Origin of the sequence: Mesorhizobium sp. M0768 (assembly GCF_040320195.1) — a bacterium.
In the GTDB taxonomy this organism is placed as follows: Bacteria; Pseudomonadota; Alphaproteobacteria; order Rhizobiales; family Rhizobiaceae; genus Mesorhizobium.
This window is the reverse complement of sequence record NZ_JAMYPD010000011.1, coordinates 1-54,137: the sequence shown is the minus strand read 5'-3', so window position 1 is coordinate 54,137 and position 54,137 is coordinate 1. Positions and strand designations below refer to the sequence as shown.

At 62.7% G+C, this 54,137-nt stretch carries 60 protein-coding genes and 1 pseudogene (1 of these 61 running past the window's edge); 23 read left to right on the top strand and 38 right to left on the bottom strand.

What is annotated here, in order from left to right:
- From NKI08_RS16330 to NKI08_RS16310, 5 genes are all read right to left on the bottom strand, one after another.
- Positions 1 to 753: the 5' portion of a patatin-like phospholipase family protein gene (locus NKI08_RS16330; RefSeq protein WP_352770851.1), read on the bottom strand. It extends 111 nt beyond the left edge of the window; only the first 753 of its 864 coding nucleotides appear in the window; its start codon is at positions 751 to 753; its stop codon lies off the left edge, out of view.
- Positions 750 to 2,108, bottom strand: a complete 1,359-nt coding sequence (locus NKI08_RS16325; protein WP_352770990.1) for a M16 family metallopeptidase — start codon at positions 2,106 to 2,108, stop codon at positions 750 to 752. The genes NKI08_RS16330 and NKI08_RS16325 overlap by 4 nt, the downstream gene beginning before the upstream one ends.
- Positions 2,109 to 2,298: 190 nt before the next feature.
- Positions 2,299 to 3,663, bottom strand: a complete 1,365-nt coding sequence (locus NKI08_RS16320; RefSeq protein WP_352770849.1) for a M16 family metallopeptidase — start codon at positions 3,661 to 3,663, stop codon at positions 2,299 to 2,301.
- A gap of 97 nt (positions 3,664 to 3,760) precedes the next feature.
- Positions 3,761 to 4,315 carry a 16S rRNA (guanine(966)-N(2))-methyltransferase RsmD gene (gene rsmD / locus NKI08_RS16315; RefSeq protein ID WP_352475003.1) on the bottom strand — a complete coding sequence of 185 codons (555 nt, stop codon included), beginning with the start codon at positions 4,313 to 4,315 and terminating at the stop codon, positions 3,761 to 3,763.
- Positions 4,296 to 6,194, bottom strand: coding sequence for a pseudouridine synthase (locus NKI08_RS16310; RefSeq protein WP_352770847.1), 1,899 nt, complete (start codon positions 6,192 to 6,194; stop codon positions 4,296 to 4,298). The genes rsmD and NKI08_RS16310 overlap by 20 nt, the downstream gene beginning before the upstream one ends.
- A gap of 76 nt (positions 6,195 to 6,270) precedes the next feature.
- Here NKI08_RS16310 and NKI08_RS16305 point away from each other — a divergent pair, with 76 nt between their 5' ends.
- Entirely contained in the window at positions 6,271 to 6,723 is a 453-nt protein-coding gene (locus NKI08_RS16305; protein WP_352770845.1) for a nucleoside deaminase, read from the top strand.
- 70 nt (positions 6,724 to 6,793) lie between these two features.
- Here NKI08_RS16305 and NKI08_RS16300 read toward each other — a convergent pair whose 3' ends face one another.
- Together NKI08_RS16300 and ileS are read right to left on the bottom strand one after the other, a co-directional pair.
- On the bottom strand, positions 6,794 to 7,474 hold the full coding sequence (locus tag NKI08_RS16300) for a hypothetical protein (protein WP_352770843.1): 681 nt from the start codon (positions 7,472 to 7,474) through the stop codon (positions 6,794 to 6,796).
- 196 nt (positions 7,475 to 7,670) lie between these two features.
- Positions 7,671 to 10,661 (bottom strand): isoleucine--tRNA ligase, encoded by a 2,991-nt coding sequence (ileS, locus tag NKI08_RS16295; protein ID WP_352770841.1) that lies wholly within the window; start codon positions 10,659 to 10,661, stop codon positions 7,671 to 7,673.
- 42 nt (positions 10,662 to 10,703) lie between these two features.
- On the opposite strand from ileS, the gene NKI08_RS16290 reads away from it, so the two are divergent.
- The 3 genes from NKI08_RS16290 (at position 10,704) to NKI08_RS16280 (ending at position 11,786) form a co-directional block, all read left to right on the top strand.
- Positions 10,704 to 10,889 carry a hypothetical protein gene (locus NKI08_RS16290; protein WP_352474531.1) on the top strand — a complete coding sequence of 62 codons (186 nt, stop codon included), beginning with the start codon at positions 10,704 to 10,706 and terminating at the stop codon, positions 10,887 to 10,889.
- 85 nt (positions 10,890 to 10,974) lie between these two features.
- Positions 10,975 to 11,349, top strand: coding sequence for an Xre family toxin-antitoxin system antitoxin (locus tag NKI08_RS16285; RefSeq protein WP_254817430.1), 375 nt, complete (start codon positions 10,975 to 10,977; stop codon positions 11,347 to 11,349).
- Positions 11,350 to 11,351: 2 nt separating this feature from the next.
- Entirely contained in the window at positions 11,352 to 11,786 is a 435-nt protein-coding gene (locus tag NKI08_RS16280; RefSeq protein ID WP_254817429.1) for an RES family NAD+ phosphorylase, read from the top strand.
- Positions 11,787 to 11,802: 16 nt separating this feature from the next.
- Here NKI08_RS16280 and NKI08_RS16275 read toward each other — a convergent pair whose 3' ends face one another.
- From NKI08_RS16275 to NKI08_RS16265, 3 genes are all read right to left on the bottom strand, one after another.
- Positions 11,803 to 12,606, bottom strand: coding sequence for a MipA/OmpV family protein (locus tag NKI08_RS16275; RefSeq protein WP_352770838.1), 804 nt, complete (start codon positions 12,604 to 12,606; stop codon positions 11,803 to 11,805).
- A 198-nt stretch (positions 12,607 to 12,804) separates the two neighbouring features.
- Entirely contained in the window at positions 12,805 to 13,710 is a 906-nt protein-coding gene (locus tag NKI08_RS16270; protein ID WP_352770836.1) for an alpha/beta hydrolase, read from the bottom strand.
- On the bottom strand, positions 13,680 to 13,958 hold the full coding sequence (locus tag NKI08_RS16265) for a hypothetical protein (RefSeq protein WP_352770834.1): 279 nt from the start codon (positions 13,956 to 13,958) through the stop codon (positions 13,680 to 13,682). Before NKI08_RS16265 ends, NKI08_RS16270 begins: the two co-directional genes overlap by 31 nt.
- 335 nt (positions 13,959 to 14,293) lie before the next feature.
- Between NKI08_RS16265 and NKI08_RS16260 the strand changes: the two genes are divergently transcribed.
- On the top strand, positions 14,294 to 14,848 hold the full coding sequence (locus NKI08_RS16260) for an HdeD family acid-resistance protein (RefSeq protein ID WP_352474525.1): 555 nt from the start codon (positions 14,294 to 14,296) through the stop codon (positions 14,846 to 14,848).
- Between the two features lie 79 nt (positions 14,849 to 14,927).
- Here the strand turns inward: NKI08_RS16260 and NKI08_RS16255 are convergent, their stop codons facing one another.
- On the bottom strand, positions 14,928 to 15,911 hold the full coding sequence (locus tag NKI08_RS16255; RefSeq protein WP_352541594.1) for a bifunctional riboflavin kinase/FAD synthetase: 984 nt from the start codon (positions 15,909 to 15,911) through the stop codon (positions 14,928 to 14,930).
- Positions 15,912 to 15,920: 9 nt separating this feature from the next.
- Complete coding sequence (locus tag NKI08_RS16250) at positions 15,921 to 16,781, bottom strand: TIGR01459 family HAD-type hydrolase (RefSeq protein WP_352503369.1); 861 nt, start codon at positions 16,779 to 16,781, stop codon at positions 15,921 to 15,923.
- A 338-nt stretch (positions 16,782 to 17,119) separates the two neighbouring features.
- On the opposite strand from NKI08_RS16250, the gene NKI08_RS16245 reads away from it, so the two are divergent.
- Together NKI08_RS16245 and NKI08_RS16240 are read left to right on the top strand one after the other, a co-directional pair.
- Positions 17,120 to 19,087 carry a pilus assembly protein TadG-related protein gene (locus tag NKI08_RS16245; RefSeq protein ID WP_502899615.1) on the top strand — a complete coding sequence of 656 codons (1,968 nt, stop codon included), beginning with the start codon at positions 17,120 to 17,122 and terminating at the stop codon, positions 19,085 to 19,087.
- Positions 19,088 to 19,206: 119 nt separating this feature from the next.
- Positions 19,207 to 19,839, top strand: a complete 633-nt coding sequence (locus NKI08_RS16240) for a LysE family translocator (protein WP_352770829.1) — start codon at positions 19,207 to 19,209, stop codon at positions 19,837 to 19,839.
- 6 nt (positions 19,840 to 19,845) lie between these two features.
- Here the strand turns inward: NKI08_RS16240 and NKI08_RS16235 are convergent, their stop codons facing one another.
- A complete protein-coding gene (locus NKI08_RS16235; RefSeq protein ID WP_352770827.1) occupies positions 19,846 to 20,670 on the bottom strand; it encodes a DUF2189 domain-containing protein in 825 nt (274 codons plus the stop codon).
- A gap of 133 nt (positions 20,671 to 20,803) precedes the next feature.
- Positions 20,804 to 21,552 (bottom strand): annotated as a pseudogene (locus tag NKI08_RS16230) (SDR family oxidoreductase).
- A gap of 110 nt (positions 21,553 to 21,662) precedes the next feature.
- Here NKI08_RS16230 and NKI08_RS16225 point away from each other — a divergent pair.
- Complete coding sequence (locus NKI08_RS16225) at positions 21,663 to 22,034, top strand: winged helix-turn-helix transcriptional regulator (protein ID WP_352503373.1); 372 nt, start codon at positions 21,663 to 21,665, stop codon at positions 22,032 to 22,034.
- A 101-nt stretch (positions 22,035 to 22,135) separates the two neighbouring features.
- On the opposite strand, the gene NKI08_RS16220 is transcribed toward NKI08_RS16225, so the two are convergent.
- On the bottom strand, positions 22,136 to 22,840 hold the full coding sequence (locus NKI08_RS16220; RefSeq protein ID WP_352770825.1) for a glutathione S-transferase family protein: 705 nt from the start codon (positions 22,838 to 22,840) through the stop codon (positions 22,136 to 22,138).
- A gap of 106 nt (positions 22,841 to 22,946) precedes the next feature.
- Here NKI08_RS16220 and NKI08_RS16215 point away from each other — a divergent pair, with 106 nt between their 5' ends.
- Positions 22,947 to 23,312, top strand: a complete 366-nt coding sequence (locus tag NKI08_RS16215; protein ID WP_352616838.1) for a winged helix-turn-helix transcriptional regulator — start codon at positions 22,947 to 22,949, stop codon at positions 23,310 to 23,312.
- Between the two features lie 276 nt (positions 23,313 to 23,588).
- On the opposite strand, the gene NKI08_RS16210 is transcribed toward NKI08_RS16215, so the two are convergent.
- Entirely contained in the window at positions 23,589 to 24,038 is a 450-nt protein-coding gene (locus NKI08_RS16210; RefSeq protein WP_352770822.1) for an SgcJ/EcaC family oxidoreductase, read from the bottom strand.
- A gap of 62 nt (positions 24,039 to 24,100) precedes the next feature.
- Here NKI08_RS16210 and NKI08_RS16205 point away from each other — a divergent pair, with 62 nt between their 5' ends.
- Together NKI08_RS16205 and NKI08_RS16200 are read left to right on the top strand one after the other, a co-directional pair.
- On the top strand, positions 24,101 to 24,556 hold the full coding sequence (locus NKI08_RS16205) for a MarR family winged helix-turn-helix transcriptional regulator (RefSeq protein WP_352685527.1): 456 nt from the start codon (positions 24,101 to 24,103) through the stop codon (positions 24,554 to 24,556).
- A gap of 235 nt (positions 24,557 to 24,791) precedes the next feature.
- On the top strand, positions 24,792 to 25,310 hold the full coding sequence (locus NKI08_RS16200; protein ID WP_352503378.1) for a CAP domain-containing protein: 519 nt from the start codon (positions 24,792 to 24,794) through the stop codon (positions 25,308 to 25,310).
- Between the two features lie 43 nt (positions 25,311 to 25,353).
- Here NKI08_RS16200 and NKI08_RS16195 read toward each other — a convergent pair whose 3' ends face one another.
- The 4 genes from NKI08_RS16195 to NKI08_RS16180 form a co-directional block, all read right to left on the bottom strand.
- Positions 25,354 to 28,041 carry an EAL domain-containing protein gene (locus tag NKI08_RS16195; protein ID WP_352770820.1) on the bottom strand — a complete coding sequence of 896 codons (2,688 nt, stop codon included), beginning with the start codon at positions 28,039 to 28,041 and terminating at the stop codon, positions 25,354 to 25,356.
- Positions 28,042 to 28,214: 173 nt separating this feature from the next.
- The gene (locus tag NKI08_RS16190; protein ID WP_352770818.1) at positions 28,215 to 29,750 is read right to left on the bottom strand and encodes a DHA2 family efflux MFS transporter permease subunit; all 1,536 of its coding nucleotides are present in this window, start codon (positions 29,748 to 29,750) and stop codon (positions 28,215 to 28,217) included.
- A 304-nt stretch (positions 29,751 to 30,054) separates the two neighbouring features.
- Positions 30,055 to 31,233, bottom strand: coding sequence for an HlyD family secretion protein (locus NKI08_RS16185; RefSeq protein WP_352474507.1), 1,179 nt, complete (start codon positions 31,231 to 31,233; stop codon positions 30,055 to 30,057).
- Positions 31,230 to 31,709 (bottom strand): MarR family winged helix-turn-helix transcriptional regulator, encoded by a 480-nt coding sequence (locus NKI08_RS16180; RefSeq protein WP_352474535.1) that lies wholly within the window; start codon positions 31,707 to 31,709, stop codon positions 31,230 to 31,232. Before NKI08_RS16180 ends, NKI08_RS16185 begins: the two co-directional genes overlap by 4 nt.
- Before the next feature lie 135 nt (positions 31,710 to 31,844).
- On the opposite strand from NKI08_RS16180, the gene NKI08_RS16175 reads away from it, so the two are divergent.
- Complete coding sequence (locus NKI08_RS16175; protein WP_352474506.1) at positions 31,845 to 32,276, top strand: hypothetical protein; 432 nt, start codon at positions 31,845 to 31,847, stop codon at positions 32,274 to 32,276.
- Positions 32,245 to 32,490, top strand: a complete 246-nt coding sequence (locus tag NKI08_RS16170) for a BBE domain-containing protein (protein WP_352770815.1) — start codon at positions 32,245 to 32,247, stop codon at positions 32,488 to 32,490. Before NKI08_RS16175 ends, NKI08_RS16170 begins: the two co-directional genes overlap by 32 nt.
- Positions 32,491 to 32,530: 40 nt before the next feature.
- On the opposite strand, the gene NKI08_RS16165 is transcribed toward NKI08_RS16170, so the two are convergent.
- Entirely contained in the window at positions 32,531 to 33,466 is a 936-nt protein-coding gene (locus tag NKI08_RS16165; protein WP_352770813.1) for a bifunctional helix-turn-helix transcriptional regulator/GNAT family N-acetyltransferase, read from the bottom strand.
- Between the two features lie 217 nt (positions 33,467 to 33,683).
- Here NKI08_RS16165 and groES point away from each other — a divergent pair, with 217 nt between their 5' ends.
- Complete coding sequence (groES, locus tag NKI08_RS16160; protein WP_006203049.1) at positions 33,684 to 33,980, top strand: co-chaperone GroES; 297 nt, start codon at positions 33,684 to 33,686, stop codon at positions 33,978 to 33,980.
- Between the two features lie 62 nt (positions 33,981 to 34,042).
- Complete coding sequence (groL, locus tag NKI08_RS16155) at positions 34,043 to 35,698, top strand: chaperonin GroEL (RefSeq protein ID WP_352481739.1); 1,656 nt, start codon at positions 34,043 to 34,045, stop codon at positions 35,696 to 35,698.
- A 246-nt stretch (positions 35,699 to 35,944) separates the two neighbouring features.
- Here groL and NKI08_RS16150 read toward each other — a convergent pair whose 3' ends face one another.
- A complete protein-coding gene (locus NKI08_RS16150) occupies positions 35,945 to 36,544 on the bottom strand; it encodes a TetR/AcrR family transcriptional regulator (RefSeq protein WP_352517833.1) in 600 nt (199 codons plus the stop codon).
- A 96-nt stretch (positions 36,545 to 36,640) separates the two neighbouring features.
- Between NKI08_RS16150 and NKI08_RS16145 the strand changes: the two genes are divergently transcribed.
- The 3 genes from NKI08_RS16145 to NKI08_RS16135 are packed head-to-tail and all read left to right on the top strand — an operon-like array spanning position 36,641 to position 38,550.
- Entirely contained in the window at positions 36,641 to 37,651 is a 1,011-nt protein-coding gene (locus NKI08_RS16145; protein WP_352770810.1) for a zinc-dependent alcohol dehydrogenase family protein, read from the top strand.
- A gap of 49 nt (positions 37,652 to 37,700) precedes the next feature.
- Positions 37,701 to 38,147, top strand: coding sequence for an OsmC family protein (locus tag NKI08_RS16140; protein WP_352770808.1), 447 nt, complete (start codon positions 37,701 to 37,703; stop codon positions 38,145 to 38,147).
- 16 nt (positions 38,148 to 38,163) lie between these two features.
- On the top strand, positions 38,164 to 38,550 hold the full coding sequence (locus tag NKI08_RS16135) for a nuclear transport factor 2 family protein (RefSeq protein WP_352770806.1): 387 nt from the start codon (positions 38,164 to 38,166) through the stop codon (positions 38,548 to 38,550).
- A gap of 25 nt (positions 38,551 to 38,575) precedes the next feature.
- On the opposite strand, the gene NKI08_RS16130 is transcribed toward NKI08_RS16135, so the two are convergent.
- Positions 38,576 to 39,187 (bottom strand): LysE family translocator, encoded by a 612-nt coding sequence (locus tag NKI08_RS16130; protein ID WP_352770804.1) that lies wholly within the window; start codon positions 39,185 to 39,187, stop codon positions 38,576 to 38,578.
- A gap of 86 nt (positions 39,188 to 39,273) precedes the next feature.
- Positions 39,274 to 39,765, bottom strand: coding sequence for a nuclear transport factor 2 family protein (locus NKI08_RS16125; RefSeq protein ID WP_352770802.1), 492 nt, complete (start codon positions 39,763 to 39,765; stop codon positions 39,274 to 39,276).
- 90 nt (positions 39,766 to 39,855) lie between these two features.
- On the opposite strand from NKI08_RS16125, the gene NKI08_RS16120 reads away from it, so the two are divergent.
- A complete protein-coding gene (locus tag NKI08_RS16120; RefSeq protein WP_352770800.1) occupies positions 39,856 to 40,785 on the top strand; it encodes an AraC family transcriptional regulator in 930 nt (309 codons plus the stop codon).
- Positions 40,786 to 40,822: 37 nt separating this feature from the next.
- Here NKI08_RS16120 and NKI08_RS16115 read toward each other — a convergent pair whose 3' ends face one another.
- The 7 genes from NKI08_RS16115 to NKI08_RS16085 all read right to left on the bottom strand — a co-directional run bounded on the left by NKI08_RS16115 (position 40,823) and on the right by NKI08_RS16085 (position 44,326).
- Positions 40,823 to 41,161: a YkgJ family cysteine cluster protein gene (locus tag NKI08_RS16115; RefSeq protein WP_352770987.1), complete on the bottom strand. Its 339-nt coding sequence runs from the start codon at positions 41,159 to 41,161 to the stop codon at positions 40,823 to 40,825.
- Positions 41,162 to 41,211: 50 nt separating this feature from the next.
- Entirely contained in the window at positions 41,212 to 41,376 is a 165-nt protein-coding gene (locus NKI08_RS16110) for a hypothetical protein (protein ID WP_023722752.1), read from the bottom strand.
- Position 41,377: 1 nt separating this feature from the next.
- Positions 41,378 to 41,785, bottom strand: a complete 408-nt coding sequence (locus NKI08_RS16105; RefSeq protein ID WP_292664441.1) for a hypothetical protein — start codon at positions 41,783 to 41,785, stop codon at positions 41,378 to 41,380.
- Positions 41,785 to 42,012 (bottom strand): hypothetical protein, encoded by a 228-nt coding sequence (locus NKI08_RS16100; protein ID WP_023677608.1) that lies wholly within the window; start codon positions 42,010 to 42,012, stop codon positions 41,785 to 41,787. Before NKI08_RS16100 ends, NKI08_RS16105 begins: the two co-directional genes overlap by 1 nt.
- A gap of 343 nt (positions 42,013 to 42,355) precedes the next feature.
- On the bottom strand, positions 42,356 to 42,565 hold the full coding sequence (locus NKI08_RS16095; protein WP_010915421.1) for a cold-shock protein: 210 nt from the start codon (positions 42,563 to 42,565) through the stop codon (positions 42,356 to 42,358).
- 440 nt (positions 42,566 to 43,005) lie between these two features.
- Positions 43,006 to 43,827, bottom strand: a complete 822-nt coding sequence (locus NKI08_RS16090) for an SDR family oxidoreductase (protein ID WP_352770797.1) — start codon at positions 43,825 to 43,827, stop codon at positions 43,006 to 43,008.
- Between the two features lie 37 nt (positions 43,828 to 43,864).
- Positions 43,865 to 44,326, bottom strand: coding sequence for a RidA family protein (locus NKI08_RS16085; protein WP_352770795.1), 462 nt, complete (start codon positions 44,324 to 44,326; stop codon positions 43,865 to 43,867).
- 97 nt (positions 44,327 to 44,423) lie between these two features.
- Between NKI08_RS16085 and NKI08_RS16080 the strand changes: the two genes are divergently transcribed.
- A complete protein-coding gene (locus tag NKI08_RS16080; protein WP_352770793.1) occupies positions 44,424 to 45,275 on the top strand; it encodes a LysR family transcriptional regulator in 852 nt (283 codons plus the stop codon).
- Between the two features lie 19 nt (positions 45,276 to 45,294).
- Here the strand turns inward: NKI08_RS16080 and NKI08_RS16075 are convergent, their stop codons facing one another.
- Both NKI08_RS16075 and NKI08_RS16070 read right to left on the bottom strand, forming a co-directional pair.
- Positions 45,295 to 46,050, bottom strand: coding sequence for an SDR family NAD(P)-dependent oxidoreductase (locus NKI08_RS16075; protein WP_352770791.1), 756 nt, complete (start codon positions 46,048 to 46,050; stop codon positions 45,295 to 45,297).
- An 83-nt stretch (positions 46,051 to 46,133) separates the two neighbouring features.
- Positions 46,134 to 46,802: a glutathione S-transferase family protein gene (locus NKI08_RS16070; RefSeq protein WP_352770789.1), complete on the bottom strand. Its 669-nt coding sequence runs from the start codon at positions 46,800 to 46,802 to the stop codon at positions 46,134 to 46,136.
- 147 nt (positions 46,803 to 46,949) lie between these two features.
- On the opposite strand from NKI08_RS16070, the gene NKI08_RS16065 reads away from it, so the two are divergent.
- Entirely contained in the window at positions 46,950 to 47,129 is a 180-nt protein-coding gene (locus NKI08_RS16065) for a CsbD family protein (RefSeq protein WP_352770787.1), read from the top strand.
- A 63-nt stretch (positions 47,130 to 47,192) separates the two neighbouring features.
- On the opposite strand, the gene NKI08_RS16060 is transcribed toward NKI08_RS16065, so the two are convergent.
- Positions 47,193 to 48,323, bottom strand: coding sequence for a metallophosphoesterase (locus NKI08_RS16060; protein WP_352770785.1), 1,131 nt, complete (start codon positions 48,321 to 48,323; stop codon positions 47,193 to 47,195).
- Positions 48,324 to 48,441: 118 nt separating this feature from the next.
- Between NKI08_RS16060 and NKI08_RS16055 the strand changes: the two genes are divergently transcribed.
- Entirely contained in the window at positions 48,442 to 49,035 is a 594-nt protein-coding gene (locus NKI08_RS16055) for a hypothetical protein (RefSeq protein WP_352770782.1), read from the top strand.
- A 57-nt stretch (positions 49,036 to 49,092) separates the two neighbouring features.
- Here NKI08_RS16055 and NKI08_RS16050 read toward each other — a convergent pair whose 3' ends face one another.
- Complete coding sequence (locus NKI08_RS16050) at positions 49,093 to 49,752, bottom strand: TetR/AcrR family transcriptional regulator (RefSeq protein WP_352770985.1); 660 nt, start codon at positions 49,750 to 49,752, stop codon at positions 49,093 to 49,095.
- Positions 49,753 to 49,836: 84 nt separating this feature from the next.
- Between NKI08_RS16050 and NKI08_RS16045 the strand changes: the two genes are divergently transcribed.
- On the top strand, positions 49,837 to 50,631 hold the full coding sequence (locus NKI08_RS16045) for an NIPSNAP family protein (protein WP_352770779.1): 795 nt from the start codon (positions 49,837 to 49,839) through the stop codon (positions 50,629 to 50,631).
- Between the two features lie 46 nt (positions 50,632 to 50,677).
- On the opposite strand, the gene NKI08_RS16040 is transcribed toward NKI08_RS16045, so the two are convergent.
- The 3 genes from NKI08_RS16040 to choX are packed head-to-tail and all read right to left on the bottom strand — an operon-like array spanning position 50,678 to position 53,927.
- A complete protein-coding gene (locus tag NKI08_RS16040) occupies positions 50,678 to 52,126 on the bottom strand; it encodes an amidase (protein WP_352770776.1) in 1,449 nt (482 codons plus the stop codon).
- An 8-nt stretch (positions 52,127 to 52,134) separates the two neighbouring features.
- Positions 52,135 to 52,995 (bottom strand): alpha/beta fold hydrolase, encoded by an 861-nt coding sequence (locus NKI08_RS16035; protein WP_352770773.1) that lies wholly within the window; start codon positions 52,993 to 52,995, stop codon positions 52,135 to 52,137.
- A complete protein-coding gene (gene choX / locus NKI08_RS16030) occupies positions 52,992 to 53,927 on the bottom strand; it encodes a choline ABC transporter substrate-binding protein (RefSeq protein ID WP_352472650.1) in 936 nt (311 codons plus the stop codon). The genes NKI08_RS16035 and choX overlap by 4 nt, the downstream gene beginning before the upstream one ends.
- Positions 53,928 to 54,137: the final 210 nt, after the last annotated feature.

The window sequence follows — 54,137 nt, the reverse complement described above, 5'->3', positions numbered from 1 at the left end:
CTCGACCTTCATGAAATCGAGCACCCGGTATTTCGAAACGGCCGGCCGGATCAGAATGTCGGGCCGGCTCTGGTTCAGCTTGCTGGCGATGATCGACTGCATCATCAGCTGCGTGGCGCCGAACATCAGGTCGACGGAGGTCGGGAATTTGCGGCCGGCCTCAGTCGGCGCGCCGACCACGTCGACGGCGATGATGATGTCGGCGTCGAGCTCGATCAGGTCGAACGGCACGGGATTGTAGATGCCGCCGTCGATCAGCAGCCTGCCGTCGCGCATCACCGGGCGGAACACCGCCGGGATCGCCGCCGAGGCGGCCAGCGCCGAATGCAGCTCGCCTTCGTCGAACACGGCGAGCTTGTGGCCATAAAAGTCCGTTGCCGTCACCTTCAGCGGTATCTTCAATTCGGCGAAGGTCTCGGGAATGGCGTCGGGCAGGAACGCCTTGAGGATGCGCTCGACATTGAACTGGCTGACCCGCAGGCCGGCCTGCATCGCCTCGGCAAAAGTGCCGGGCCGCGCCCGCCACATGCGCGTCGCCACTTCGGCGCGGCGGCCGAGGATCGAGCGCGTATAGTCGTGGATGTCCTTGCCGGTCATGCCCGAGGCCATGCCGGCGCCCATGATGGCGCCGATCGACGAGCCGGCTATTGCTGCCGGCCTTATGCCCAGCTCGTCCAGCGCCTCGATGACATGGATATGCGCCAGCCCACGCGCCCCGCCGCCGCCAAAGGCGATGCCGAAGCTAGGGCTCATCCCTTGTTGGCCGCGCCGAGCTTCGGCCCGACCACCATGACGGCCGGCTCGGCGGAGAGCAGCTTTTTCGCCACCGCTTTCACCTCGTCCAGCGTCACCGCGTTTATCAGGGCGGCGCGGCGCTGCATGTAGTCGATGCCGAGCTTGCCGAGCTGGATCTCGACCAGCGTTGAGGCGATCGCGCCGGAGGAATTCAGATTGTTTATGGCATAGGCGCCGATCATGTATTTCTTGGTCGCCGCCAGCTCGGCTTCGGTCGGCCCCTCCTCGGCCATGCGCTTGACCACGTCGCGCACCACGGCCAGCGTCTCGGCCGCCCTGTCGGCGCGGGTCGAGGTGGTGATGGACAGCGCCTCGGAATGCCGGTGGTCGACGAGGTCGGAGCTGACGCTGTAGGCCAGACCGCGCTTCTCGCGCACCTCGTCGAACAGCCGCGAGGTGAAGGTGCCGCCGCCGAGGATCTCGTTCATCAGCACCGCGGCGAAAAAATCCGGCGCATTCCGCTTCACGCCGGGATAGGCGAGTTGCAGCGAGGCCTGCGGCTGGTCGTAAACGACCTCGAGCTGCTGGCCGAGCTTCAGCTCGATGTCGGGAACGGGCGTCAGCGCCTGCTTTTCCGGCAGGCTGCCGAACACCAGGTCGAGCTTCTGCTTCAGCGTCTCGGCGTCGATGGCGCCGACCACCGCGACATGCAGGCCGTCGCGGGCGAAATTCGCCTTGTGGAAGGCGGCGAGATCGGCCGGCGTGATCGTCGCGATGCTTTGCCTGGTGCCCTGGTCGGGCCGCGCATAGGGATGCCTGCCGTAGATCGCTTCCAGCCATTTACGTTGGGCGAGCGTGTCGGGATCACGCTCGTTGGCGATGATGCCGGACAGGATTTGCGCGCGGATGCGGTCGATCGGCACTTGGTCGAAGCGCGGCTGGTTGACCGCCACGCGCAGCAGGTCGAAGGCGCCGTCGCGCTGGTCGGCCAGCATGCGCATCGAGCCGTAGATGCCGTCGCGCTGCGCCTCGAAGCTCATCTCTGCACCGACGTCGTCGAGCTTGATCTGGAAGGCCTCGCTGTCGAGGTTGCCGGCACCTTCGTCGAACAGGCCGCTCATCAGATTGGCAAGCCCTTCCTTGCCGGGCGGGTCCTGCGTCGCGCCGCCATCGAAAACGAAGCGGATAGCGACGATCGGCACCGAATAATCCTCCACCAGCCAGGCGGTGATGCCCTTCGACGAGGTCACCTCCTGGATGTTCATGGCGGCGCGAGCGGAAAGCGCCGGCAGGAGGAGAAAGACGAGGGAGAGAATGAGGGTGGCCAGAAGAGGGCCGGCGCGCCAATTGCCAAGGTCGGCGCCGCCCCTCATCGCCCTGCCGGGCACTTCTCCCCGTATAGTGACGGGGAGAAGGGGCTGGCCGCTGTCCCGGCGCTCGCTCTGCAAACGCTGAAGATTGGCGAAACCGTCGATGACGGCGCCCCTCTCCCCGTCCGTATACGGGGAGAGGATGCCGGCAGGCAGGTGAGGGGCGGCGCCGACGCTCAAACTCATCATCAAATCAATTCCCAGCTTGGGTTTGCGGCAGAAGATAGCCGGTCGTTGCGTGGTCGAGATTGAGATAGCGGGCAGCGACTTCCTTGACCTGGTCGGCGGTGACCTTGCGGATGCGGTCCGGCCATTGCTGGACGTCCTGGACGTTGCCGCCTGTGGCGAGCGTCGAGCCGTAGATGTTGGCCATGTCCTCCTGCTTGTCGCGGGCAAAGATCATCGAGCGTACGAAACGGTCCTTGGATTTTTCCAGCTCGTCGCTGGTGACGCCGTCTTTCGCGATGCGGGCGATCTCGGCGTCGACCGCGGCCTCGATGTCGGCAAGCTTGGCATCGCCGCGCGGCGCGCCGTAGACGGTGAAATTGGTGTCGTCGAGCATGGTGCCCTGGAAGAAGGCGCCGGCCTCGGCGGCGATGCCTTGCCTGACGACAAGCTCCTGGTAGAGCCGGCTGCGGTTGCCGCCGCCGAGGATTTCGGACAGCACGTCGAGCGCTTCGGCTTCGCCGGGCTTTGCCGTGTGATAGGACGGGACCACCCATTGCGTGGTAAAGCTCGGCACGCTGACGCGCCCGTCGGTCAGCGTCACCGTGCGCCTGGTGTTCTGCTCCGGCTCGACCGGGCGGATGCGCGGCGGCAGATCCGGGCCGCGCGCGACCTTGCCATAGGTCTTTTCGGCCAGCGCCTTGACCGTTTCCGGCTCGACATCGCCGGCCACCACCAGCACGGCGTTATTGGGTGTATAATATTTGTTGTAGAAGGCCAGCGCGTCGGTGCGGTTCAGCTTCTCCATCTCCTGCATCCAGCCGATGACCGGAATGCGGTACGGCTGGTTCTGCCACAGCGTGGCGTCGATCTCCTCGTCGAGCACCGCCTGCGGATTGCTATCGATGCGCGAGCGGCGCTCCTCGAGGATGACGTCGCGCTCGGTTTTGATGACGTCGTCGTTGAGGATGAGATTGCGCATGCGGTCGGCCTCGAAGCTCATCATCTCACCGAGCGCCTGAGGCACCACCGTCTCGTGAAAGGCGGTGTAGTCGTAGGAGGTGAAGGCGTTGTCCGAGCCGCCGATGGCGGCGACGGCACGGTCGAGCTCGCCCGCCGCATGGTTGCTGGTCGCCTTGAACATCAGATGCTCGAAGAAATGGGCAATGCCGGACTTGCCCGGCGGCTCGTCGGCGCTGCCGATCTTGTACCAGACCATATGGGTGACGATGGGGGCGCGGTGATCGGGGACGACGACGACCTCCATGCCGTTGTCGAGCAGGAAATCGGTCACGACGCCATCGTCAGGATTGTTATCCGCCAGAGCCGGCGCGGCCATCACCAGAGCCAGTCCCAAGAGCGTTCCGCGCAGCCATTCAGCCTGAAATGTCATAGATGGCTCCGGTTTGTGGTGGGACGATAGGCGGGGTTGCTGGTCGAGGCAAAGCGAATTGTTCGTCATTTTGAAGGCGCCACCGTGGAAGCCGAACTCAGGCGGCCTCGATGAACCGGATGACCGTCTCGCCATAGTTGCGCTCGTCGACAACCGAAAAGCCCGGCCCTGCCTCGAACGGCGCCGCCGCCGCTTCCTCGACGACGCAGAGCGCGCCAGGGGCGAGCCAACCACCGGCCTTGGCCGAGCGCAACGCACGTTCGCCAAGGCCTTTGCCATAGGGCGGATCGGCGAAGACCAGGCCGAATGCGGCGATGGTGCCCGCCTCGCCCAAGCCCGTCGCGTCGCGGCGGAATATCTTGGTGCGGCCGGTGAGGCCGAAGGCCTCGACATTGGTGCGGATCAGGCCGCGCCCTTCGGCGGATTCTTCGATGAAGACAGCGTAGGAGGCGCCGCGCGACAGCGCTTCGAGGCCGAGCGCGCCGGTGCCGGCGAACAGGTCGAGCACGCGCGCGCCGTCCAGTTTTTCAGGAAAGCGATGCGCCAGCACGTTGAAGACCGCCTCACGCGTGCGGTCGGTGGTCGGGCGGATGGCAAAGGTGCGGGGCGTCGCCAGCGGACGCCCGCGAAACTCACCGCCGACGATCCGCATTGCTTCCCTTCGGGCCGCCGCGCGGCCGGTCGCCACGGCCATCCGGGCGCTCGCCGCGCGGTTTGCCGAACGGCTTTGCACCGCCGCCTTGCGGCTTGCCGCCGGGCTTGCCGTAAGACGGCTTGAACGATGCCTTGCGCGCCTTGTTTTCCGCCGCCTTGGCGGCGTCTGCCTCCGCCCTGCCCTTGCCGATCGGCCGTGCGCCCGGCGCCATCCAGACATTGGCCTTGCGCTGGCCCGGCGGCTCGATCGGCCGCTGCTCGCGTTCGGATTTTTTCCCACCGAAGCCGCCACGAGGCTTGTCGCCGCGGGGTTTGTCCCCGAAGTCGCTGCGTTCAGGTCTGGGGCCACGCTCGCCAAAGCTCTTTTTTGGCCCAAAGCTCCTGTCAGGGCTTGTCGACAGCTTGCCGAGCGCTTCGTCGCGGCTGCCTTCGCGGCGCTTGCGGTTCTTGATCAGGCCGCCCTCGCCGATCGGCCGGCGTTCGCCGTCGCGGGTGAATTTCGGCCGCTCGGGCTCCTCCTCGCGCTCACGCCTGACCGGCTTGTTGGAAAACGGCTTGGCGATATCGGCATCGAAATTGGCGCCGGACTCTTCGACCAGGCGCTCGCCGAGCTGGTCGCGCAGCACGCGGCCCTTGATCTCCAGCACATGGCCTTCCGGCAAATCGTCGAGTTGAAACGGCCCGTAGGAAATGCGGATCAGCCGCGTCACGTCGAGACCGAGCGCGCCCAGGATGTTCCTGACCTCGCGGTTCTTGCCTTCGCGCAGGCCGAGTGTCAGCCAGGCGTTCGAACCCTGCTCGCGGTCGAGCGTCGCCTCGATGGCGCCATAAAAGACACCGTCGACGGCAATGCCTTCGCGCAGCCCTGCAAGCGCGCTTTCCTCGACCTTGCCGTGAACGCGCACGCGGTAGCGTCGCAACCAGCCGGTCGCCGGCAGTTCGAGCACGCGCGACAGGCCACCATCATTGGTGAGCAGCAGCAGGCCTTCGGTGTTGATGTCGAGCCGGCCGATGGTCATCAGCCGCGGCAGCCCGGGCGGCAGCACATCGAAGACGGTCTTGCGGCCTTCGGGATCGCGGTTTGTCGTGACCACGCCGGCCGGCTTGTGGAACAGGAACAGCCTGGTGCGCTCGATCGGCGGGATCTCCATGCCGTCGAGATGGATGATGTCGCCGGGCATGACGTTGAAGGCCGGCGAGGACAACACCTTGCCATTGATCTTGACCCGGCCGGCCGCAATCAGTTCCTCGGCGTCGCGGCGCGAGGCCAGGCCGGCACGCGCCAGCCGCTTGGCAATGCGTTCGCCGGCTTCTTCCGTTGCCTCGACGCGACGCGGGCGCGGCTTGAAGCCGCCTTCCGATGCCACCTGTGCCCTTTGTGCCCCTTGCGGTCGATCGCCGCCAAAATCACGCTTGGGACGATCGCCAAAATCACGCTTGGGACGGTCGAAGCGCCTCTCGCCGCGCTCGCTTTCGGCAGCTGCCGGCCGGTCGCCGCGCGGAGTGTAAGGCTTGCGCGGACCTTCGCGCTTTTCATAAGGCGTGCCTTCGGGTCGTGGGCGCTTGCTGAATGGCCGGTCGCCTTCGGCAGCTGCCGGCCGGTCGCCGCGCGGTGCATAAGGCTTGCGTGGACCCTCGCGCTTTTCATAAGGCTTGCCTTCCGGACGCGGCCCTTTGCTGAATGGCCGGTCGCCGCCTTTGAAGTCGCGCTTCGGCCGTTCGCCTTCGGCGGCCGCCGTCCGGTCGCCGCGCGGAGTGTAGGGTTTTTTGGCGCCGAAGGGCGGCTTGCCGCCCTTGCCGGGAGCGCTATCGCGACCACGCGACCCTGCCGGCTTCGGGCCGGCCTTGCGCGGGAATTTCTTGTTTTTGTCGTCCATGTGGCCTTTGCTCGTTTGCGCGGGTAGTAACAGGATCGCGCTCTAGTGGCGAGGAGATAATCGGAATGGAAACCGCGTGAAGCGGCAGGATTTCATGGCGCTGGCGCTGAAAGAAGCCGAAGCCGCCTCCCAGCGTGGCGAGGTGCCGGTTGGCGCGGTCGTCGTCGGCGGCGATACGGTCGTTGCGAGTGCCGGCAACCGCACCCGCGAGTTTGCCGATCCCACCGCCCATGCCGAGATGCTGGCGATCCGCGAGGCCTGCCGCAAGCTTTCCAGCGAGCGGCTCAGCGGCCACGATCTCTATGTGACGCTGGAGCCGTGCGCCATGTGTGCCGGCGCCATCTCCTTCGCCAGGCTGCGCCGGCTTTATTTCGGCGCTGCGGACGAGAAGGGCGGCGCAGTGGTCAACGGCGTTCGCTTCTTCACGTCACCGACCTGCCACCATGTGCCCGACATCTATCCGGGCATGGCCGAGAACGCAGCAGCAGCATTGCTGAAGGACTTTTTTCGCGAGCGACGCGGAGCCTGATTTTCTGGTCCAGCAGACGGTCCATCCAAGTCAGCCAATCCAGGGCAAGAACGTCTCTGGCGCCGTCAGCCTACCAGGGCAGCCAGTCGAACATGCCGCCGCTCTTACTCTTGGCGGCCGCCTCCCTCTTGAGGCGGCGTTCCTTCTTGTACTCGTCCTCGCCGAGGTCACCCTGCGGCGCGGTGGCGGCGGCAGCGCGGTATTGCATCGGTGGCTCGCTCAGATATCTGCGGGTGGTCGGGTCGCCCTGTTTGCCTTCAGCCCGGCGGCGCATGATTTCCGCGGCGCGGCTCTTGTCCGAATCGGCCGGAGTCCAGGCTGGCGGGTGGCTCGAGCCCGACAGCTTCAGCGCGGCCTTGACCGACGCCGGATCCGTCTGCACGTCATCGATGACCTGCGCCTGGTAGGCCGGGTCGTCCTGATGCAGGGTGGCATCGGCGCGCAGGCGGGCACGGCGCTGCTCCGGCGATTCGGGCCATTCGGCACTCGCCGTCTCGATGCTTTCCTGCGGCGGCGGCAAGACTTCCTTCTGCCCCGGCCCTGGCTTCACCAGCGTGGGGCGCGGCTTGTAGTCGATACTATCCTTGCGCTTGGGTGCGAAGGAAAAAGCCCCGGTGAGGTCGCCGGCAAGCTGCGCGCCCGCGGTCTTGTCGGTCCCGTAAGTGGGCGAGCCCATGCAGCCGGACAAAGCGAGGCCCGATACGACAAGCGGCGCCAGCAGCGCAACGCGCGCGTAAGTTCTCTCGGTCATGCCAAAAAGTCCCACTGTAGACAGCCTCTCGATTGCCGCCGGCCAAAGAAAGGTCCGGTCCCCATCGCCTATGCTCTTCCGACGGAATTCCGGCGACAATTTGTCGTCCGGAGTTTCGCGTGTTTACCTCAACCACTCGTTAAGGGCAACGCGCGGGGGGCCGATCGGCCGCCCGCCGTGGCATTTGTGCACCGCCTTAAAGACGGCTCAAAGCCTTCAGCTCATGCAGAACAGCGGCGTCACGGGCCGAAACATCCGGGAATTCCGGATCTGAGCCGACATCGGCGGTGTAGCGCCAGGAGCGCGCGCACTTCACCAGGCCACGGTCCTCCGCCTTCTCGACGACCACGGCGACGCCCTTGACGTCGTCGAGGGTAAAGCTGCCCGCCGACGCCTTGCCGTGCACGATTACCAGATCGCTGGTGATCGCCATCTCGGCCATATCGACATCGGCGATCGCCGCTTCGAGCACGGCATCGTCGAGGGTAACGACCGGCACCGCTTCCAGCGAAGAGCCGATGACCTTCTGCGCGCGGGCAATTTCCAGCGCCCCGGTGACGACACGGCGAACCTGCCGAACCTTGCGCCACTTCTCCGCCAGCGCTTCGTTCCTCCAGTCCGCCGGGATTTCCGGGAACTGGTCGAGATGCACGGAGACCGCATCCGGATGACGGTCGAGCCAAGCCTCTTCCATGGTGAAGGGCAGCATCGGCGCCAGCCATTTCACCAGGCAGTCGAAGAGATGGCGCACCACCTGCACGGAAGCCTTGCGCTTCACGCTGGAAGGCGCTTCGCAGTAAAGCGCGTCTTTGCGGATGTCGAAATAGAAGGCCGACAGCTCTACCACCATGAAGTCGAGCAGCGCGCGGGTGATGCGCTTGAATTCGAACGCGTCGTAGCCCGAGCGTACGACCTCATCGAGTTCAGCGAGCCGGTGCAGCATCAGCCGCTCCAGTTCAGGCATCCTATCCAGCGGCACCTCCTCGCCATCGTCGTGGGCGAGCGTGCCCAGCATCCAGCGGATGGTGTTGCGCAGCTTGCGGTAGGCGTCGATATTGGTCTGCAGCACGTTCTTGCCGAGCCGCTGGTCCTCCCAATAATCGGTCGTCACCACCCACAGCCGCAAGATGTCGGCGCCGGACTGCCTGATGACGTCCTGCGGCACGACGGTGTTGCCGAGCGACTTCGACATTTTCCGCCCCTCCTCATCCATGGTGAAGCCATGGGTGACGACGGTGTCGTAGGGCGCCCTGCCCCTGGTGCCGCAGCTTTCGAGCAGCGAGGAGTGGAACCAGCCGCGATGCTGGTCGGAGCCTTCGAGATAGACGTCGGCCGGCCATTTCAGGTCGGGCCGGTCCTCAAGCGTGAAGGCATGCGTCGAGCCTGAATCGAACCAGACATCGAGGATGTCCATGACCTGCTGCCATTTCGAGGCATCGTGATTGCCGAGGAACCGCTCCTTGGCGCCGGCGGCGAACCAGGCGTCGGCGCCTTCTTTCTCGAAGGCGTCCATGATGCGCAGGTTGACTGCCTCGTCGCGCAGCACATTGCCGTCGGCATCGGCAAAGACGGCGATCGGCACGCCCCAGGCGCGCTGGCGCGACAGCACCCAGTCGGGGCGCTCCTCGATCATGGCGCGGATGCGGTTCTGGCCGGCGGCGGGCACGAAGCGGGTATCGTCGATGGCTTTCAGGGCGCGGCTGCGCAGCGTCGTGCCGTCGCCAAGCTCCTTGTCCATATAGACGAACCATTGCGGCGTGTTGCGGAAGATGATCGGCTTCTTCGAGCGCCAGGAATGCGGATAGGAGTGCTTCAGGCGGCCGCGCGCGAACAGCGCGTTGCGCTTGATCAGCTCGTCGATGACAGCCTGGTTGGCGTTGCCCTTCTTGCCATTGTCGTCGATGACGCGCGCCGCTCCACCCTCGCGGTCCTGGCCGAAGCCCGGCGCGTCCTTGGTGAAGAAGCCGGCATCGTCGACGGTGAAGGGGATCGCGGTGTCGATGCCACGCTGGCGAAGATCAGAGGCAGCATCCATCCAGGCGTCGAAGTCTTCGCGGCCATGTCCCGGCGCGGTGTGGACGAAACCGGTGCCGGCATCGTCGGTGACGTGATCGCCGGCGAGCATCGGCACGGGGAAATCGTAGCCGCCACCCAGAGCTTTGAGGGGATGCGAAAGCGTAAGGTTTTCAAGCTCTTCGGCGCCAACGCTGCGAAGCCGATTCAGAGTGACCTTGGCCTTCGCGGCAGCGTCGTCCGCAAGCTTCTCGGCAAAGATCAGCTTTTCGCCGGGCTGAGGACCAAAGGCGTTCTCGGCCGCCGTAACCTCGTAGAGACCATAATTGATGCGCGGCGAGTAGTTGACGGCGCGGTTGCCGGGGATCGTCCACGGCGTCGTCGTCCAGATGACGACGTTGGCATCAAGCAGATCGAGCGACGTCTGCGTCAGCTTGGGATCAAGGGCTGGCTGCCCATCCTTGATGTTGATGACCTGGCGAGCGAGGCTGACGACCGGAAACTTCGCCCAGATCGTGTCCGACTCATAGTCCTGGTATTCGACCTCCGCCTCGGCCAGCGCGGTGCGCTCGACCACACTCCACATCACCGGCTTGGAGCCGCGATAGAGCTGGCCGGACATGGCGAATTTCAGCAGCTCGCCGGCGATGCGCGCCTCGGCATGGAAAGCCATCGTCGTATAGGGATTGTCGAAGTCGCCGACGACGCCGAGCCGCTGGAATTCGGAACCCTGCACCTTGATCCAGTGCGCCGCAAACTCACGGCATTCCTGCCGGAACTCGTTGACCGGCACCTCGTCCTTGTTCTTGCCCTTGGCGCGGTACTGCTCCTCGATCTTCCATTCGATCGGCAGGCCGTGGCAATCCCAGCCTGGTACATAGTTCGAGTCATAGCCGCGCATCTGGAACGAGCGGGTGATGACGTCCTTGAGGATCTTGTTCAGTGCGTGGCCGATATGGATGTTGCCATTGGCGTAGGGCGGGCCGTCGTGCAGCACGTATTTTTCGCGGCCGACTGCGTCTTCGCGCAACTTGCGGTAAAGGTCCATGTCCTGCCAGCGCTTGACCAGCAGCGGTTCCTTTTCCGGCAACCCGGCGCGCATCGGGAAATCCGTCTGCGGCAGGTAGAGCGTTTTGGAATAATCGATCGTCTCGGCGGTCTCGGTATCAGTCATTCGTCTGCCATATGCGTTGCCGGCGGCAAAAGAGCCCGGGCGTTGAACTATCATGATCTGGAAAAAGCGCGAGAGGCCGCGCGCAAGATTCCCGGCGGCTCCGGCGGCGGTCAGGCCGCCCGGAGCACCGGGCCTGTAATTCGTATCGCAGGCGCGAGAAGGCGCGAAAAGCTCGTCATGGCTGGGCTTTTAACCGAGACAGGCGATATTGAAAAGCCCGAACTCTGATGCTTCCTTGCGGAAGGTGCCAATTGCGCATACATTTGTAGGCAAATGGCAAGCAGAATGGCCTGCAGTGCCAAGGAAACAATTCATGTCGGTCGCAGCAAGGGCAATTCGCGCAACACACGACTTTTCCGTCCCTACGGACAAGATCGATCATCTGCGCAGTCTGGGTTTCAGTAGCGAAGAACTCTATCGTATCGTTGCCCCCCGCCGCACGCTGGCGCGTCGCAAGGAACATGCCGAGCCGCTTTCGCCAGCTGAATCCGACCGCGCCCTGCGCCTTGAACGCATCGCCGAGCAGGCGGATCGGGTATTCGGTAGCCATGAGAAAGCCCAGCGTTGGCTGAGAAGCGAGATCATAGCATTGGATGGTGCAAGGCCGATCGATCTCCTTGAGACAGAGACCGGCGCCCACGTCGTTTCCGAAGAGCTTATCCGTATCGACTTTGGCATGCTTGCCTGACGATGCGCATCTGGCGCATCTCCAATTTCGCGGATCTCTCGGGTCGTGGCGGAACGCTCGTTGATGGAAGATGGAACAGGCGCGGAATGCCCATCGTCTATTGCACCGACCACCCTTCGACGGCACTGCTGGAGATACTGGTGCATGCGACGCGCGAAACCGTTCCGGAAACCTACCAGCTTATCGAAATCGACGTTCCGGACGGAATAGAAATGACCGAACCGGTTATCCATGACGGCTGGGACAAGGACATGGAATCAACACGGCGACAGGGCACGGACTTTCTCTCGGCCAATCGTTACGCGCTCATGAAAATTCCTTCGATCATAATGCGCAAGGCAAACAACTATCTGCTCAACCCGACCCATGACGATGCGTCACGCATTACGATTGCGGGCCTATACCATTATCCGTTCGACAGCCGTTTGATCAAATGAGCCGACGCCCGCCCGCTCACATCGAGAAATCGAAGCGATAGGTCGTCGACACGCCGATCATGAACTGCTCCCTGGAGCCGCGCTCCTTGACCAGGCTGGAATCGGCGGCCGGGCCCATCAGGCGGGAATATTCGCCGAACAGACTGGCCGTCATCGGCTCGGTCACCTTCCAGGTCACCGCGCCGCCCAGGCCCGCCGACTTCACCCCGCCGCCGGGATGATATTCGCTAAGTCCCGAGGCCAGGGACTCCTTGGCATCAACGCCGTAATAGGCGTCGAAATAGTCCGATGAGGCGAACGAAACGCGCGGTCCGGCCGAAATCCTGACGTCGGGCGTCACATCGTAAAAGGCGTCGGCGGCGATGTCGGCGACAAAACCGTTATGGGCGCGAATGCCGTGCCGCAATTCGGCGCGGGCACGCAGCCAATCCAAAGGATAGAATTCGAAGAAGCCGCCAGCCTCGCCGCCCCAGCGCACCGGGTCGAGACCCTTCAATTCGTCGGCGTCACCACCGTCGCGGGAAAACAGGAACTTGCCTGTCAGGCCGGCGCGGACGCCGCCATCGTCGATCAATGCCAATGAAATATTGTCGTTGCGCGAGGTGAAGCGCGCCGCGGGACCAGCCTTGCCGAGCGAGATGATCGGCGAGGCACTGAGCAGGTACTTCTTGCCGCCCTCGAAATTCGGAGCAACCATGCCGGTGGCGCCGACCGTCAGGTACCAGTCTCCGGACAGCCAGCCGAAGGTGCCCTCGCCGGCCTTGGCAACGCCGCAGGTGCCGAGCATGAATGCGGCCAAGACCGTCGGGACAGACCGCATCGTTACTCCATACGTCGAACGCATTGGCCGATACAACCAGCCTTGACTGAAGCCATGGCGCCAGTTCGGTAAAATTTGACTTAATATCCGCAACATTGGCCGCGTTGGCCGGCCTGTTCCGCGTTGCAGTCGATTGTTTGGCGCACCAAGATTCCAGATCAAGTGTTTGGAATACGATAGCAGTTGGCTCGGCAGGGGTTACAAACATTCGCGGACAAACATGCCTGCGCTGTGAAGGGCACGGCGACCGGCGCTCAACCCCGCATTCCAAACCGGCCAAGCGTGAATCATATGCGGCCAAATTTCGAGACCTACTTTAACGTCAGCCGCGCCAGCGGCTTCGGCGAGCCGAGTTGCGTCCGACAACAGCGTCTCGGCCGAACCGGCTTGTATCAGCATTGGGGGAAATCCGCTCAGATCGGCGAACAAGGGCGAGATCAGCGGATCGCGCCGACCAACGCCATTGGGAACATAGGCCGTTGCCAGTTCCTCCAAATACGCCCGGTGGATGATAGGGTCGATTGCGTCCTTGGTTGATAGTGTCGCGCCGGACATCGAAAGGTCCGTCCAGGGCGAAACCAGCCAAAGACATTGCGGCAACGGCTCGCCTGCCGTGCGCAATATACTGACCAGGCACAGAGTGAGGTTGCCGCCCGCACTGTCTCCGCCAACCACGATGCGATCCGACGCGATGCCTTGCCGGCTCAGAAAGCGCCATGCGGTGAGTGCGTCTTCATGTTGCGCAGGGAAAGGATGTTCCGGTGCGCGGCGATAGTCGATCGCGAGGGTGCGTATTCCCATTGCCCGACCTGCCTCGGTAACCATTCGACGATGACTTTTAAGGGAGCCGGAGCAGTAGCCACCACCGTGGAAAAAGAGCAGAACCTTATCCCTGTCACTCCCAGGCGCCAGGGACCACTCTCCCTCAAGGCGATCGAAAACCACGCGCTCGCATCGGATGTCCTCCGCGACCGGCCAGACCGAACCGACTTCGTCGAGCCGCGCCCGGCGTTCGTCCCAGCGGACCGTTCGTGGTTTTGACGTCAACAGCCTGCGGACGGCGTTGATCTCTGTCAGATCGAGGTGTTCGTCCACATCGCCCATTTTGCTCCCCCAGTCTTGCCAAGCGCCGAGAAAGGCGAACAGCCAAACGTCATCGACAAGATACCGATTGCCCGCTTGCAAATATAGCGATGAACCAGCGCCACGATCATCTTGCGATCAGCCAGATCAACATCAGCGAGAAATCGCCCGACGTCCGTGCCATATTGGCGGTGCGCTGCCGTGTGAGCCAATTTTCGATTGCTCGACGATGCAAGGTTCAAAAGAGGGGGAATTCCGATGCCGGACAATTCGTATGCCGGACGCAAGGTTGTGACATGCGGATGCGGATGCGACCGGCGTTGCGCGGCGTTTGGAGGTCTGGCTCGGTATCAAAGCTCGACGTTGCGGCCGCTTTGCGGACAGGAGCTATTCTCCAACTAAACCTCGGCGTGGCCACGGTTTGGCCTGAGGGCGCAAGCCCACGTTTCACGGAAATAAACTCGCAGCGGCTGCTCTTGCCAAAAGCAGGCGTACCGCCCGAGCCTGGGTGTGACCCTCACTGCCTGCTCGCTTTACGAGAAGGCACATCGGCGTTACCTTCAAAGCCGACAAAAAAGGCCAAGTAGTCTTGAGGGAGAGGGCGATGACACTGCACGGCGATGCCTTGAAAGATGCGATCAGCCAGACGCGGGCGAAATGGGGATGGTTCGTCGCGCTCGGGGTGCTGCTGCTTGTCTTCGGCGGCATTGCCTTCGGCAATCTGTTCATCGCAACCGTCGCCTCGGTCTTTGTCGTGGGCTGGCTGATGCTGATGGCCGGCATTGTCGAGATCATCCATGCCTTCGGTGTGAAGACATGGGGCCGCTTCTTCTATTGGCTGCTCAGCGGCCTCCTCTATGCCGTCGCCGGCTTCTTCGCGTTCGACAATCCGGTCCTCGCCTCGACGGTGCTGACCTTCCTCCTGGCGGTCGCGCTTCTTGCCTCAGGCGTGCTCAGGGCCTGGGTCGGCTACAGCCACCGGCCACAGCCCGGCTGGGGCTGGGTGGTCGCGGCCGGCGTCATCAGCGCGCTGGCGGGACTGGTCATCGCCATGGGCTGGCCGGTCAACAGCGTGTGGGTGCTGGGCCTGTTCCTGGCCGTCGACCTGATCTTCCAGGGTTGGAGCTTCATCGCTCTTGGCTTGGCGCTGAAGAGATAAATTCTGGTTGAGCATGATCTTAATCGGAAAACCGGTTCCCACTTTTTTGCTTCGCTGACCTTCGGTTCGGGACCATGCTCTAAAAAGCTATGGCCGCGTCCAGCCCGGAAAGCGGCCTGACGCCGGCGAGCAGTGCCTTCGCCTCGGCCTCGTCACGCTTCATCTGGGCGACCAGCGCGTCAAGCCCGTCGAATCTCACCTCCGAGCGCAGGTAGCCGAAGAAGGACACGGCACAAATCTCGCCGTAGAGGTCGCCGGAAAAGTCGAAGACGAAGGTCTCCAGCAATGGCGCGCCATTGTCGTCGACCGTCGGCCGGCGGCCGAAGCTGGCGACGCCATCGTGAAGCGAACCGTCGGCGCGGCGGAAGCGGACGGCATAAATCCCTTCCTTGAGGGTGGCTTCCGGCGAAAGCCTCATGTTTGCGGTCGGAAAGCCGAGTGTCCGGCCGAGCTGCTGGCCGCCGATCACCTCCGCCTCGACGGTGAAACGGTAGCCGAGCAAACCGGCGGCCTCGGCCACATTGCCCTCGCACAGCAGCGTGCGTATGCGGCTCGACGACACCACCTCGGCGCTTTCGTCGCGAAACGCATCCACCAGCGTGACGCCGAAGCCGTGGCGCTCGCCGGCAGCCATCAGATAGGCCGGGCCGCCCTGGCGGTCCTTGCCGAAATGGAAATCGAAGCCGGTGACGGCGTGGCTTATGCCGAGATTGCGCTCGAGCACGCCGGTGACGAAAGCCTCCGCCGACAAGGCGGCGAACTCGCGTGTGAACGGCTGCTCGACCAGCGCCGCAAAGCCCAGATGCGACAACAGCCGCGCCTTCATCGGCGGCGGCGTCAGCACGAACAACGGCATGTCCGGCCTGAACACCTTTCGCGGATGCGGTACGAAGGTCAGCACCAGGGCGGGTACGCCGCGACGCTCCGCTTCGGCGCGCGCGCGTTCGAGCACCGCCTGGTGGCCGCGGTGGACGCCGTCGAAATTGCCGATAGCCACCACGCCGCCGCGCAGATGGGCCGGCAGCGGTGCGGTTGCGGAAATGCGTTCGAACATGGCCGTCATGGCTTGAACCTATTGCAGCCTGGGAATCACCGCGACCGGCCTGTAGCCATATTTTTCCAGGAAGGCCGCGAGCCTGGCCGGATCCGGCTGCAGCGTCTCACCGTAATCACGGGCATGGATCCCGCCCGATACGTAGAGCACGTCGAAGCCATTGTCGGCCGCGCCCTTGATGTCGGTCATCATGCCGTCGCCGATGGCCAGAACTTGCGAACGCTCGACCGGGCGGCCGAGAATGACGGCGATCTCCTTCATGGCGACATCATAGACCGGCGCGTAGGGTTTGCCGGCGATCAGCGTGCGTCCGCCAAGCTGTGCGTATTCGCGGGCCAAAGCGCCCGCGCACCAGATCATGCGTTCGCCGCGCTCGACGACGATGTCGGGATTGGCGCAAATGAAGGGCAGGTTCCTGGCACGCAGCCGCAGCAGAAGATCGGCATAATCCTCCGGCTTCTCCACCTCGTCATCGAACAGGCCAGTGCAGACCACGCCGGATGCTTCGAACTCCTCGACGAGTTCGACGTCGAGGCCCTCATAGAGCGTGAAATCCCGATCGGCGCCTATGTGGAAGATCTTTCGCGGCCCTTCCGCGATCAGGTCGCGGGTAACGTCGCCGGACGTCACGACACGGTCGTAGGCGGCGGGAGGAACGCCGATGGCGTTCATCTGCGCCACCACGTCGGCGCTGCGACGCGGCGAATTGGTGATCAGCACGACAGGTATTTTCGCCGCGCGAGCAGCGATCAGCGCGGCAGCCGCCGCCGGGAAATGCCATTCGCCGTTGTGCACCACGCCCCAGACGTCGCACAGGATGGCTGAATAGGCTCCCGACAAGTCTGCGAGCGAACCGATGATGTCGGGCGAATCCGCCATGCCGTTGTCCCTGTACCATGATGCTTGCAAGCGCCGCGACCGACGGTCCGCCGCGACCGGCTGGGATTAACCGAAGCGCTTCACCCTGTCACCAGCTTTCATAGCGCCGCAAGATTGTCGCACGGGGACGCCGGCGAGCACGCGATGGTGAAAGCTTTTCTTTTCCAGCGCCTTATCCCCTTTTTTAGAGGCTTTGCCGCGGGAAGCTCGGAGCAGCATTGCCGATTGCGGACGCGTGGTTAACAGGGATTGAAAACCCGTACCGGCCTTGAACGTATTTCAGCAATCGGAAATTTAAAAATGCGTGGCATCGTCCGGGAAAAATGGGGCGGGCGGGAATGCTGAAGGCAATAGTCGGAGAATTCCGACACGACAGACGTGGCAACTACTCGTTAATGACTGCAATCACCATTGTGCCGCTGATGGCCGGTCTGGCGCTCAGTGTCGACTACGGGGAGTTGCTGCGCCAAAAGCACGAAACGCTGAACGCCCTTGATGCGGCCGGCCTCGCCGCCGCCCAGCAGATCGTTGCCGGCGCCAGCGACGACGACGTCAAGGCCTACGCCAAGACATTTTTCGAAACCAATCTCGCACGTATCGACCCGGCGAATACAGCGCTGACCGTCACGCTGCCCAACAACAATGCCGGCGGCGGCACCCTGATGCTCTGCGCCAGCCTCACCTTCCATCCCTATTTTCTACCGGCCGCCAGCCTGCTGATCGGCGGCACGGCAAGCGACACGACCTTCACCGAATGTTCGGAACTCCGCCTCAAGAACACCCTCGAAGTCGCGCTTGTGCTGGATAATTCCGGCTCGATGAGTGATCTCGGCTCCGGCACCGGCGAGAAGCGAATAAACCTGCTGAAGTCGGCCGCCAAGCAGCTTGTCGATACGCTGGCGCTTCAGGCGCAGCAGATGAAGCAGATCACCAAACCGGTGCAGTTTTCTCTCGTGCCGTTTGCGGCCTCGGTCAATGTCGGCCCTACCCACGACCAGGACGGCTGGATGGATCAGGACGGCATCTCCCCGATCCAGCACGAGGATTTCGACTGGACGACGATGAGTGCCGCCAACAATCCGGACAAATATGCCGAGAAGCTCAACGGCGTCTGGTACAAGCGCGGCGCCGGCTGGGGCGAGACCAAGGACCAGCCGCTGACCCGTTTCAGCCTCTACGCCGACATGACGGTCGAATCGGGCCGCGAAGAGGTACCCAATTCGAAGCAATATGTCTGCGACACATACAAGAGGAACGGCACCTGCCAGTACGGCCACTGGAGCGCACCGGAATATATCTACACCACAAGCCGCTATGCGAGCTGGCAAGGTTGCGTCGAGGCAAGGCCATATCCCTACAATGTCGACGACACCACGCCCGATACAGCCGCGCCGGCCACGCTTTTCGTGCCGATGTTCGCCCCGGATGAGGCTGGCACTCTGTGGCTCGATTTCAACCGTGACGGCATCAACGACGTCATCGGCACGTCCTACAATTACGGCAACAACTGGTGGGCCGATTGGCCCTATGTCGCCGGTCCTACCGCTTCCCAGCGCCAGTCTGACATGCGCAAATATTTCCTGGTAAAACCATACGGTTCGCAATCCGCAGCCGCAGGCGATGGGCCGAATTCCTCCTGCACCACCAACCCGATCACGCCGTTAAAGGACGTCAGCCAGGACGCAGAGAAGCAGGAGATCAAGGACGCCATCGACGCCATGGCGCCGAACGGCAACACGAACGTGCCGGAGGGCCTTGCCTGGGGCTGGCGAACTGTATCGAGCAACCCACCGTTCACCGATGGTCGGCCGAACAGCGAGAGGGGCAACGACAAGGTGGTCGTGGTGCTGACCGACGGAGCCAATACCTATAGCGCCGTCAGCGACAGCAGCTACGCCAACAACAGGTCGACCTACGCCGCCTACGGCTACACCGGCCTGACCTATCCGGGATCTGGAAGCGTAACCCGCCTGTTCATGAATACCAGCACCGATATTGGCAAGACCACCTATACCGGTGCCAACTACACGGCAGCACTCGACGAGCAGATGAAAACGCTCTGCGCCAATGCAAAGAATTCAAATATTCTGGTGATGACGGTGGCGCTCGACCTGTCACCCACAGATGCCGGCGACAAGAAGGCAATCGATGCGCTGAAGGCATGTTCCTCGGATTCGCGCTTCCGCAAGGATCCGGCGGACCCGAGCAAGCCGGCCAAGCTGTTCTGGAATGCGACAGGCGCGACGCTGTCCGACAATTTCAAGGAAATCGCCAACGAATTGTCGAACCTGCGCATCGTCGGCTGAAGGCGATGGGATTGGCGACTAAGGCAGGGGCCCCGGCGTACTGGCGCAAAGGCTCCTGCCCTCATACCCTTGCGGGTGATGGAAGCATGTGGTGAGTGTCCTCATCCGGAGATGCGCTCTTGCCTGAACCCGCCAACCACCTTGCCTTTGCGCTGGTCTGCCTCGGCATGGTGCTGACGCCCGGCCCAAACATGATCTATCTGATCTCGCGCTCGCTGTCGCAAGGGCCGAAGGCCGGGCTGATCTCGCTGGGCGGTGTGGCGCTCGGTTTTTTGTTCTACGTGCTGTCGGCGGCGTTCGGCATCACCGCGCTGCTGCTCGCCGTGCCCTTTGCCTATGATGTGCTGCGCCTTGCCGGCGCGCTCTATTTGCTGTGGCTCGCCTGGCAAGCGGTGCAGCCCGGCGGGCGCTCGCCCTTCCAGATCCGCGAACTGCCGAAAGACAGACCGCGCAAGCTGTTCGCCATGGGTCTGATGACCAACCTGCTCAACCCAAAGGTGGCAGTGCTCTATCTGTCGCTCCTGCCGCAATTCATCAGCCCCGACAAGAGCCACGTGCTGTCGCAGCTTCTGGTGCTCGGTGCCACGCAGGTCGCGATCAGCCTGACCGTCAACGCCATCATCGCGGTGACGGCCGGCTCGATCGCCATCTTCCTCGCCGGGCGGCCGCTATGGCTGGTGATCCAGCGCTGGATGATGGGCACGGTACTGACCGCGCTGGCCGTCAAGATGGCAACCGACGCGCAACGCTGATCGGTCCTACATCGGCCGCCGGCCCGGCTGTGCCCGCTCCGGTTCGACCACCCTGCGGTAAAGATGCCAGGTCGCGTGGCCAAGGATGGGCATGACGACGGCAAGCCCGGCAAATAGCGGGATCGAGCCGATGACCAGCAGCACGGCGACCATCAGGCCCCACAGCGCCATCTGCAGCGGGTTTGTCAGAACTGCCCTTGCCGACGTCTCGATTGCCGAGACCGCGCCGACATCGCGGTCGAGCAGCAGCGGAAAGGCGACGACGGTCGTCGCCAGCACGATCGCGGCAAAGGCGAATCCGGCCAGGTTGCCGAGCAGGATCAGCGTCCAACCCTTGCTGGTCGTCAGCACCTCGCGAATAAAGCCGACAATAGAGGCCGGAGGCTGATTGCCGTACAGGCTGGTGTAGATCGATTGCGCGGTGAACAGCCAGAGCAGGAACAGTACCACCAGCATGATACCGATGACCGCAATCGCGGGCAGCGCCGGAGAGTGGCGCACGTCGAGCGCATGCCACCAGGATGTATCCATGCCGAACTCGCGCCGGCGGCTGATTTCGTAAAGGCCGATAGCGGCGAACGGACCGACCAAAGCGAAGCCGGACATCAGCGGATAGATGAGTTGGATGGCGTTCGAGCCCGACGTCCACTGCGTCAGGATCAGGCCGACCACCGGATAGATCAGGCACAGGAACACGTAGTGCGACGGCTTGGCCCAGAAATCCTCTACGCCGAGACGGAGCGCATCGAGCAGATCCTCGGTGCTGATGCGGCGCACCGTGGGCTGTACATGCATTCCACGTGCGTCCGCCATGACATGAAAGCCGGCCATAACCTTTCTCCCGTGGGTCGGGACGGCCGCCGCCAGGATGGCCGCCCGTAGCTGCCACTTCTCGTATAAGCACTATGGTAGTCGATTTAGGGGTGATTGTCGCCAAGTCGATGGTCACGATGGTAAATCCCGGTTATAGATTTCCGACGCCACCATCGACGAGCAGTTCCGTGCCAACGACGAAGCTCGACTCATCCGATGCTAGAAACACCGCCGCCTTGGCGAGTTCCCAGGGTTTGCCCATCCGGCCGATCGGCACTAGCGCGCGTATCTGATCGCCAAGCGCCTTCTCGTCCGCTTCGGGCAGACCCAGCTTGCCCAAGGCCGGCGTCTCGGTCGGCCCGGGGCTGAGGCCATTGACGCGAATACCGCGCTCGATCATCTCACCCGAGAGGGTGCGCGCCAACGACAGGAGGCCAGCCTTGCTGGCGGCGTAGGCGCTACTCTGGGGCAGGCCGATATGGGCACTGACCGAACCGCACAGGATGATCGATGACGGGTTGGAGAACATCGGCAACAGGGCTTGGATCAAAAAGAACGGCCCCTTGAGATTGGTCTGCATCAGACGGTCATAGACCACCTCGTCCCAATCCTGAAGGGGCTGATGCATCACATCGCCGGCGTTGATGTTCAGTATGTCGAGCCGAGGCCAGCACTGCGCGAGTTCGGCGGCAAGCGCACGCTGATCAGCGAGGTTGCCGGCATCATTCCTGATCACCTGCGCCGATCCGCCCAGCTCGCGCTGCGCAGCTTCCAGCCCGGACGGGCTCCTGCCAGTGATTGCCACCGTCGCACCCTCGGCCAGGAACTGGCGCGCGGTTTCGAGACCGATGCCACTGTTGCCCCGGTAATGAGGGCATATTTGCCTTTCAAGCGACCCATGATTTGGCGACCCATGATTTGCCTTCCCAAAGACGATGAGAATGGCATTGTCGACACGATAGTATGCTTTGTATAGTAGGCACCGAATGGGTACTAAAGGAAATAATTTCATGGCGCAGGCAAAAGCCATCGAGGTAACGCCAGTCGAAGGCGGAAATGGCACGACCGATCGTTGCCCGATGATCGATTTCGTCAATCTGGTTTCGGGAAAATGGGCCATTCCCATTCTTTATCGCCTGATCGTCACCGGTTGTCCGATCCGCTTCGGCGAGCTCCAGAGGGCCGTCGCACCGATTACGCAAAAGGAGCTCACGCGGCAGCTGCGCCTGTTCGAACATCGCGGTCTGGTCTATCGGAGGGTCTATGCCGAGATGCCGCCGCGCGTGGAGTATGAGATAACGCCGCTGGGTAGAACCTTGCGTGGCACGCTGGATTCGCTGGCCGACTGGATGCGTGTCAACGCATCCCACCTGATCACCTGACTAATCGTGCACGGATTGTTTGCCCTGCCCGGCTAAAGCCACAGGCGGTCACCGCGCGGCACCACACTTTGGCGCCGCGCGGCTGAGATGCGTGACAAAAGCTAGGCAGCGAAACGATCGATCACTTCGGCCAGCGGGACATGGCCAAGACAGGCACCCGAACCCGCCGGCTTTTCGCCACCCTCGATGGCCTGTGCGTAACGCACGGCCGGATCGGCTTCGATGCGGCGGCGTAGCGCCGCCAGTTTGGGATAAGCGGCGCCGTCGACCGCCTGGTGGAACTCCGCCCAGCGCGCCACGCCGATCAGCGTGGTATCGGCAAGCGTCAGCCGGCCGCCGACCAGGAAATCCGTGTCGACGATCATCGCCTCGAGCTGGTCATGGCGGTTGGTAACGACCTTGCGGCCAAAGTCACGCAAGGTCGCCAGCAGCACCGGTTCGGCCGGCTCCATTTCATAAGCAGCCCAGAGCGGGGTGAAAGCGGCGGTGAAACCGGTGTTCACGAAAGCCATCAGCTGGTGCATCCGGTTGGCTTCCGGCGAGCGAGACTCAAAGCTGATACGACGTTGCGTATCGCGAGCTTCGAGCCAGGCGGCAATCGCCATGGTCTCGGTGAGTACCCTGCCTTCGTCGGTGATCAACACCGGCGTTTCCTGGCGGCCGTTGATACTAGCATAGGCGTCGTTCTTCATCTCAGCGAGCATGTCGACACGACACAGGCGGTAGGGCTGTCCGAGGCGTTCAAAAGCAGCGACAAGCCCCATCGAACTTCCCAGCGGGAAGCCGTAAAGGAGAATAGGTTCCATTTCTTTCTCTCTTCCATGTTAGGGGTCACGCTGCGCAGCGAAACTTGACCCTAAACGCTGGTCGCCCCATGTAAATTACGCACTATTCTGTAACCAGGTCCCCGCCATGAAAGATGTCGTCTCACGCTGCCCGATCGAGGAGACCATGCGTGTGCTCAGCGGTCGCTGGCCCACCTTGCTGCTCTATTATCTCAAGGACGGTACCAAGCGCTTCAGCGACCTGAGGCGTGACAATCCGACAGTGTCGCACCGCATCCTGGCGCTCGAACTACGCAAGCTGGAGGAAGCCGGGATTGTGCGGCGAACGGCGCGTACCGGCTATCCGCTACGCGTGGATTACGACCTCACGGAGCCCGGTCTCAAGCTTGTGCCACTCATCGACGCCCTGGGCGATTGGTGGGAAGATACCGAGGACGATCGGGCCAGCCGGGCTACATCGACGCCGGAAACCAAACTCGTGGCGGCGGAATAGCCGACCGGCGATCACCGCGCCGCCAAGAACTGCCGGCGAGAGCCCAGCGCTCCAAGCCGTTCATACATTAGATCCCGCAAGACCAAGGCGACCGGCTATGAGGCGCGCCATTGTGGTCGGCCAAACCGGACAAGGCACGGGCCATCCAGCACCAACTCCTGTAGCATAGCTCGCCAATCCCGATCACCTGACCCGCCGTTCGATCTCATTGCCCGATCAGATCGGCTTGACTATGCTGGATGGCTGTCGCTTTCGATCCTGACGTGAACGAAGAGCCTACTTATCCTGTTGAAGTTTCTCCTGAGACTCTGCCATTTGATCGTCCCCAAGTTCCATATTGTGCATCGTTGCAATCAACCATTCGTCATGATCCCGCGTCGCCACTACGCTGATTAATCCGCGCCGACGCGGCCATTCGTTTCCCATCGGATCGAGCGCGCCAGTCATGGACCACCGCAGGTCGAGCGTGGCAACATCAGGGCGAACAAGCTTGTTCCGCACGCTTTCGGCGGATAGATGGCTGTACTTGAACATCTTCTCAAAAATTGGGGCATGGAACTGCTCGATCTTGTCACGTCCAGTCGCCTGCATCCCGAAGACGTTTGTAAATTCGGCATCTGCCGCGAATACGGCGGCAAAGGCGCGAGCATCGTGACGATTCCAAGCTTCGATCAGCCTGTGCGCGACACTTTCCACCCCTTCAGTTCGGACGTTGCCGGTAGCCATGCTGACCTCCTGCCATATAGTTCGGTTGCCATACTATATGGGCACCATATAAGTTTGGAAAGATGGATAATCAGCCATACACGCAGTCTCTGCTTCTCTATGCTTATCAATCGTCGGCGAGCGCTTTGGTCCAGGTTCTCCGGGAGAGCGGCCATTCGGCAATCAAGCCCAAACACGGCGCTGTATTCGCCAACATCGACGCGGAAGGAACCCGATCCAGCGTCCTCGCAGAGCGTGCTGGCATTGGCAAAGCATCGATGGGTGAGTTGATCGATGAACTGGAGCGCCTTGGTTATGTTCGGCGTTCGCATGATCCGAACGACCGACGGGCCAAATTAATCGTTGCAACTGACGCGGCGCTTGCGGTGATCCGGACCGTCCACGATTTCAATCAGCGTCTCGAAGACCAATACCGAAGGCTGCTTGGTGCTCAGGCGTACGAATCGCTCCGGTCGTCACTGCAAGCGATATCCCCCAGCAAAAATTTGCAACCGAGGATACCTCGCCAGCGCTCGTGAAGCCGCAAAGGTAGGGCAAAAGAAACTCTCTGTCCGTGAAGGCCTGACTGGGTATCGAGCTCCTGGGAGTGTCGAGCCCGAACAGCCGTCTGGGCGAATGCTGCCATCCGAGCAGGCCTGTTTCGATTGAGCGGTGAAATCAATCTGACACAGTGCCATCGCGTCAAAACCATTCATCACGCATTTTCACCGCCCTGCCCGGCAAAAGCCATGATCGCGGTTATGTCAGGCGGGCATGACCGTTACGAAAATCGAAAATTATCAGGCCCAACCAAGCCTAAGCAGGCGCGTGCTGCTCAGAGCTGCCGGCCTTGGCGCCCTTGCCGGGCTCACCGCCTGCGCAACCGCCGTGCTGCCTACCGGTGAAAGCGCCGGTGTCTCTGCTTCCGCCGCCGGCACGCTGGCCGGCATCCGCGCTTCGGCGGGTCTGGGGCCGCTCGCCCCCGATGCCCGGCTCGAGCAGGCGGCGCTCCAGCAGGCCGGATATATGGCACGCGGCGGCCGAATGAATCACACCACCGGCTGGGGCAAGGACTTTGCCTCGCGCGTCAAAGACAATGGCATTGCCGGCGCTGCCGCCGAAAATATTGCCGAAGGCCGCTTCGACCAGCAGAAGCTGTTCGATATCTGGGTGCATTCGCCAGGCCACCGCCGCAACATGCTCGACCCGCGCTTCACCCGCTTCGGCCTCGCCTATGTGCGCGACGGCCGCGACAGCACGCTTCGCTACTGGTGCCTTGTGCTCGGCAGATAACTTCCACCATTTGGACGGCGGAAGCCTGCTGGCGACCGATCCGTCAGTCTTTGCGGCCGCCGCCGAGCAATTCCTCGATGTCCTGCGCACAAACCGGCCTGCTGAAATGATAGCCCTGCATTTCGTCGCAATTGTTCCTGCGCAGGAAAGCAACCTGATCATCTGTCTCAACGCCCTCGGCGATGACCCTCAGGTTGAGATTTTGCCCCAATGAAATCACCGCGCTGGCCACAGCCTGATCGTTCTCGTCGGCGGCGAGATCCTTGATGAAGGACTTGTCGATCTTTAGCCGCGCCACTGGAAAGGTCTTGAGTGCGCTGAGGCTGGAATAGCCGGTGCCGAAATCATCGATCGAGATCTGGACACCCAGGCTTTGCAGGGCGTTCATGGTGGCGACCGCCAGCTCGATATCCTGCATGATAAGGCTCTCGGTCACCTCCAGCTCGAGATACCTGGCCTCCAGGCCGCTGTCCTTCAGCGCGCTGACGATGCGATCGATCAGGTTGCGCTCCCTGAATTGCCGCGCCGACACATTCACGCAAACGGTCAAGGGCGGCAGCCCCGCGTCTTGCCAGGCTTTGTTCTGCCGGCACGCCTCATGCAGAACCCAGTCGCCGATCGGTACGATCAGACCTGTCTCCTCGGCGGTCGGGATGAACATCGTCGGCATTACCGTGCCAAGCGTTGGGTGGTTCCAGCGTATCAGCGCCTCGACCGCAAAAACCCGACCTGACCGAAGGTCCACCTGCGGTTGGTAGAGCAGCGTGAATTCCGAACGCGCCAAGGCGTTTCGCAACTCTTCCTGAAGCACGAATTTTTCATGCGCCCTGGTGTTGAACTCCGGAGCGTAAAACTGGAAATTATCGCGGCCGAACTCCTTGGCGCGATACATGGCCGCATCGGCATTTGCCAGCAGCGTATCGGGATCCGTTCCATCCTTGGGATAGTTGGCAATGCCGATACTGGCCGTCGCCCGCACAAGATGCGCTCCGAGCCGAACCGGCTCGGCGAGTGCAGCCCTGAGCTTTTGCAAGGTCTCGGAAACGAGATCAACGTTCGCCGGCTGGTCGAACAGCACGACGACGAATTCGTCGCCGCCAAGCCGCACGACGGTATCGGTCGCCCGGACGCAGTCGACCATGCGACTTGCGACGGTCTTCAGGAGCTCGTCGCCGGCATTGTGGCCGAGCGTGTCGTTGACGAATTTGAAATTGTCTAGATCAATGAACACCACTGTCACCCAGCGATCGTATCGCTGGGCGTACAAGACCGCCTGTGAAAGCCGGTCCTCCAACAAGGCGCGATTGGGAAGCCCGGTCAGCACGTCGTGATTGGCCATGAAGTGGATCCGGTCTTCGGCCTGTTTGCGTTCGATGGCGATCCCGGCGATGCGCGTGGTGAAATCGATGAGGCGGGTCTCGGCCTCGGTCGGCTCGCGCACCGTCATAGAATACATCGCAAAGACGCCGAGCACGGCGCCCTGATGCGACAGGATCGGCGTCGACCAGCATGAACGCAAACCGTGTGGGCGCGCGAGTTCGCGATAGTCCTGCCAAAGCGGATCCTGCATGATGTCAGCGACAATCACCGGCTCGCGCCGATAGACTGCGGTACCGCAAGACCCTGCCCTTGGGCCCACCGCGGCGCCGTCGACGGCGTCGGTGTAGTCTCTCGCCAGGCTCGGCGCGGCGGCGTGGCGCAAGTGGCTGCCATCCTTGTCGAGCAGCAAGACCGAACCGAATATCCCCGCCAGTTGGGACTCGACCAGACGCATGAGCCGCTCGAGCACGTCTTCGAGGGGAGCGCTCTTTGCGATCATCTCGAGGATATGCGCCTGCCCGTCGCGAAGGATTTCGGCCTGCTTGCGCGCAGTGATGTCACGGGCAATGCCGACGAGGCCGAAAATGTTGTTCTGAACGTTGCGCAACGGCAGTTTCGTAGACAGGAACCATTTGCCGGTGCCTGACGCATCGACGACGAACTCCTCCTCGTCGATCATCGGTTGTCCGTCGCGCATCAGTTGCTGCTCGATGAGGCGAAATTTCTGCGCAAGATCCGGCGCGTGAAGGTCGAAGTCGCTTAGACCGATCATGTCGCTCGTGCTGTCTCGACCGCTGTCGGACGCAATGGCTCGGTTGGCGACGACGAAGCGGCTTTCGGTGTCCTTCACCCACATGTAGTCAGGCACCAGGTCGATGAGCGTCTGCAAGGAGATACGCTCGTCGACGACCAAGCGGTTGGCGCTGAGCTCGCTGATGTCCTCATGCGTGGCCACCCAGCCGCCGTCAGGCATCGGCTGATGGCAGACCTGAATTGTCCGGCCATCGGCGAGCTCGGCTGTCCAGTTCCCCGAAGCCGTGCCCGAATTGACTGCCCGGGCCAACGCCAGATAAGCGTCCGCATTCGTTGCCGAGGTTCCGACAGCGACGCGCCGCTCGACGATTTCGCGCAGCGCCGCACCCGGCTGCAATTGCTCCGGGGCAAGGCGATAGATTTCCGCGTAGCGTCGATTGCACAGGATCAGCCGTTCACCGGCATCAAAGAAACAGATGCCTTGCGAGATGTTCTCTATCGCGGTCTGGAACCGCAGTGCCTGGTCCTGAAGTGCCGCAATCGTGGCGCGAAGCTCGCACTCGAGGGCCTCATATGAGGCAGTCGCCAGTTGTGCCAGCGTCGTCAAATTTGCGGATTCGGGCGCGTCGGCGGTTTGCCTGGATGACTTCGTGGCCAAACACAATTCCTCCCGCTGATGCTTGAGGCAAGCAAAGGAGGCTCGCCTTCAACCCAAAAGCGACTGCATATTGGTCCGGATATACTAATGGCAGGTGAACCTGGCTCAACGCCGACGCGACCGGCACGGCAACGGAAACCGTGGCCGGTCGCGGTTGCCGTAAGCCCTGAGGCTTAGTCCATATGCGCGGCAGGCGCCCCACCGGCGGGCGGCGCAGCCTTTGGCTTGCGCAGCAGGAAAACAAACGGGACAGCAAGCAGCGTCATCATCATCAGCAGCTTGAAGTCATTGACGTAGGAGATCATCATCGCCTGGACATTGACCATGCGATCCATCAGCGACAGCGCCGTCGGATCGCCGCCCGCCGCTGCCGGCGATGCCGCCCAGAGGTTGGGATTGAACGGATTGATGTAGGCCGAAAGCTCGGCATGGTTGATCTGCGTGTTGCGTACCAGCAGAACCGTCACCACCGATACGCCGATCGACGAGCCAAGATTGCGCACCAGGCTGAACAGCGCCGTTGCATCGGTGCGGAAACGTGCGTCGAGCGTGGCGAAAGCCACGGTGGACAGCGGCACGAACACCATTCCCATTCCAAGGCCCTGGATGACGCCGGAACTGAGGATAAGCCAGTTGTCCATCTGCGGCGAAAAGCTCGACATCGTGTAGAGCGATTGCGCGGTCAGCAGGAAGCCGATGACGACGAGGATCCTGGCATCGATCCTGTGCATGATCCGCCCGACGAACAGCATCGCGATCATCGTGCCGACACCGCGCGGGCCCAAGACGATGCCTATGGTGAGGGTCGGATAACCGAAGATGGTCGACAGCATTGGCGGCAGCAGCGACATGCTCGCCAGGATGAGCACGCCCATGACAAAGATGAACGCGAGCCCGGTGACGAAATTGCGATCGAGGAAGATCCTGGGGTCGATAAAGGGGTGCTCCGCCGTCAACGTGTGGATGGTGAATACCCAGAAACCGGTGATGGAAAGACCAAGCTCGATCCATATCTCGATCGAGGAAAACCAGTCGACCTCGCCGCCGCGATCGAGCATCAGCTGCAGCGCGCCGACACCGAGCGAGAGCATGGTGAAGCCGAAGAAATCGAAGCTGCGCACCCGCCGGGCGACGCTGGGAAGATATGCCGCCATGCCGAGGAAGGCGATGATGCCGACCGGCAGGTTGATGAAGAACACCCAGCGCCAGTTGAAATTCTCGGTCAGCCAGCCACCCAGCGTCGGGCCAAGGATCGGTCCCAGCATGATGCCGGCGCCCCAGATGGCCATGGCCTGGCCGTGGCGTTCCCTGGGGTTGATGTCGAGCAGGAAGGTCTGCGACAGCGGCACGATGGCCGCACCGAACACGCCTTGCATGAGCCGGAACAAAACGATGGTCTCAAGGCTCCAGGCGATGCCGCACAGCATTGAAAAGACGGTGAAACCGACCACGGCCGTCAGGAACAGCTCCTTGCGACCGAAGCGGTCGGCCAGCCAACCGGTCACCGGCGTCATGATCGCCGCGGCAACGATGTAGGAGGTCAAGACCCAGTTGATGTTGTCGGGGGAGGCGCCGAGATCGCCGGTCATGGTCGGCAGCGCAACGTTGGCGATCGTCGTGTCGAGCGCCTGCATGATCGTCGCAAGCATGAGCGCAACTGTGATCAAGCCGCGGTGCGGTACTTCGCGAAAGGGTTCTGGGCTGCTCATGACGTAAAACTTCCAGCAGGTAACAAAAACGTGTACATTAGGTTTCCGGACGGCGAGGCCCCGCTGTAGAGAGACCCTCATCGCGGTGGGACGCGAGCATCGATGTGGGGGTTACATCGACTGAGCGTCTCGACAAAGCGGGCGCCTGCCGCCCGGAAACCTGAGGACCGAAGATCCTGCGCGACGTTGTCTGCTCAGGCAGGCTACAGCGCAGCCCGTCTACGCATTCAACTTTTCCTGCGCCTCCCTCGGACCAATCCTGCATCCATCTCGCTGTTTGCTATGCGGCCGCTACCAGGCCTCTTTACCTGGCCTCGCCTGCCGTGGCGCGGCGGAAAATGCTCGGCAGCCCGCGGGAAACGCCGGTGTCCACCGTGACGGTCGCGCTCATGCCGGTGCGCAGCGCCGCCTTGGCGTCGGCATCGGTCAATTCCAGGCGGACCGGAATGCGCTGCGTGACCTTGACCCAGTTGCCGGTAGCGTTCTGCGCGGGCAGCAGCGAGAACTCGGCGCCGGTGCCGGCGCCGATCGCCTTGACGGTGGCTTCGAACGTCTTGCCCGGATAAGTATCGACCATGATTTCGGCCTTCTGGCCGGGTTTCATGTTGGTGAGCTGGGTTTCCTTGAAATTGGCGTCGACCCAGGTGTCGCCGGTCTCGACCAGCGAAAACAGCGGCGTGCCCGAACCGACATACTGGCCGACCTTGAACGAAGCGGCCTGGCTGATGATGCCGTCGGCGGGTGCCTTGACCGTGGTCTGGACCAGATCGTAGGCCGCCTTGTCGCGTGCGGCGAGCGCCGCCATTACCGTTGGATGCTTGTCGGTCTCGATGTCGGGATTGCCGCCAAGTGCCGCCTTGGCGCTGACGATCCCTTGCTGGGCCACGGCCAGCTGCTGCTTCGCCTTGTCGAGGTCGTTCTTGGCTTCGTCCAGAGACGACTTGGCGTTGATGCCCTTCTGGGCAAGGTCGGCGGCGCGGTCATATTGCGACTGCGCGTACTGGACCTGGCTTTCGTCGGACTTCTCCTGCGCCAGCGCCTGGCTGTAGGCCGCACGCAACTGCTCGACATTGAGCCGTGCGCCGGCCACCGCCGCGTCGGCCTGGGCCAATGCGATCCGGTAGGGCTCGGGATCGATAGCGAACAACACGTCGCCCTGCTTGACAGACTGGTTGTCGAAAATGTCGACCTGAACGATGCGGCCCGCCGTATCGGCGGCTATCGACACCTTGGCCTGCTGCAGATTGGCGTTCTCGGTCTCCTGATAGCGGCCGCCGGTCACCCAGACATAGCTGCCGCCGGCGATCAACGCAGCGGGCAGCACAAACATCAAAAGGAAGCGGCCGGCACGGCGCTTCTGCTTCGGCGCCACCGGCGCCGGAGCTATCTGCGGAGCGACCGTTACCGGAGCTGCCGCCGGCTTCGCGGGAGCTTCCATCTCCAGCTTGGCCGCATTCTCATCTAGTTTGGCTACCGCGTTCATGCTGCTGTGCCTTCCGTATTCTTCACTTTTTCCGAGGGCGGCGCCTCACCATCTGCAAGATTCTGCACCATTGTCTCCAGCGCCCTGACCAGGACGCGGCGATCTTCCGGCGAAACGCCAACGAGCGATTCCTCATAGACCTCGCCGGCAAGGCTCTTGACGTGGGTGTAGGCCGCGTTTGCCTTGGCGGTCGGGAAAATCATGCGCACTCGCCTGTCGGTTGCGTCGGGACGGCGCTCGATCCAGCCGCCCTCCTCCATGCGATCGACAAGACGCGAGACGCTGATCGGCTCGATTTCGAGAAGCTCGGCAAGCCGCGCCTGCGCGACACCCGCCTCCTTGGCGACACGTACCAGAAGCCGCCATTGCGCTGAAGAAAGGCCGAAACCACTGGCGCGCGCCTCGAAGCGCTTGCGCATCAGGCGCTGCACGTCGTGGATCAAAAAGCCTAATCTGTCGATGCCGTCGGAAACCATGAGCGACATATATAATAAGCGTGCTCATAATTCAAGGAGCCGGATTGTGCCAGAAGCCGGCGAGTGTGCATGGCAGTTGGTGCAGGGCGATCGTAGTTAGCAATTTATTACGCCGGGCGCTTGTAACGCGAAGCCATGCGGTTCTCGAGCGGCGCCCCGGATGAGCTGAGCCTGGATGCAGCGCTTGTGACGGCGCCCTCGGGCGAACGCTTCTTCAGCATATCGGCGTGCTACATCGGCCCACTCGACGAAGGCCAGCAAATCATTCAACCTCTGAGAGAGTATGGCACGCCAGTTGAGCGCCGGATTGCTCCTGTCCCCTATCTTCAAATCCAATCGGCCGGGGACAGCCTCTTTCCGCGCGGGCGGCGCTACTACTGGAAGGCGCAGTTCATGCGCGAAATCACAGATCAGGCGATCGATACCATGCTTGCGGCTTACATGACTGCACCCAGCGAATCGCTTCTGGTCCTGCAGCAGGTTGGCGGCGCCATCTCGCGAGTACCGATGGACGGAACGCCCTACGCCAATCGGGATGCGCTTTACGATCTGGGACTACCCGTCTGACGACGAAACGCACATCCGATGGGCGCGCGACCTGTGGGATGCAATGAGACCGTTCTCGACCGGCGGCGTCTATGCGAATAATCTCGGCGAAGAAGGCACTGATCGGGTTCTGGCGGCTTACGGCGAGAATTATCCGAGGTTGGCCGCACTAAAGAACAAGTATGGTCCCACCAATTTCTTTCGCTTGAACCAAAACATTAAGCCTGCGACCTGAGCGACCGCCCCAGGCCGATGCTCGAAATTCTGCGGCGCTGCTACAGCTCCAAATTCCAGTTCTGGCCGACCAGATCCTTGCCGAAGGAATGGTGGCGCTCCTCGTTGGTCAATTTAAAGCCCGCAGCCTCATAGATGTGGCGGGCGGCGGCGAGCACGTCGTTGGTCCACAGCGTCAGTGTCGTGTAACCCGTGGCGCGGCAAAAGCCGATACACTCCTCGACCAGCCGCTTGCCGATACCGAGGCCGCGCGCCGACGGCTCGACATAGAGCAGGCGCAACTTCGCCACCGCGTCCGACTGGCGCACGACGAAGACCGAGCCGACGACCTCGCCTTGCCGCTCGGCGATCCAGCTGCGTTCGCATTTCGGATCGAAGGATTTGACGAATGCGCCGAGGATTTCGGCGACCAGCGCCTCATAGGTTTCGTCCCAGCCATATTCCTGTGCGTAGAGCAGGCCCTGCCGATGGATAATCCAGCCGATGTCGCCGACTTGCAGAGGCCGCAGCATATAGGGAATTTTGGGCTCGGCGCTTCCGCCCAGCAGACGCTGTACCGTCTGCATGGCCTTGACCAGCCTGTCCTGTTCGGGAACTGGAAGCCGGTCGAGCAATGCCGCGACCTGGTCGTGCGAACCCTGGTTCAGCGGCGCGAAGGCCTGCCGCCCGGCCTTGGTCAGCGCGATCGTCGAACGCCGCGCATCCGTCTCGATCGTGGCGCGCTCGACCAGATCACGCTCCTCGAACTTCTTCAGCAGCCGGCTGAGATAACCGGCATCGAGGCCGAGATCGCGCCCAAGGTCGGTGGCGGTCAGGCCATCGCGATGCGCCAGCTCATAGAGCACTCGCGCCTCGGTCAGCGAGAAGGTGCTTTTCAGCAGCCCTTCGTCGAGCAGCCCGATCTGGCGGGTGTAGAAGCGGTTGAAGGCCCGCACCGCGTCGATCCGCTCCTTGCCTGGGTGATGATGAATGGTCATGGCATCCTCCTCCCGGCAAGATCAGCGATTTAGTTGACTTAGTCAAGTATCCGTTTGAAGCAATTGTCCTGATGATGCTCACCGGGCGCCTTGACTCGCGCGAGTTGCCAGCCTATTTCAGCGCCACGTTAGCACTCCCCCAAGATGAGTGCTAACCACATGTCCGGCGCCGCCGGACGGAGGAACTGTTCTCACCATTCTCATCGAGGAATAAAAAATGGCAAAGTCGAAGTTCCGCCCGCTTCATGACCGCGTGGTCGTTCGTCGGGTCGAATCCGAATCCAAGACCGCGGGCGGGATCATCATCCCCGACACGGCTAAGGAAAAGCCGCAGGAAGGCGAGATCATCGCCGTCGGTTCCGGCGCCCGCGACGAAGCCGGCAAGCTCGTCCCGCTGGACGTCAAGGCCGGTGACCGCATCCTGTTCGGCAAGTGGTCGGGCACCGAAGTCAAGCTCAATGGCGAAGACCTTCTGATCATGAAGGAATCCGACATCATGGGCATCATCGGCTGAATATCGGCCTCACCCTCATTTAAATCTTCGGGCTCAATCCAAGCCCCTGCCAGGAGCTAAAAATGGCTGCCAAAGACGTAAAATTCTCCCGCGACGCTCGTGAGCGCATGCTGCGCGGCGTCAACATCCTCGCCGACGCGGTGAAGGTCACGCTCGGCCCCAAGGGCCGCAACGTCGTCATCGACAAGTCGTTCGGCGCACCGCGCATCACCAAGGACGGCGTCACCGTCGCCAAGGAAATCGAGCTTGAAGACAAGTTCGAGAACATGGGCGCGCAGATGGTTCGCGAAGTTGCTTCGAAGACCAACGACATCGCCGGCGACGGCACTACGACCGCGACCGTTCTGGCACAGTCGATCGTCCAGGAAGGCCACAAGGCGGTTGCCGCCGGCATGAACCCGATGGACCTCAAGCGCGGCATCGACCTCGCCGTCGCCGACGTCGTCGCGACGCTGATCAAGAACGCCAAGAAGATCAAGACCTCGGAAGAGGTTGCCCAGGTCGGCACCATCGCCGGCAATGGCGACGTTTCGGTCGGCTCGATGATCGCGGAAGCGATGCAGAAGGTCGGCAATGAGGGCGTCATCACCGTCGAGGAAGCCAAGACCGCCGAGACCGAACTCGAAGTCGTTGAAGGCATGCAGTTCGACCGCGGCTATCTCTCGCCCTACTTCGTCACCAACGCCGAAAAGATGGTTGCGGATCTGGAAGACGCCTACATCCTGCTCCACGAGAAGAAGCTCTCCAACCTGCAGGCCATGCTGCCGATCCTCGAGGCTGTCGTGCAGACCTCGAAGCCGCTGGTCATCATCTCGGAAGACGTCGAAGGCGAGGCCCTGGCCACGCTGGTCGTCAACAAGCTGCGTGGCGGCCTGAAGATCGCTGCCGTCAAGGCGCCGGGCTTCGGTGATCGCCGCAAGGCCATGCTGGAAGACATCGCCATCCTCACCGGTGGCCAGGTCATTTCCGAAGACCTCGGCATCAAGCTCGAGAATGTCGGCCTCAACATGCTCGGCCGCGCCAAGAAGGTGTCGATCTCCAAGGAGAACACCACCATCGTCGACGGCGCCGGCAAGAAGGCCGAGATCCAGGGCCGCGTCGCCCAGATCAAGCAGCAGATCGAGGAGACCACCTCGGACTACGACAAGGAGAAGCTGCAGGAACGTCTCGCCAAGCTGGCGGGCGGCGTTGCCGTCATCCGCGTCGGCGGTGCGACCGAAGTGGAAGTCAAGGAAAAGAAGGACCGCGTCGATGACGCCCTCAACGCGACCCGCGCGGCCGTCGAAGAAGGCATCGTTCCCGGCGGCGGCGTCGCACTGCTGCGCGCTTCGCTGAGCATCAAGGCAACCGGCGCCAACTCCGACCAGACCGCGGGCATCAGCATCGTGCGTCGCGCGCTGCAGGCTCCGGCCCGTCAGATCGCGGCCAACGCCGGTGCGGAAGCATCGATCGTTGCCGGCAAGATCCTTGAGAACAAGGGCGCGACCTTCGGTTACAACGCCCAGACCGGCGAATATGGCGACATGATCGCCATGGGGATCGTCGATCCGGTCAAGGTTGTGCGCACGGCCCTGCAGGACGCGGCCTCGGTCGCCGGCCTGCTGGTCACCACCGAAGCCATGATCGCGGAGGCTCCGAAGAAGGAGTCGGCTGGCGGCGGCATGCCTGGCGGCATGGGCGGCGGCGGCATGGGCGGCATGGGCGGCATGGATTTCTAATCCAGCCAATCTCGCAAGCTTACGAAAAGGGCGGCAGCGATGCCGCCCTTTTTCGTTGATGTGGCGGAGATTGAGAGGCCGTCCGATCCCAAGTAAGCAGGCGCGTATCCCGCAGGACGCGTCTGTTCGGCTACCATGCCCTTGCTTCCAGGCGTCGCGGCAGCGCAGAACATGAATCGTCGAGCTGCAGCCTTGGCCCTTTTGGCGGAACGCCGCGCCGCCTTCGATGCGATGAAGGCATAAACGTCAATGCACCGCGGCAGTGGCACTCTTGGCCGGCAATGCCCCCTCAATCAGCGCCGCGACCTCATCGGCTACCGCCAGCACCGGGGCGCGGTCGTGGGTGGCGCGTGCGATCACCATCAGTCCTTCAAGCGATGATTCGACCAGCAATGCCAGCGCGTGCGCGCGTCGCTCGGGCACCCCTGCCCTGACGAAGGCCGCCCTGAGCAAGCCTATCCATTGCTCGAAGGCGGACCGGCACAATTCGGCCAGTTCCGGCATGTCGATCGGCGAGTCCAAGACCACGGGTGCGATCGGGCAACCGAGCGTGAACCGATTGTCTTCCAGCATGCGCGCGACCGACTGGTAGATGTGGTGGACAGCCACCGCCGGGTCCTTTTCGGCAGCGAGCGCGGCGTCCAGCCTCTGCGTCACATCGGCGACGCTGTCGCGCGTCACCTCGATGACCAGCTGATCCTTGCCGCCCGGAAAGTGAAAGTAGAGCGAACCTCTCGGTGCGCCTGAGGCGCTCAAAATATCGTTGAGCGACGTGCCATGGTAGCCGCGCTGCCTCAGCAGCAGCCCCGTCGTCTCGAGTATGCGGGTGCGGGTGTCGTTCGCCATGTCAACCTCTGTCAGGAGCAACCATTATAGGCCTTGCCTCAAATATGACAATCGGTCTACATAATATGTAGATCAGTCTACATATACGAGAGGCAAATGCGCAGTTATCGTCTTGAAGGAACCGCGGGACCAAGTTGCCTGGTGATGCGCGACGAGGCGCAGCCGACGCCGAAGCCGCACGAGATCGTCGTGCGTGTCCGCGCCACCGCGCTCAACCGCCGCGATACGATGATCCTCAACGGCACCTACCCGCTGGCGCCGCGCCAAGGCGTTATCCCACTGAGCGACGGCGCCGGCGAAGTCGTTGCCGTCGGCGAGGCCGTCACCCGCTTTGCCGTCGGCGACCGCGTCACCGGCAGTTATTTTGCGCGCTGGATCGATGGCCGCATCAATGCCGGTCTGATCGACCAGCTCGGCTGCACGCTGGACGGGATGCTGGCCGAATACGCCGTGCTCGACGAGCAATGGGCGGTGCGGCTTCCCGATCATCTCGACTGGCATCAAGCGGCGACACTAACCTGCGCCGGCCTGACCGCCTGGAATGCCGTGACGGCGGCCGAAATGCCGAAGCCCGGCCAATGGGTTCTTGTCATCGGTTCAGGTGGCGTCGCGCTATTTGCGCTGCAATTCGCCAAGCTGCTCGGCTGCCGTGTCGTGGCAATCAGCTCGCGCAACGAGAAGCTGGACCGGCTGCGGGCGCTGGGCGCCGACCTCGTCGTCTCGACCGCCGACATGCCGGAATGGGGTGTTGCGGTGCGCGAGCAGACCGGCGGCATCGACCTCGTCGTCGAGACCGGCGGCCCGCCGACCTTCGCGCAATCGATGATCGCCTGCGCGCTTTACGGGTGCATCGTGCTTCTCACCATACAGGATGCGAAAGGCGGGACGGTGCAGATCCCCGGCCCGGTCTACCAGCGCAGCCTCGCCACCATCAGCCGCCTGTTCGTCGGCAATCGCACCAACCTCGAAGCCATGCTGCGCGCCATCTCGGTGCATCGCCTCAGGCCTGTCATCGACAAGGTGTTCGCCTTCGACGAGGCCAACGACGCCTACCGCTATTTCCAGCAAGGCGACGTCTTCGGGAAAGTGGTCGTCAACGGCGCCTGACTGGTCCGCCCCAAAATCTGATCGACCCTCAAATCAAAGGAGAGACACAATGACCATTCGTGAAGCAGAGGCCCAATGGCAGGGATCGTTGAAGGAAGGTTCGGGCCGGCTGAAGCTCGGCAGCGGCGTCTTCGAAGGCGCCTACTCGTTCCCGTCGCGTTTCGAGAACGGTCCCGGCACCAACCCCGAGGAATTGATTGCGGCGGCGCATGCCGGCTGCTTCTCGATGGCGCTGAGCGCCGTCCTCGGCCGCGAAGGTTACACTCCCGCACGCATCCATACGATCGCCAAAGCGCATCTCGGCGCCACCGCGGCCGGACCGACGGTGACCCGCATCGAGCTGGAGACCGAGGCAAGCGTCGCCGGGCTGGCGGCGGGGGAGTTCGAGCGGCTGGCGCAGACGGCCAAGGAGAGCTGCCTCGTGTCGCGGGCGCTGGCCGGCGTCGCAGTGATCACGCTCAAGGCCCGCCTCATCGAAACCGCTACCGATCACTGAAGGGAAGGAATATCCAATGACACAGGAACTCGTCATCGACATCGCCGCCGCCAAACGCTCCGCCGAAACGGCCGAGATCATGCGGCGCTACAACGACGTCTTCCAGCGCCACGACCCGTCGGCGCTCGACGATCTGGTGGCGGAAGATTGCGTGATCGAGAACACCACGCCGGCCCCGGACGGCGCCCGCCGCATCGGCAAGGGCGCCTGCGTCGAACTGTGGTCGGCGATCGCGACTGGACCCGGCACGCGCTTCGACATCGAAGAAACCTTCGTCGCCGGCGACCGGGCGACGATCCGCTGGCGCTACTGCATGGCCGACGGCAATTCGCTGCGCGGCGTCAACCTGATGCGCGTGGCGGACGGGAAGATCGTCGAGGCCATGGGCTATGTGAAGGGATAGATTTGAATGCCCGCGACCTTCCTGTCTACCGGTCCGCCAGCGCCAGTTTGGCGCCGAGCATGACAAAGGCTCCGGCGAAGGTACGGCGCATCCAGGTCAGCACCTTTGGCCGCGACACGACATGGCTGCGGATCGACGCGGCAAAGATGCCGTAGCCGACAAAGACCACGAAGGTGAGCAGCATGAAGATGCTGCTGAGCTCCAGCATTTTCGACAGCGCGTAGGGCTCGGTGGTGCTGACGAATTGCGGGAGGAAGGCAAAGAAGAAGATCGACAGCTTCGGATTGAGGATGTTGATGAGGATGCCCGAAGTGATCACCTTGCCGGCCGAGCGCGGCGCAACATTTTCTTCGACGCTCAGGCCACCCTTCTCCTTCAGCGTGTTCCAGGCCATGTAGAGCAGGTAGGCGACGCCGAGATATTTCAGCGTCTCGAAGGCGACGGCACTGGTATGCAGCAGCGCCGCGAGGCCGGTGATGGCGGCCGCCATGTGCGGAATAATGCCGAGCGTGCAGCCGAAAGCGGCAATGATGCTGGCGCGCGCACCACGCGAAAGCCCGGCGCTCAGCGTATAGAGAACGCCGGTGCCGGGCGAAGCCACGACAATCAGCGACGTCAACAGAAATTCGATGCTCACGGATGGTCTCCCGGTGCTGGCCCTGCCGCCGGCAGCGTAATCAGCGAAACGTGCGGGCACAAGCCAACCTGAGAGCCTATGCGCATTCAGATCATGCTGTTGGCGTGCAGCTTGCTATCGGCAATAGGCTGCCGAACTTCCCAGTGTTCGACCAGCTTGCTGTCCTTCAGCCTGAAAATGTCGACAATGGCCAAGCCCTCCTCCTCCGGTTCGCGTTTTGCGTGCATGTGCACGATGACGAAATCCCCTTCGGCAAAAATCCGCTTCACCTCTCCCCTTACGAGGGGAAATGACTGTTTGAGCTGCTGCAGATAGGCTTTGAAGCCGTCCGCACCATCCGCAATGTTCGGATTGTGTTGGATGTAGCGTTCGCCAAAATGCGTCGAAGCAGCTTCGATGTTGCCCTGGTTTACTGCTTTGTCGATGAAGTCCAGGACGATCGTTTTGTTGGTCTCGAGCGAATTATGGATCTTGGCTGGAACTGGATTTGATGGTTCGTCACGCATGTTTTTGCTCCGTGAGGTGCCTGCTTCTGCCCGACGTGGACAGGGGCGTCCGCAGGCCGATATTGCCAACATGATCAGCCACGCTTGTGAGATGGTCGATACGCTATTCGCCTAGATTCTTATCCAATCGTCTAATAGCGTCGTCCTATTCATCGTTGGAGGATGGTTCTCATGGACGCCTTGTCCGAAGTTCTTGCTTCGCTGAGATTTGGCAGCGCCATGATCGGCAGCGCGACCCTGCATCGGCCATGGGGTATTTCGGTGGATCCGACAAGGAATGCCGCCATCCACGTCATACAGAACGGCGAATGCTGGCTGCGGTTAGCCGGTGAAAGGGAGCCGATCCGCTTAGGCGAGGGAGATGTCATCCTTGTCGCGAGCGATATCGGGCATGCCCTTTGCAATCCGGCGGATGCACCGACGGCATCGATATCCGCCGTCCTTTCCGCGAATCGGAGCGGAGCGGAACCGAAAAGCGAAAGCGGCGCGACAACTCTTCTTTGTGCGAGATATTCACTCGACGGCGTCGGGCCATACCCGATGGTTTCGCTGCTTCCTCCGCTGATCCATTTGACCCGAAATCAGATTGGCACCAGCGAGCCGCTGCGGCTTGCCCTGGAACTTCTGCAGGTCGAAGCGAAAGGCGATCTCGGCGGCCACGACATTGTCGCCCCACGCCTTCTCGACAGCACGTTGATCTTCTTGTTGCGTGCCTGGATCGAACATCAGCCACTCGGAACAAGGGGATGGTTTGGCGCCTTGCGCGACAAAGGCATTGCGCAGGCTTTGCGCCTGATCCACGAGCGGCCGGGCAATCCCTGGACCATCGCTTCCCTTGCCAGCGTCGCAGCACAGTCGCGGGCCACCTTCGCGCGTCGCTTCGCTCAACTGGTAGGACAGCCGCCGCTATCCTATGTGACCCGGTGGCGGATGAACCTTGCCGCCAAGGCTCTGCGGGAAACGAACCAGAACATTGGCGAGATCGGGCGCGCCGTCGGATATGAATCGGTGCCGTCGTTCTCGCAGGCATTCAAACGGTTGACCGGACGATCGCCCGGCCTCTACCGCAGCGACTTTCGATCATCTGACTGAGGAAATTCAAACTGAGACGCCAGCCCGAGGACCGTCATTACAGCGTCGGCAGACCGTGAGCCCGACGCGCGATCAGGCAGTCGTCATCGCCCGGCATGCAGGCGCGGCAGACGTCGGGGCGGATGTCGTAGATGCCGCAGGCCGTTGACTTGCCGACCTCGCCGCACAGTGCCGAACAGCGCGCGCCGTCGCAGCGCATACCGGCTTCGTCGGCAGCCACGTATTTTTGCGGGATAAGGTCGAGCTGCGCGTCATCCTCGGTGGAGAAGCGCGGCCATCTGGACGAGTAGGCGCAGCAGGCGCCACAGGTCTGGCAATCGAAGGCAACCGGACCGGCGCCCTCTCGTGGCGACGAAAACTCCTCTGCGACCGCCAGGGCAAGCAGCCTTGGCGCAGATTTCCGGCCGGCATTTTGCTGCAAGGACGCTATTTCTTCTTGGGCTTGCGCGGCGGTGCTTCCGCCGGCGACCTGAACAGATCGGTGCCCGCCTCGGCGGCTTCGCCGGTTTTTGGCGCGGCCGCCGGCTTGGCCGGCTTCACGGCGGCAGCAGGCGCTGCCGGCTGGCCCTTGGCGGAAAACTTGATTGCCATATCAATCCTCGTCAGAGAAACGCGATGATGGCGCATTCGGATTGCGAAGGCGGCCGATGAGCGCCGAAACGGCCGTGATGTTCATTTCTTCGGGCGACCAGTTCCTGGCTTCCTCGATGTGCCGGGGCGCCAGCTCGCGATGCGTGCTGCCGCTGTAGGCGGCATCCTGAAAGGTCACGCGCTCGCGGGTCTTGGCGTTTTCCCGGACATATTCGATCAGATAATTGGGGCATTCGGCGCGGCCGCGCACGCCGAGCCGCACCTGAGCATCGCCGTGGACACGCCGGCAGCGCTCAAGCTTTTCGAGCACGCGCCGGACATATTCGACCGGCTTGTCTAGTTCGCCCACGACATCGGCGATGGTCGAATCTGCGGCGATCGCCTTTTGAGGCACGCGTTTGGTGGCCATCAGCGTTTGCCTGCGCGTTTCGGCGAGGCCGCGAGCGCAACCGCCGCCGCCATGTCGTCGGCTTCCTTCTCCAGGCGCAATTCGCGCAGCCGCGCGGTCTTGGCTTCGCGGGCCTGGCTGACGGCATCCCGTTCGGAATTGATGCGGTCGAGCGACATCGACTGGGTCCGCGTCTTGCTGAAAATGGATTCGGCCTGGTCGCGGGGTTTTTTTGAAGTTGCGGTCAAGGTCTTTCTCCCGGGTCGGAGCACGCCGCCGAAAAGTGGCGAGACTGGTCTTTCGGCCAGGATCCCGCACAAAGCAATACGGCAGCCGGTTTCAAATTGCTGGAACGTCCTTAGCACGTCCGGGCCGTCGAGCAGCGCTCTTTCGGCGGTCGAAGCGCAAAAATGAAAAAGGCCAGGCACCGCCTGACCTTCCATAAGAGCGCCTGCGCATCCCGAGAGACGCGCAAAGAAACGTTCTTCTCATGCGCATGAGCGGGACTTAACATCCCCGCGATCGTGCGCTGGAATTTGCCATTCACCGGTGCCAGTACATCCGTGGTCACCGGTGAGGCTGAATTCCGTTTTAGGCCGCCTTCAGCTGGTCGGCGGACATCTTGCCCGACTTGTTGTCGCGGACCATCTCGTAGCCAAGCTTCTGGCCCTCGACGATGTCGCGCATTCCGGCGCGCTCGACGGCTGAGATGTGGACGAAAACGTCGGCAGAACCGTCGTCAGGCTGAATAAAACCAAAACCCTTGGTGGCGTTGAACCATTTAACTGTGCCTGTGCTCATAACGAACCCTTTCCATGGCAAATATTCGTTCGCCGTCATGCGGATGCACAACAACGTTTGTCTCGACTTTGATGGGGGAAGTTCGCCAAAGGCGCGCCTAGGCACGCGGATAACAAAAGTCGGTCAAACAAATATCGACAAAATTCTTATAGACTTCTTTGCGCGTTGTGTCAATTTTTTTTGATTTGCCACACTCGCGGAGACGCGCGGCGGCGGCCCGCGCCAGCACATCGGACGGCGAAAGCCGGGCTATTGCCCGCCGAAAAAACCAATCAGCCGGGAACCATTTTGGCGCCGGGGCATTTTTTTCGGTGTCGAAAGCCGTTCTCGAAAGAGCGATCTTGAGAAAAGGCGGACGACAAACAGGACGCCCCCGCGCAGATAAAAGGCACGTGGGGCGTTCCTGTGATGCGACCATTCGCGCCGCTGCACCCTGCCCCTCACAGCATGGCCCGGCTGAGCCCGCCATCCACCGGCAAAGCCACGCCGGTGATATAGGCGGCGTCGTCGCTGGCCAGGAACGCGGCAACCGCGCCGAATTCGGCGGGGGTCCCGTAGCGCTTTGCCGGGATTTCGGCCTGACTCTCGGCGGCGATCACAGCAGCGTCCACACCCCTGTCGGCGGCGTCCATCGCGTCGAACTGTTTCGTCCGGTCCGTCGCAAAACGGCCAGGCAGCAGCAGGTTGACGGTGACGCCGTCCGCCGCCACTTCGCCGGCCAGGGTCTTGGCCCAGCCGGCAAGCGACGCGCGCAACGCATTCGAAGCGGTGAGGCCGGGGATCGGCTCGCGGACGGATGTGGAGGAAACGGCGATGATGCGTCCCCAGCGCCGCGCCCGCATGCCGGGCAGGAAAGAAATGGCGATACGCATCTGGCTCAGCACCATGCTGGTGAACTGCTTCTCCCAGACGCTCGCATCGAAGACGCTGGCCGCGAAGGGCGGCGGGCCGCCGCCATTGAGCAGGACGATGTCGATCCGCTGATGCTCGTCCTCTATGGCACGGATCAGCCGGGAGACGCTGTCGTTATCGGAAAGATCGGCGCTGAAGGTCGAGCAGACGGGGCCGGCGGACTCGATCGCGCGCCGCGCCGCATCCAGGGTCTCCTCCCCTCGTCCGACCAGGATGATCTCCGCGCCTTTCGCCGCGAGCGCTTCGGCGACGCCGAAACCCAGGCCCTTGCCTCCGCCGAGAACAAGCGCCTTCCGCCTCTCAAGATTTGTACTTATCAAGCCAAGCCTTCCCCTGGTTTCGCTGCGCACTCTCGGATCAGGCCCGAGTGCATGCTTTGGGGGTGCATCAGCGGACATGCACAATGGCGTCGGCTTCGACCGAAACATTGGCCGGCAAGCCGGCCATGCCGAGCGAGCAGCGGGCATGCTCGCCACGCTCGCCGAAAACATGGAGCAGAAATTCGGATGCTCCGTTGCCGACCTCCGAATAGGCCGCAAAGCCGGCCGCCGCGTTCACATAGACGGTCAGCTTGGCGAATTTCACGACGCGGTCGAGATTGCCGTCCAGTTCCTTGTCCAGCCAATAGATGATGTTGGCCGCGCAGAGCCGGGCGGCGTTCCGCGCCGCGGCCAGATCGATCTCTGCGCCGACCTGGCCGATCGCAGCGATCTCCTGTCCGATCTCGGGGATCTGACCGGAGACATAGACGATGTCTGCGACCCGAACCGTCGGCGAGAATGGCAAAGCGGGCCGATCGAGCGACGGCCAGGCGACACCGAACTCCTCAAATCTTCGTCTGTAGGACAAGGTGGCTGCTCCCGTTTTCGTTGGTGCGAGCGGACCTTGAATTCAGATCGGGCTTTCGGATAGCCTGATAGTGCTGACACAGCTATCAGGAATTCTTATGACTAGAGATATCGACGTCAGGCTGCTGCGCGCCTTCGTCACCGTGGCCGATACGGGAACGGTGAGCCGAGCCGCCGATCGGCTTGCCCGCACCCAGGCGGCGGTGAGCATGCAGCTTCAGCGCCTCGAGGGTGAAGTCGGAGCCGAGCTGCTGCGCCGTTCGCCGCGCGGCGTGACGCTGACCGAGGCCGGCGAGATCCTGTTCGCCTTCGCCCGCAAGGCAATCGCGATCGGCGACGATGCCAGGCGCGAGATTGAAGGCCGCAGGCTGGTCGGCCGTGTCCGGCTGGGCATCGTCGAGGATTTGGCGGTGACACGGCTGCCGTTGATCATCGCCGAATTCCGCCGCCGGCATCCTTCCGTGGAGATCGAGCTGACGTCGGCCAGCAGCAGCGATCTCAGCAAGTCGCTGGGCGAAGGAAGATGCGACATCGTCATGGCCGATCCGGCGCGCTTCACAATGGCGCCGCGAGGCCATCTGTCACGACAGCTGGTCTGGGCGGCAAGCCGCATGATCGAGATCGATGACGAGGTCGAGCTTCCGCTGATCATCTTCGAAGGCGCCTGCTCCTGGCAGGACAGGATGCTGGCTTCGCTCGCCGAGGCCGGAATCGGCTGGAAGATCGGCTGCCGCGTGTCGACTTTCGCGACGCTGATCTCGGCGCTGAGGGCCGGGCTTGGCATCGGCCTTCTGCTGCAAGAAGGACTGCCGCCCGACTGCCAAAGCCTCAACGGACGCTTCAACCTGCCGCCGGCGCCGATGGCGGATTTCGGCGTCTATCTTGCGAGGGACCCGTCCCGGCTGGTCGAGGAGTGTGGCGATTTCCTGCGAGCGGGATTCGAAGCGTAGCGAAACGATCCGACGTCATTCACCGCTCCTGGTCGGTCGGGCGGATGACGATCTCGTTGACGTTGACATGTGCCGGCTGGCACACGGCGTAGAGAATGGCCGCGGCGATGTCCTCGGCGGTCAGCGCCTCCATGGCGGCGAGCCGCTTGTCCAGATCGGCCTTGAACGCCGGATTGGTGATGTGGTCGCCGAGCTCTGTGCGCACCAGGCCGGGCTCGATGACGGTGACGCGAACCTTGTCGGCGTAGACTTCGCGGCGCAGCGATTCGGAAAAGCCGACGACACCGAACTTGGTTGCCGCGTAGCCGCTGGCGCCCGGATTGGCGACACGGCCGGCGACCGACGAGACATTGACGATGTGACCCTTGGCGGCCCTCAGATGCGGCAGCGCCGCCTTGGTGACGCCCATCAGCGCCAGCAGGTTGAGCTCGACCATGTGGCGCCAGTCGTCGAGCACCGCCTCGGCGGCGGGCGACAGAAGCATCACCCCGGCATTGTTGACGAGGATGTCGAGGCGGCTCCATTCGGCGACAACCTTGTCGACCATGGCGGTGACATCGTCGTTGCTGGTGACGTCGGCCTCGATGCGGAGCGCCGTGCCGCCGGCCTTTTCGATACGCGCGGCCACCGCTTCGAGACGATCGGCGCGGCGTGCGGCAATCGCCACCTTGGCCTCGGCGGCTGCGAGCGCCACAGCCGTTGCCTCGCCGATGCCCGAGGAGGCGCCGGTGACGAGTGCGACCTTGCCGGCCAGTGCGGAAGAAACAGATGTCATTGTGAAGTCTCCAAGGCCCCAGCCCGATCTTCAGATAGGCCGCGGGCCGCGAAGTGGAAGACCAGCTTGCCGGTTGCTCGGCTCTATTCGTCTGGGCCGGGCTCCGGCCAAGGCTCTTTCGCCGCCTCGGCATACCAGTGGCGCATCGCCGGTATCGAAAGCACGGCGTCGACATAGGCGCGGGTGTCGGGCGCCAGCGTGCCACCGTAGGTGTCGAAGCGGGTGACGACCGGCGCGTACATGGCGTCGGCCACGGTGAAACGGCCAAACAGGAACGGGCCGCCTTTGCCGTATTTTCCGCGGCATTCGCGCCATAGCCCTTCGATGCGCGCCCGTTGTGCTTCACCTTCGGCGTCGAGCGGCTTGTGGCCTTTTGGCCGGCGCAAATTCATCGGCCAGCCATAGCGGACCTCGCGAAAGCCCGAATGCATCTCTGTCGCCGCCGAGCGGGCCAGCGCACGGGCGCCGATGTCGGCCGGCCAAAGCTCTTTCCCGGGAAACAGCTCGGCGAGATATTCAAGGATGGCAAGGGTTTCCCAGACGATCCGGACCTCGCCATTCGGCAGCCGATGGTTCAGCACCGGCACCTGGCCGGTCGGCGATATCCTGGCCAGATTGGCCGCGGTCTCGGGCGTGCGCAGGCGCACAAAACCCTCCTCGAACGGGATCTCCAGGTGCTTCATCGCCAGCCATGGCCGCAGTGACCAGGACGAGAAGCATTTGTTGCCGATGAAGAGCGTGAATTCAGCCATTGTCCCTCCGGCCCTGTCTATTCGGGCGTTCTGGTGCACCCTATTCTGTCGGCTTCGCGGCCGGAAGCTATCCCAATCGACGGGCAGAACCCGGAACCTAAGCGATCCGCGACCGTTTCTCCAGGCGAACGGTTCAGGAGATGCGAGATGGTGAACAAGGATCAGGTTGCCGGCGTTGCCAAGCAAGCCAAGGGCGCCGTCAAGCAGGCCGCCGGCAAGACCACCGGCGACAGGCGCTCCGAGGCCGAAGGCGATGTCGACAAGGCCACCGGCAAGATGCAGAAAGCCTATGGCGACGTGAAGGACAAGGTGAAGAAGGCGCTCTGATCCTGCCTCGTTGGGGCAGCGAAGAAAGGCGGCGGGTGCCGCCTTTTTCAGGCTCGCTCAACTTCAGAATGTAAGGTTTTTGATGAAGGCGTTGGTGAAAGTGACCTCGCCGTGGTTGCCGGTGGCCTCGCCCAGAACCACTTCCATACTATTGCTGGTCACCCGCGCCAGCGCGAAACCGCCCATGAAGGCCGCCTTCGGCTTGAACAGATCGAGCCCGTCACGGCGATAGATCATCGGCGTCGCGTGCTGGTGGCCGTGAAAAATGCCGACGACATTATAGCCCTTCAGCGCAGCCAGCAGCGCCTGCCTGTCAGCCTCGCTCCACCAATGCGGTGGACCCGTGCCGCCATCGTCGAACGTTCTTTTGCCGGCGTTCCATCTTTCGATCGAAAAATCGTCCCAGCCATAGTGCTGGAAAAGGATGACAGGGCGCCCATCGCCGGCATAGGTCGCCAGATCCTGCTTCAGCCATGGCAGGCTGCTGGCGGAGACATGGGCAGTATCGCCGGCGAAGCGGTGCGTCTGGACAAGATGCAGGCCGCCCCAATCCCACGAATAACAGTCGGTCGCGACATCGAAGGCAGTGGCCGGCGCGGGCGGCTTGAAGAACACGCCGGGGCGGTGGTTGACCTCGACGTAGTCGCGCATTTCGCGGCGGTACCAGTCGACATGCGAGCGCGGGCCGTTCTGGTCGAGATCGTGGTTGCCGAGGCCGACATAGACCGGCATGTGCACATGGTCGGGGCCGACACCTTGCTGATAGCGCTGGCTGAACTGAAGCAGCTGCGTGCCCTCGCTGGGCTGGGTGATCTGGCCGCCGCCATCATCGGTGATGTCGCCGCCAACGACGAGGCCGAGCGGCGTGCCGATGTTGCCCGTCGAGCGCAGGCCGGTGGCAACGCCATCGATTTCGGTCGGCCATTGCCTGTCGCCGACGCCGTTGAGTGCGGCGACATTGCGCAGCAAGGCAGCGTCTGTCTTGCCTTGCTGCTCGCAATGCGGGCTCAATCCGTTTGCCATGCGGCAGGCATGGACATCGGCGATGAACAGAAAAGTGGCGTCGATGGGCGGGATGCGCTGCCCGGTCTGGCCGAAGGCCGGGCGCGAAACGGCGCCGGCCGCGGCAACGGCCGCTGCCTTCATCAGGAACCTGCGCCGGGAAACCGGCCGGGCGGAAATGCGATGCATCATGCGCTAAAATTCAGCACGACGCGGACCGGCAGTCCAGTTGCTCGTAAAGTATGTCGACACGTTCTCCCAGGTCTGGCATTGCTTTCGGCATTCAACTTGCGCGGGCAGAGAGGACGCCATGAAAACTGCATCCATCGGCATGACAATGGCGATTCTGGCGGTGACGAGCGCAGCGCATGGCGCCGGGTGCATCGACGCCAAATCGGCCAAGGCCGGCTTCATTCTCGAAAGGCCCGGCATCCACAGCGAATTTCGCCCGGCGGCGGGCGGAATGGTGGCGGTTGCCAACAAATACCAGTCGCAATCGCCGCAGTCGCAGTACCTGTTCGGCGGGCTGATCGAAGTGTTTCGCGACAGCAGCACAGGGCAGATGGCGATGATCCCGTTTTCCGATCTCAGGAAGGTGTTCCCGCTGAAGGCGGGTGCCAAGAGCAAGATCGTGTTTGCCCGTCTTGCACCGAACAAGCCGCCGAAGGGCACCGAGACGCTGGAGATCAACGTCAAGGGCAAGGAGACGTTCAGCCTGGGTGACTGCAAATACTCCGTGCTCGCGGTCAAGCAGACGATCAGGAGCGAGGCCGGCGAGACGCGGGACGAGTTCACCGCGCTTTACGCACCCGACCTGCAGGCAGTTGTGGCAAGGCGCTATGACGAGGGCACTAGCGCCGAAAGCGTGGTCGGCTACGAACTGATCAAGCCGCTGCCGAATTAAGAGCTCGGCCTCCCCGCCTCGGTCGCGATATCAGCGACTGCCTCTGTCCTGCCAGCGTTAAAGCGCCCTGTGCAGTATCCTGCGACGTCGCCTCGTGACTCCCTGTTCCAATGCCATCAGGCAATCGCGCAGCACGCTTGCGTCCTGCGCGGTCTTGGCCATCGACATGGCGCCGGAATAGGTGGCGACAGCCAACGCTGCGAAGCGCTGCGGATCGATGCCCTGCTCCCGGCCCGCCTGCTGGTCGGCCCTGGCCTTGTCGGCGATCGCCTGACGCCAGGTAGAAAAAATGCCGGCAAGGGCAATGCGGAAATCCGGATCGGCAAGCGACAGTTCATGCGCCAGGTTGTTGAGCGGGCAGCCGCGCACGAATCCCTGCTGCTCCAGCTCCGCCGCGACGGCCGCGAACACGGAGCGCACGCCCTCGCGCGCTGAGGGAGCCATCCGCACCGGCGCGATCCATGTCTCTTCTACGGCGGCGGCGATCCGCTCCTCGATCACTGCGAGCGCCAGCGCCTTCTTGGTCGCGAAATGGTGGTGCAGCGCGCCGCCGGTGACGCCCGCCGTCGCCATCAGGTCGCCCATGCTGGACGCATGATAGCCGCGTGCCTGAAACGCCTCCTCGGCGACATCGAGCACCTTTTTGCGCAGGCCTTCGGGGTCGTTGGTGCGTTTTTGAGCCCGCGACCTTGGGCGAGCGGATATCTCTGCTGACATCTTCACACGATAGCAGATTGACAAAACAGGACAACCGGTCTGTTTTGTAAAACAGGATGACTGTCCTGTTTTGGAGATCGCGCAATGAACCTGCCTTTGAACGCCATACCTAATCCCGATATGCTCGCCTCGCCCGTTGTCGAACTCAGGCAATACACGCTGAAACCCGGCAGGCGCGAGACGCTGATCGGCATCTTCGACAATCACCTGATCGAGGGCCAGGAAACCGCAGGGATGACCATCATCGGCCAGTTCCGCGATCTCGACCGGCCGGATATGTTCGTCTGGCTGCGCGGCTTCGACGGTATGGAAGCGCGGAAAAACGCTCTGACCGCCTTCTATGACGGGCCGGTCTGGGCTGCCTGGCGCGACGCCGCCAACGCCACGATGATCGATTCTGACGACGTGCTGCTGCTGAAGCCGGCCTGGCCAGGCGCCGGCCTAGACCTCTCGGGATCGCGACGATTACCCCAGGCGGACCTCGAAAAACCGAGCGCAAGCAGTGATTTGCAGGCAATTGTTGTCATCAGGATTCATCATTTGCAACCGGGCCTGGAAGCCCGTTTCGCCAATGACTTCCAGACCGCGGCCCTTCCGGTGCTCGCCGCATTTGGCGCGTCGCCGCTCGCCGCCTTCGTTACCGAGCATGCCGAAAACAGCTTTCCGCGGTTGCCGGTGCGGGCCAGCGAAAACGTCTTCATCAGCATCACCGGTTTCGCCAGCGCCGATGCACATGCCCGCCGCGAGGCAGCCTTGGCCGCATCCCCGGGGTGGCAAGTGTTCGAGCAGGCCGCGCAGCGGGATTTGGCCAGGCCCGTGGAGGTTCTGCGCCTGGCGCCCACGGCGCGGTCGCTGCTCGGACAGCCAACGCCGGCGTGACCAACGCCGTTGAAAGCCACCTATGTGCACTGAACCCCTGTCTGGTTCACGCCTGAAAATGCCTGCCATGGATCACCTGGTAACGCGTGGTCCATGCGGTTGCCTGCTCCAGATCAAGGCAAACGCGCAGCAGCCGGTGATCCTCGTTCTTGCGGCCAATGAGCTGGATGCCAATCGGCAGGCCGTCTTTCGACTGGAAAAGCGGCAGGCTGGCGGCCGGTTGGCCGGTGACGTTGAAGATTTCTGTGAAAGGCGCAAAGCCGTAGGCCCGGCTCGCCCAAGCCTCGTAATCGAAGAGAGCACCATCGCCATGGATGGCGCCAAGCCGGGGCGTAGGCTCGGCCGTCGTCGGCGTCATGATCAGGTCGAACCCATCGAACGCCATCGCCATCGCCAGCGAAGCGCTGTGCACACGGTCCTGCGCCCTGAGATAATCGGCGGCCGAGGATCGCCGAAAACAGTCGAGCGCGTGACGAGTCAGGCTTTCGATTTCGCCGGCCCCCGGCATCCGCCCGATCTCGTCGGCGCGCTCGTCAACCAGCCGCGCGACCTCCGACATCCAGAAGATGCTCCAGTCCGCTTCGGCGCTGGCTTCCCGCGGGAAACGCGCGTCTGTGACCTCGTGCCCCCTGTCCTCGAGGAGGATCATGGCTTCCTGGAATCTTGCCCCGATCTCGGACGCGACGGGCGTGCCGTCCGGCCGGCGCGCCAGGCATGCGATGCGCAGACGCTCGCCGGGCGAAGACAGCCAGTCCAGGTAGGACGGCACCGATTTGGACACGGAGTAAGGCGCTCCTTGTTCTGGACCGGCAGTCATGTCCAGCATGGCGGCGCTGTCGCGAACGGTGCGGGACAGGACGTTCTCGGCGTAGAGCCCGGCGCCGACCTGACCTCGACCAGGCCCGACAGGCATGAGCCCGCGCGACGGCTTCATGCCGAACACGCCGCAACAGGCAGCCGGCACCCGGATCGATCCGCCGATATCGGAACCGTGGGCGACCGGCACCATGCCGCTCGCCACCGCGGCAGCAGCTCCGCCGCTTGAGCCGCCCGCCGTCAGCGAAGGATCCCAGGGGTTCGAGGTGGGGCCGCGAAAGCTGGGTTCGGTGACGAAGTCGTTGGCAAATTCAGGCGTGTTTGTCTTGCCCAGCAAGATCAGACCGGCGGCCCGCCAGCGCCGGACGATCTCGCTGTCGGGCTTCGGCGTGGCATCCTTGAAGTAGAGCGACGAGTGCGTCGTCGGCCACTCCCGTACATTGACGCCGGTGTCCTTGACCAGAAAAGGAATGCCGGCGAGTGCCGCCTGCCGGTTGCAGCTTGCCGCAACGGAAAGCGCCCGGTCCGCATCGATCAGCGTCACGGCATTGAGGGCGGGATTGATGCTTTCGATCGCTTCGATAGCCGCCTCGACGACCTCGACGGCCGACAATTCGCCCGAGCGAACATGCCCGGCCAGGGCGACGGCATCCAACGCCACGTATTCGGAAAGATTCATGACTGCTCTCAGCCCGGACTACCGGTCGCTTCGGCTGTCGGCTGGGGTCCAGCTTTGGTACCGAGCTTGAAATACCGGCCGATGGCTGCCGCGACCAATGCCGGATCCTCCCAGTGCGGGTTGTGTCCGCATCGCACCGCGCTCACGAACGCGGCGCTAGGGATTTCTTCGAGGAGCCGCCGTTGGTGCGTTTCGTCGAAGAGCAGGTCGTGCGCGCCAGCAATGACAAGCGCCGGCAGGCGCAGCATGCGCGCCTTGTCGGTCAGATCGATGCGCCGAACCTGCTCCAGGATTGCCCGCCAGAGTGCCGCCGGCATGGCTGACGCCTCCTCCGCAGTCATGGTCAGGAATTCCGCTGGAACCTCGGCCTCGCAGGCATGCCAATAGTCATAGAACGGATCGGCCGGCGATATCGGGTCTCGAAGCGCCCGCACGCCAATGGTCATCGGGTGATCCTCACCGATCTGCGGCCGTAGCGTTCCGGCCATCAGCACCAGGCCGCCGATCATCTCGGCGTAGCGTGCGGCTGCCTCGATCGCCACCATACTGCCCAGGGAATGCCCGACCAGAACCGGCCGCTCGAGCCGCAATCGCTCGATCAAACTCGCCACATCTTCCGCGAAATCCGCCGGGGCGAAGCCGCGTGTCCCGGCCGGCGAGGCGCCATGCCCGCGCAGGTCTGGAATGACAAGCCGGCGCCCGGCGAGATGCGGCGCCAGCAAGGAGAAGCTGCGGCTCGTGTCGGAGAAGCCGTGCACCAGCACCAGCGCGGGCTCCTGCCCGGCGATTTCGACGCAGGCCGTTTCAGTGCGGCCGGCACCGACCTTGCGCTTGCGGCCGTTCCAGCCCGCCTGATCGGCCGATATCACAGGCCCAGCTGCTGCTTGACTGCGTCGAGCGCGGGCTTGCCATCGAATGTGGTGACACCGGCAAGCCAGGCGCCGAGCCTATCCGGATTCTCCTTGAGGGCCTTCAGGCCGGCTTCCTCCGGCTTCATGCCGTCATTGATGAGATAGCCCATGCCGAGATTTTCGAAATCGATATCGAAGGCGAGGTTCTTCAGCAACTGCCCGACATTCGGGCATTGCTGCAGATAGCCCTTGCGCACCTGCGTCGTCACCGTCGCGGCGCCGAAGTTCGGACCGTAGAACTTGTCGCCGCCGCTCAGATATTTGAAGTTGTACATCGTGTTCATTGGATGCGGCGCCCAGCCCTGGAAGACGATGAAGCGCTTTTCCTTGATCTCGTAGCCGACCTCGGAAAGCATGCCGGCTTCACTTGATTCGACGACCTGCCAGCCATCGAGGCCGAGCGACTTATCGGCGATGGCGTCCATCATCAGCTGGTTGGAGCCCGGCTCGATGCCGTACATCTTCCTGCCGAACTTGTCGGCGAACTTTTGCAGGTCGGCAAAATCCTTGACGCCGGCTTCCCAAACGTAAATCGGCACGGCAAAGGTGTATTTGGCGCCGACGAGATTGACGCGCACATCGTCTACCGAGCCGTCCTTCTTATAGGGCTCGTAGTAGGTGATCATCGCCGGATCCCAATAGCCAAGGAACACGTCCAAGTCATTGTTCTTCAATGATTCATAGATGACGTTGATGCCCAGAAGCGAGCTTGCCGGCTTGTAGCCGAGCGCATCGAGCAGGACGCTGGTGACGCCGGTGGTGAAGGCAAGGTCGTTCCATCCAGGCTCGGCCATGCGCACGACCTCGCATTGCTCAGGTTCAGCCGCAAAGGCCGGCCGGATCGCCAGCAGGACGCAGAGCGAAGCGCCTATTCCAAGGCTACGAAGCATTTCGGTTCTCCTCATTTCACCAACGACGTTGACCACTCGGTTTTTAAATTGTCCCAACGGTCAATCATTGATCTCGGCGGACAAAAATGTCAACGTCGGTTTTCGATGCATGATGGGGTGGACGGCGCCCGACGGCATCGGATGTGCCAGAATGAGTTCGTTGAGATCTCAAACAAGGGAGCCGTCCGTGGAACACCTTATCCGTATTGG

Excerpts from the sequence above, each read along its gene's own strand:
- NKI08_RS16310 (WP_352770847.1), bottom strand. The coding sequence starts at position 6,194 with ATGGACGACAAAAACAAGAAATTCCCGCGCAAGGCCGGCCCGAAGCCG.
- NKI08_RS16065 (WP_352770787.1), top strand. The coding sequence starts at position 46,950 with ATGGTGAACAAGGATCAGGTTGCCGGCGTTGCCAAGCAAGCCAAGGGC.
- NKI08_RS16250 (WP_352503369.1), bottom strand. The coding sequence starts at position 16,781 with ATGGCGGATTCGCCCGACATCATCGGTTCGCTCGCAGACTTGTCGGGA.
- NKI08_RS16320 (WP_352770849.1), bottom strand. The coding sequence starts at position 3,663 with ATGACATTTCAGGCTGAATGGCTGCGCGGAACGCTCTTGGGACTGGCT.
- ileS (WP_352770841.1), bottom strand. The coding sequence starts at position 10,661 with ATGACTGATACCGAGACCGCCGAGACGATCGATTATTCCAAAACGCTC.
- NKI08_RS16045 (WP_352770779.1), top strand. The coding sequence starts at position 49,837 with ATGAACCTGCCTTTGAACGCCATACCTAATCCCGATATGCTCGCCTCG.
- NKI08_RS16150 (WP_352517833.1), bottom strand. The coding sequence starts at position 36,544 with ATGGCGAACGACACCCGCACCCGCATACTCGAGACGACGGGGCTGCTG.
- NKI08_RS16270 (WP_352770836.1), bottom strand. The coding sequence starts at position 13,710 with ATGGGCGATGTGGACGAACACCTCGATCTGACAGAGATCAACGCCGTC.
- NKI08_RS16180 (WP_352474535.1), bottom strand. The coding sequence starts at position 31,709 with ATGGTTTCCGACGGCATCGACAGATTAGGCTTTTTGATCCACGACGTG.
- NKI08_RS16205 (WP_352685527.1), top strand. The coding sequence starts at position 24,101 with ATGGATAATCAGCCATACACGCAGTCTCTGCTTCTCTATGCTTATCAA.
- groES (WP_006203049.1), top strand. The coding sequence starts at position 33,684 with ATGGCAAAGTCGAAGTTCCGCCCGCTTCATGACCGCGTGGTCGTTCGT.
- NKI08_RS16070 (WP_352770789.1), bottom strand. The coding sequence starts at position 46,802 with ATGGCTGAATTCACGCTCTTCATCGGCAACAAATGCTTCTCGTCCTGG.
- NKI08_RS16120 (WP_352770800.1), top strand. The coding sequence starts at position 39,856 with ATGGTTCTCATGGACGCCTTGTCCGAAGTTCTTGCTTCGCTGAGATTT.
- NKI08_RS16140 (WP_352770808.1), top strand. The coding sequence starts at position 37,701 with ATGACCATTCGTGAAGCAGAGGCCCAATGGCAGGGATCGTTGAAGGAA.
- NKI08_RS16275 (WP_352770838.1), bottom strand. The coding sequence starts at position 12,606 with ATGCGGTCTGTCCCGACGGTCTTGGCCGCATTCATGCTCGGCACCTGC.
- NKI08_RS16080 (WP_352770793.1), top strand. The coding sequence starts at position 44,424 with ATGACTAGAGATATCGACGTCAGGCTGCTGCGCGCCTTCGTCACCGTG.
- NKI08_RS16300 (WP_352770843.1), bottom strand. The coding sequence starts at position 7,474 with ATGACCGAGAGAACTTACGCGCGCGTTGCGCTGCTGGCGCCGCTTGTC.
- NKI08_RS16280 (WP_254817429.1), top strand. The coding sequence starts at position 11,352 with ATGCGCATCTGGCGCATCTCCAATTTCGCGGATCTCTCGGGTCGTGGC.
- NKI08_RS16060 (WP_352770785.1), bottom strand. The coding sequence starts at position 48,323 with ATGATGCATCGCATTTCCGCCCGGCCGGTTTCCCGGCGCAGGTTCCTG.
- NKI08_RS16165 (WP_352770813.1), bottom strand. The coding sequence starts at position 33,466 with ATGACCATTCATCATCACCCAGGCAAGGAGCGGATCGACGCGGTGCGG.
- NKI08_RS16175 (WP_352474506.1), top strand. The coding sequence starts at position 31,845 with ATGCGGTTCTCGAGCGGCGCCCCGGATGAGCTGAGCCTGGATGCAGCG.
- NKI08_RS16255 (WP_352541594.1), bottom strand. The coding sequence starts at position 15,911 with ATGACGGCCATGTTCGAACGCATTTCCGCAACCGCACCGCTGCCGGCC.
- NKI08_RS16285 (WP_254817430.1), top strand. The coding sequence starts at position 10,975 with ATGTCGGTCGCAGCAAGGGCAATTCGCGCAACACACGACTTTTCCGTC.
- NKI08_RS16105 (WP_292664441.1), bottom strand. The coding sequence starts at position 41,785 with ATGGCCACCAAACGCGTGCCTCAAAAGGCGATCGCCGCAGATTCGACC.
- NKI08_RS16260 (WP_352474525.1), top strand. The coding sequence starts at position 14,294 with ATGACACTGCACGGCGATGCCTTGAAAGATGCGATCAGCCAGACGCGG.
- NKI08_RS16235 (WP_352770827.1), bottom strand. The coding sequence starts at position 20,670 with ATGGCCGGCTTTCATGTCATGGCGGACGCACGTGGAATGCATGTACAG.
- rsmD (WP_352475003.1), bottom strand. The coding sequence starts at position 4,315 with ATGCGGATCGTCGGCGGTGAGTTTCGCGGGCGTCCGCTGGCGACGCCC.
- NKI08_RS16110 (WP_023722752.1), bottom strand. The coding sequence starts at position 41,376 with ATGGCAATCAAGTTTTCCGCCAAGGGCCAGCCGGCAGCGCCTGCTGCC.
- NKI08_RS16095 (WP_010915421.1), bottom strand. The coding sequence starts at position 42,565 with ATGAGCACAGGCACAGTTAAATGGTTCAACGCCACCAAGGGTTTTGGT.
- NKI08_RS16135 (WP_352770806.1), top strand. The coding sequence starts at position 38,164 with ATGACACAGGAACTCGTCATCGACATCGCCGCCGCCAAACGCTCCGCC.
- groL (WP_352481739.1), top strand. The coding sequence starts at position 34,043 with ATGGCTGCCAAAGACGTAAAATTCTCCCGCGACGCTCGTGAGCGCATG.
- NKI08_RS16145 (WP_352770810.1), top strand. The coding sequence starts at position 36,641 with ATGCGCAGTTATCGTCTTGAAGGAACCGCGGGACCAAGTTGCCTGGTG.
- NKI08_RS16225 (WP_352503373.1), top strand. The coding sequence starts at position 21,663 with ATGGCGCAGGCAAAAGCCATCGAGGTAACGCCAGTCGAAGGCGGAAAT.
- NKI08_RS16055 (WP_352770782.1), top strand. The coding sequence starts at position 48,442 with ATGAAAACTGCATCCATCGGCATGACAATGGCGATTCTGGCGGTGACG.
- NKI08_RS16125 (WP_352770802.1), bottom strand. The coding sequence starts at position 39,765 with ATGTTGGCAATATCGGCCTGCGGACGCCCCTGTCCACGTCGGGCAGAA.
- NKI08_RS16075 (WP_352770791.1), bottom strand. The coding sequence starts at position 46,050 with ATGACATCTGTTTCTTCCGCACTGGCCGGCAAGGTCGCACTCGTCACC.
- NKI08_RS16200 (WP_352503378.1), top strand. The coding sequence starts at position 24,792 with ATGACCGTTACGAAAATCGAAAATTATCAGGCCCAACCAAGCCTAAGC.
- NKI08_RS16050 (WP_352770985.1), bottom strand. The coding sequence starts at position 49,752 with ATGTCAGCAGAGATATCCGCTCGCCCAAGGTCGCGGGCTCAAAAACGC.
- NKI08_RS16040 (WP_352770776.1), bottom strand. The coding sequence starts at position 52,126 with ATGAATCTTTCCGAATACGTGGCGTTGGATGCCGTCGCCCTGGCCGGG.
- choX (WP_352472650.1), bottom strand. The coding sequence starts at position 53,927 with ATGCTTCGTAGCCTTGGAATAGGCGCTTCGCTCTGCGTCCTGCTGGCG.
- NKI08_RS16215 (WP_352616838.1), top strand. The coding sequence starts at position 22,947 with ATGAAAGATGTCGTCTCACGCTGCCCGATCGAGGAGACCATGCGTGTG.
- NKI08_RS16170 (WP_352770815.1), top strand. The coding sequence starts at position 32,245 with ATGCGCTTTACGATCTGGGACTACCCGTCTGACGACGAAACGCACATC.
- NKI08_RS16185 (WP_352474507.1), bottom strand. The coding sequence starts at position 31,233 with ATGAACGCGGTAGCCAAACTAGATGAGAATGCGGCCAAGCTGGAGATG.
- NKI08_RS16325 (WP_352770990.1), bottom strand. The coding sequence starts at position 2,108 with ATGAGGGGCGGCGCCGACCTTGGCAATTGGCGCGCCGGCCCTCTTCTG.
- NKI08_RS16210 (WP_352770822.1), bottom strand. The coding sequence starts at position 24,038 with ATGGCTACCGGCAACGTCCGAACTGAAGGGGTGGAAAGTGTCGCGCAC.
- NKI08_RS16190 (WP_352770818.1), bottom strand. The coding sequence starts at position 29,750 with ATGAGCAGCCCAGAACCCTTTCGCGAAGTACCGCACCGCGGCTTGATC.
- NKI08_RS16220 (WP_352770825.1), bottom strand. The coding sequence starts at position 22,840 with ATGGAACCTATTCTCCTTTACGGCTTCCCGCTGGGAAGTTCGATGGGG.
- NKI08_RS16245 (WP_502899615.1), top strand. The coding sequence starts at position 17,120 with ATGCTGAAGGCAATAGTCGGAGAATTCCGACACGACAGACGTGGCAAC.